Here is a 57,671-nt window from a genome sequence, read left to right on the forward strand (position 1 = left end):
CGCTGTTGACGAGACAGGATTTCAATGAATTCTTCTTTACTCATTTTTTGCATAGTCTTTTTTCTGGCAAAGATCGAGACTTAAAGATACAAAGACAACGGGTACTTTATCGGGGGCTTACAACCTTTGTGTGATAGGTAGTGTAAATTGTATAGAATCTTTTCGATACAACAGAATTTATAATCGAGTAGCCCGCCATAAATGAAGACTGTTTATGGCGAGCTACTTTTTAGATAAAGAAACGGTAATCGTATGTTACACCATTATATTGTCTTAACAAGTTTCCCACCTGTGCCAATGTATTAGAAGTGTCAATTGTGGCAGGTAACTTTGTATATAGATTAAACGAGTTCCAATTCATCTTTGTAAATCCTAGAATTTCTTTAGCAATAGTTCCCAAATGTCCATGTCCATAGTATTTGGTAATTTTTAAAGGAGCAGGAATACAACGCCCTCCTTGGTAGTATCTACGATTTGACTGTATCGAGGGAACTACTCCATGTGTCCACAACAAAGCATTTCTCGATGATAGTTTAATACACGTTCCTCTATCAACAGGATATCCATCTTCAAGAAATTGACCATACATAATCTTCTCTGCAATAAACTTTAAATCATATTCTTGAGTGATTGTGATCAAATCAATTTCTGATATTCCTGCTTGCTTTAATGCGTTTGTTATACCTTCAATCTCATCATTCTTAAAAGGGGTTCGTTTATGAATTACAACTCTTTGAGGTAACTTTTCCATAGCGTCTTGAAAAAGAGCCAGTATATCCATTCCAAATTTATAAGCTTCTTCAAAATTTAAATAAGGATTTTTCTTTTTGTCAAATTGAGGATGTTCAACTTTTGACAGTTTATATCTTAATCCCTGTCCTTGCGCATTGTATATATGGCTACAGCCTAAAACAACTTCAGCTTTACCTGAATATTGCTTTTTTATGCTATATCCAATTCCTGCATATGCTGTATTTTGATCTAAGTCTGCAAGAGTCCAGGGAGTTCTTAAAGCTTTCACAAATAAAGCTAAAGAGAGCCACCATGAAATTTCACATACCATCTTGTCATATAAAGTCTTTTCTTCTATAAATTGGGTTGTGAATCTATGTTGGGCGGCAAACGCTTTAATGTAGTTATGCAAATCAAATGTTTCTCCATGATAATTGAATTGTCTATAGTTGTTCCATGAATTAGGTATAAATATTAATAGCACAATTCCTGGGAACTGTTCTGAAAGTTTTTGCCCTTCTGTACAAATAGTTTTTGCTAAATTAATGGCACTTTTAGGATTATCATTTATTGATACCCATTTTTCAGAATGTATTTCAGGTATTTCAAGTCTACAGTTATAAATATTACTAAAACCAGTATAATGATGTACATAGTCAGATAATTTATCTGCGGAAACTGTAGAATTTAGTCTTTTTATAAATTCACTAAATTTTGAAGAATAAGAAGCAGGACAGATACTGCCAATACATACATCTTTAGGGAATACATCAAAATATTTCGCATCGAAAGGTCTGTATTTTGATAACCCTCTCATCGGATTGTCATCATATGCAGGTTTATTAACGTATGGATTTATAAATTCAAGCTTGGGTTCGTTAATGTGTATGCCATGATATAATGTTTGTTTTATGTTGTATTCCTTTGGAGAATATATCGTTATGTTACCTTGTCCGCAATGGTGTATCTCAGCATAACCACGATTATTGGATATTTTAAAGATAAAACCACTTCGTGAATTAACAGGTATCTCAAAACTTAATCTTTTACCATTAAACATTATATTACACCATTCTTGTAATTTCTTCTCATATTGCTGATTTCTCATTTTATCTAAATATTCATGAGAGTATTGCTGTTTGAGCTCCTTTTTTATTTGGTCATTAGAAATAAAATAGACTGTTGGAGTAATTGAAAACAAGACATATTTCTCTTGTGAGACAAATGATAATCCACATTCAATAGCTTCATGTATTGTTACATTATTTTTATTTGCATAAATCTCTTTTTTATATAACTTATAACGTTTATAATCAACACCTAATCCTGTAATTTGGGAGATTCCATAAAGTATGGCTTTGAGAAATAATTCTTTAAAATAGCTGTTTTTTTCTATTTCATCAATAGAAATATGAACACGTTCAATTTCACTAATTAAATTTTTCCCAAAAACTTCATTGATAGTAGATACAGTTGAGATGGCATATACTTTGTCTTTATATGGTACAGCAATAAGGGGCTTTTCTTTAATCTTTTCTCTAAGATATTTCCATCTGTTTTCATTCTTATCGTATGAAATTTGAAACTGAAATATTTCATCGGGAAATGTAGCAGGAATTAGATTACTTTTCAGATATTTTTTTGTACTTCCATCATGTATGGAAAATGGAGTTGTTGTATTATCTATACTTATTACTTTAAGTATTTCATTGATTTCCTCTTGTTTATTAGAATCTTCGTTAAAACAGAATTTTACAAGAGATAACATAACATTATCAAATCCGTTTGTGTCAATATAAAACGCTTGTCTTCCAGCAGATCGAATAGTTTGAATTAAATCTGCTATTTCAGGTGTTATATCCTTGCCGTAGCCACACCAATACAATCTTCCCGCTCCCTTATCCGTAAAAGCTTCTTTCAAAGCAGACATAAGGGATTTATCTCTTCCACTATATCCTATGATAATTAAATTTTTGTCAACAAAATAACGTCGCAAAGCTGAAACAAATTCACTATTTTGTGAGTCTAGTTCTTTCTCCGTATTTTTGAGTGTTCTAAATTTACAATCTCCATGTAATGCTATATAAAGTAATTCACTTGAACTTTCTGTCCTATATATTCGATCAACGCAATCAAGATTTATAGCTATAGGTGTTATATTGGCTTGTTGTGCAGCTCTTTCCACGAGTCCATCGAAATTTGTACTCCAAACAGATTTTACAATTCCATATTTATTCAGCAGACATAACAATTTATATCCTACATATGGACTTTTCCCATTGCACAGGCTTTCAAAATATTTAGTTCTGTCCGCATCTATTGGATATGAAGCTTCGGCATAAAAAGAATATTCTTCTGGACTCCCCAATTGTGGATATTTCCCTTGCACATCTAACCATTTCTGAATGATGTCTTTACTTAAATCAGATTTTTTGGATCTACTAATTTTTTTTGATTACCTGATAATGATTGATATATTAAAAATTTCCAATCCCATATACAATCATTTGCCGATTGAATACCAGATGAGATGGATGCACCGGCACCTAATAGGACACCAAATGACCCATCTAAATTTTGTTTGATTGATCGTAAAAAAGCATCAAACTCTAAAAATAAATTTTCGGGCATATTCATATTTATATTATAAGTCGTTGGTTATCGTGATTTTATTATTTCTCGTATATCTGACTCACAGCCTCGGCTGTTTCTTTCATCATTTGTCGTAATGACTCAGGGGCAATAACCTCTATTTGTGCACCAAACGAACGGAGCAAAGAACGTAACTCATAATTATTTTGGACTTTTAAGGTTATCTTCCAATATCCATCTTCAAGAGGTGTTGTCACTGCTGATTGAGATTCATGAAGTGGCTTAGTCACAATATATCCAATGGCTTTATCACTAACCTTTAAAATGACTTCTTCTACAGGAGCATTTGAACGCGAAACGCCGACGATATCGCTAAAGTATTCTTTAAAATCTATTCCTTCAGGTTGTATTATGTATGGTTTAGATGTTTCCTTTACTCCTTCGATTCTATCAATTGCAAAGTTTGATAGATAATCCGAGTCATTATGTTTGCCGATCAGAAACCAGCGATTATTATATTGTTTAAGATGATAAGGAGTAACAATTACAATTCTAGCATCCTTCCCAAATGGATGATATATAATTTCGATTACCTTTTTGTTAACAATTGCATTAAAAATGGGTTTATAGTATAAATCCATTCCTTTAAGATAGGGATTATGCTGAAAACTTACAACTGAATCCAGACTATCTCCTAATTTACTGGTCGTATATAGTCTTTTTTCAAGGTTGTTTAACCACTCAAATTGTGGTACTCCATCGAAACGTTTAAGAAGTATCAATGCATCATAAATCAAATTGAGCTCTTCTTGATTGATAGGTTGATTTTTGATGGAAGCCCCTTTGGTATGGTATCGGTAATATTTTCTATGCCCATCTCGAATGGCATCTATATCCATACCATATCCTTCTTCACTTTCAATGAATTTTAGATCTTCTTGTACTTGACGTTTTTTTACTCCGCAACCATCTTTCGTTTCTCCATTATACAGATAGAGCGCTTCATTGCAGGTATCTACTAAATCCTCAATATAGTAACGCTTAGACCAATTGCTCAGGCATTTATCTATAATCTGGTATCTTAACTGTGCATTCTTATTCGTTGGCATAGGCAATACTATTTATCAAACAATACAAAGCTAATTATGAACAATGCAGTCTTTCTGCATTGTTCATAATCTTTTATATTAGATCTTCTAATTTATCTACTATTGCAGCAATTTCTGTAGAATCAATACTTCCGTTCTCATGGTCAACTGTAGTAAATAAATTTACTCCTTCGATGTAACCGATTGATTTATAAAAATCTCGTTTCTTTTCCCATGATTCCTTATAGGCAGGATTATCTAACATTCCTAAATGTTCCCAAAGGATGGTATCTCCAGATGCATCTTCAAAAGTAAAATCAGGTATACAACGTCGCCCATTTCCTTCAATCATTTTCTCGTATTCAAAGTCAATACCACGTTCATACAGCATATTAGCAATAATTACTTCAGACTTGCTACGTACGATTAATCCTGGCTTTAAGGTTGTGTGAATCAATCCTTCCACATATGGAATGTTTGAAATATCTTCACGAACAGATGTGGAGAAAAGATTTGAATTTCGCTTAGCTAGAACTGACATCTGAGGTTTAGTATACTCGATTAACCACGATATATTATCTTGTATCAACAGAATTAATTTCTTTCTTGCTCGTGTTAGAGCTGTATAGATTAGTTCACGTGAAAGTATACGTCCGCTCTTTGGAAGAACGACCAAAACAGTATCAAAATCACTTCCTTGACTCTTATGGATAGTTATAGCATAAGCCAAGTCTATTGTATTTTCAGCCTCATCCGACTTAGATGAATAATATGAAAATCTCTTGTTGGGTAACCCGGTAAAAACTACTGTCGATTTCTTATCCCTCTTATTTGCATAATTTACAAAGCCTATTTGACCATTTGAAAGTTGACAATTTTCTTTACTCGTAGATTTCTTGCGTTCATTCTTTAATTGAATGACCTTATCTAGAGCAGATATGGTAATAGGAGCTATTTCTATTGAAAAATTCTTATTTATACCAACCCACTCTTGGAAATACGAATTAATCTGGAATGTTCCCCATACCGGATTTTTTACTGGAGATAAAACCTGAAAATTTTCAACCTTTGACGGATCGTTTAAGGCTTCATTTACATCGTCAAGTCCTATAGATTCACGAATCTTATCGGATAAAGATTTACCTTCCTCTTCTGGCAACTCTTTCTCAATGGCCTCTTTCAAACAGTCTTTAAGGTCGTTTTCATCATTCCAAGTATAAACAGCCAAGTCATTATTAAGATTTCCTTTGGCAACTTGCTCAAAAATGAGATCGGAATTCTTTGCAGGTTTTTCTCCAGAGAACCATGATGCTAAAGTCAATATGTCAGAGTCTCCAGTATTAATAGTCCTTACTACATATCGCAATTTTGTGATTGCTGACTTTAAAGATGCGTCTTCATTTTCCTTCAGATAATTAAATAAGTCAGCAAATGGTCTGCCAGGGCCAATAGGAGGTAATTGAAATGGATCTCCAATTAAAATTATTCGATTAATGTTCTTTAAATCCAATGCTTTCATTAAGACATAAAAGTCCTTACATGTAAGCATGGAACACTCGTCAATAATGACATTTTTTGCTCCACAGTATTTACGTTTTTCTGCATCTTCAGGAACATAAGGTGTCATTGTATCCCAGTCAAAGAAACCCTGACGTGTCAGAAATTGCGCAATAGTTAGGGCTTGAATACCTGCTGACATGTTACCTAAGCGAACTCGTGCTTTCCCTGTAGGAGCCAAAAGGAGTGTACCTTCTGCTTTAATTTGTGGCGATTTTAAAAAAGCTTTGACGACTGTAGTTTTGCCTGTTCCAGCTGGACCTGCCAGCACAGAAAGGCGCTTACTGCAGAACATTTCCAATGCCTTTACCTGGTCCGCTACAGCATTACGGCATCGCTCATTTGCTTCATTGTAATCATCAATAGATGCTTTAACGATCGTATTCCAGTCTTCTTTTACTGGTGATTTGACATCCTTTGAAGCACGACCTTTGAATATCTTACGCAAATAATCATCAATTTCTTTATATTCCTTCAACTGCAGTGCACACCTATCATCAGTGTTAAGGTATACAGTTTTTTCTTCAATGAACTCTTTGTTTGACATTAAATAATTATATGGCAGTTGATGATTGTCCGCAGCCAAACAATCTTTTATATATAACTCAATCTCGTTTACCGAAATTAAAGTATCACCATCACTGAGACTTGCCACAAGCTTTGAAATAATAAATGAGCGGATCCTTCTATTATCAATTACGGATTCCACTAGTGAAGGAGCTTTTGGAGTCCATTTCCCTTGAATCTTAGGGTCAGCCATTACGCCAAGATCAATCATTTCGGTTGTAACCGGAAGATAATTTTCAATAAGACTCTCCTCGCTGATAATATATGGATTATTTAATAATTCATCGTAGCAGTCAGGACAATCAAACCACCATTTTATTACTTCCGAATTTATTTCAAAACGTGATAGCAGTTCCAACACTTCTTTTTGGTTACTTAGAGTATTTTTCCAAAGAATACGATAATGTGTAAGTTCACTTTTATATACGGAATCAGGAAGAGACAATTCACCTTTCATCAATTTATCAAAGGCTTCCCATGGATTATCTTTAACCCCACAATATCCATTATTTCGTAAATCTTGCTCAATTATATACGCATAATTTACCCCTATTGCTGATAGAGCCTCAGCGAAAGCAGGGAACGGACCTATCATATCCTTTACCTTTGCAATTTGGGAATCTATCCACAAAATTTGTTGTTTCCAGTTTCCTCCGATAAGTCCATGATTAATAACACATTCTAAACATTTCTTGGCTACATTCAAAATAATCAACATACTATGGTTGCTAACATATTCACAACCATACGACAACTCGTTAAAAATTTTCTGGCTATTGCCTAGCTTTGGAATGGTAATTTTTATTTCATCAATTACTTCTTGTTTTGATTTTCCTGTTTGGGCTTTTACATAATCTTCATCAAGTGACATATATTCATGATATGGCAAAAGAAATCCTTTTGACTTCTTCAAATCAGTTCTTATACCATGCTCAAAGATCAAATCCCAAAAAGGATATGTATAATCAGTTGTTGTCTCATATGTTTGTACCGGTAAAACTTTGGTGATTTCACCTATACCAACGATTAATTTTGCATCTTCATCAATTGGATTACCACTTTTGCAATAGAAAACTCCGAGTGAAGTGCTGGCTTCTATATTTGATCTAAAGTGATTTAATATTTCAAACTGCCTCTCTTTTCCATATACCCAAGATGTAGGAAACGGTGCAGTTTCATCATCAGACAGATTCGGATATTTATGATTCAGTTCTTCCTGATAATCACGAGAAAGATATCGGAAAGGTATTCCGAAAAAGCTATATGGTTTAAGTTCTATTGTTGTAGGTAAGAGCTTTGCATGTGGAGTCTCTCCAAAAGCATAAACATGTTTGAAGATTCTTTTATATGGCTTCTCATTCATAAAGCCACCATTCTCACCAACACAAGCAGGTAATTGATCTTGCTTGAGAGAATTCCAATCCTTTCCTGCATACGTTTCTTCTTTGTTCTCATCTTTTCTTTCAGATATATTGTGAAGCATCATGCAGAATGGATTATTTTTCGGACATTGACAAATTGTTCCATTCCATTTATTATCGTGCCAAGGCACACGGATTGATATATGTTTCATGATAATCGTCTTATTTCGTATTAATATTATTTTCTACAATCTTGGCAAACGCATCAGCACATTTTTTAATATCTTCATACTCTGCCAGTTTTTTGCCACTAAGGTTATCGTCTGTCCAATCTTCAATATCTTTTGCATACACATCTTTGATGGAGCTTTGTAGCGATTCTATTTTAAGAGGAACAGGAAGATTACTTATTTGCATATCATCAATGATTCTTTTGAAATAAGCAAAATCACCTTCTATGATAAATCCCTTATCTGCTGCTATACGATAAATTGCAATCCAATGTCTTTGCTTGTTCAAAGGTGACTTTTTAGGCTCATATCCTATAAGCTGGCAAATGCTCTTTTTCAAAGTTGCGATTCGTTTTTCTTCTGGCCAATCCTTTACGTCCGCTTCAGCGACCAGTTGCTGGTCATCATTTCCATCATTATAATAAGGATGCAATTGAATTACTTTATGGGCATAAGAATTTTCTTTGTGCACACTTTCTGACTTTTGTATTTCATGTCCATTCATTTCCAAATCTGTAATAGAAGAACCAGTAGCATAGAAATACATGGTCAGGATGATGCTGATTGCAGTATCAACTTCCTGCTCTGAAGCGGTAGGAGATATATGTGATTCACTGTTTCTCCAGCCTTTAATAAGCATAAGGTATTGATATAGCTGCTGCTTTCCTTCATCCGTGCTGTATTTCAGATTCCATAGACATTTATGAGCATAAATCACGTTTTTCCAAGTTACATCTTCACCGGGATTTTGGGCAGGAACTTCATGGCCTTTCATCAGATAATACAATTTCTTCAGATATGCCTCAAACTTGGTGACCAATAAATTAAATGCCACAAACTTATCTACGATAGTTGCTTTCTTACCGTATAGATTTGTAAATGCCCGCTGGATAAACATGCCTACATTGTCCAAAGAGTCAATTGACGGTGTGTTTATCACATAGAATACGCTGTTTATAATCTCATCGATAGGACGCATTTGTGGAAGTACTGCGGTCAAAGTTGTTTTCAGAATGCTCCGAATATTATCTTTTATGACGGCCACGTCTACATGCTGTACTTCGTCTGTAATAACGTCTTCGTCTTGCGGCACCTGTTCTTCTTCGGATTGATAATTCTCCTCCATATTCAAGTACGCTTTCAGAATACGTTCTCTACAACTGCTGTCCAAAATAAACTCTCGAAGTAATTTGTCTGCTTTGGGAATAACCAGACGAGCCGGAACTTCTGTACCTTCTACTTTGGCAATGAACTCACGAGTCTTGGCCATGTTCAATGTCAGTTTCAGGTTGTCAAACTGGCTGAACTCATTCAAATTTTGTTCCGTTACATTACGACTCATGATGTGCTCCAGTTGACTGGCGTTTATACCGGTCGCTTCAGCCAGAATCATTACTTGTTTGTGTAATTCGCGGAATTGGTATTCTGCGATATAATCATAAATCGTCTTCCCTGGCGACAGGTGTAAATCTCCACTTTGCAGGTCGTGTAGGATAATCATTGCCGTACGCTGATCCTTTTGTGAAAGGGAGGCAAAGGTTTTGTGCAACTCTTTAAAGGCTTCTTTGGTCAGTTCGCTTCCCGGACCAGACATGTAGAGATTCTTGATGAACTTCACAAACTTAGAGTTGATATATTCGGCATCGATCGTACCTGTACCTGTTTCTGTGATATAGGTGTCAATAGGATAGTCAAAATCATCTCCTTCCGTACTGCCCCCTCCATTACCTTCAAACAGTTCCCTGTATCGTTGCAGCAGAATAAGGTAAGTCTGTTCGTCTAGTTCCATCTTGACGTAGGTATAGGTATCGCCATGCTGGAACTCATATTCATCCTTATCCCATGTGAATCCTTGCAGCTTGGCTGCTTCCAGCAGATGAGTCATCTGACTAAAATCTTTGGCAAACATATTCCTGTCTTCTCTTGCTTCCGGCAATTTTGCAAAATTCTCAATTTTTTGTGCCTGGAATATATCCCTTATGTGCAAGAACTTCTGGTTGATATTTGTCAGATTACTTTCCAGTTTATCGACAAAAACACCTAACGGCCTGTCCACATATACATCGAGTGCATCATTGATATTCTGCTCCATGGTGTAAGGGAAAGAGTAATAGCGGATAATGCCGAAAGGCTTGTCCGGACCAAACAAGCGGTTGGTACGTGAGAACGACTGGATAATGTCCACATACTTCATTACCTTATCCACATACAGCGTATTTACCCATTTGGAATCATAACCTGTCAACATCTGTGAGACCACAATAAGCAAGTCTATCTGCTGTGTGTGATCATGTTTTATATTGAGGTAAGGCTTCTTGTGTGCCAGTCTTTTGGCCACATCTTTTTTGTATTTGGCGTATGTGGAAAGCTGGAATGTTGTTCCATATTTCCGATTATAGTCATCCAGCATCTCCAGCAAGGCATCTTCCTTGGCGATTCCGCCATCAGAATTGTCTATGTTGTTGTCGAATACGGCCACCACATTCAGAGAAGGATATTGCTCCTTGAATATCCGATAATAAGCTATTGCCTCAGGGATGTTCTTTGTAGCCAGAATGGCGTGGAATTTGCCGTTCTTACTCAGTTTATCCCTTCCGCTTGCGATATCGGCAGCGACAGCCTGATGATGAACAGGTTGCTGATACAAGTCTTTAGGCAGATAATGTTCTATTCCATGTATAGTTTCATCTCCTTCCTTATAAGTATCCGGCATCTTCAGTTCATTCATGAACCTGTTGTAAACAGCCATTTTCTGCTCGTCATTTTCAATCTCCTCGATGCTATTTACCTTCAGTTGAGAGAATGCCACTTTTTCGCGAAGCTCATTGTCATCATAGGTTCTCACCATATATGGATCGAATCCCAATACGTTGTGGTCAGGGATTCCATTGGCAATGGTGTATTTATGAATCATGTCGCCGAATATGGTTTCGGTCATGATTTCATGCTTGGCGTTTTCTTTGAACACCGGTGTACCCGTGAAGCCGAAAAGTAGGGCTCTTTTGAACGTGTTCTTGATTCCTATCAGCATATCGCCGAACACACTACGATGACATTCGTCTATGATGAATACCAGTCGTTTGCGGTCTATCAAATCAATGTCGTCCTGCGAAATATCTTTCCCAGTTTTGATGTTCGACATCTTCTGAATAGAGGTCACAATCAGGCGGTCGTCGTTATCCGTACTTTTGAGCTTGCTCAACAGGATAGCCGTATTCTGCGTATCCTGAATCGCTTCGTCTTCTCCCGCAAATCCACGGTATTCGTCCAACGATTGCACGCTCAGTTCGATACGGTCCAACAAGAATACTACTTTGTCGGCGTCGCCAGAATTGGCAATGAGGTGTGCCGACTTGAAACTGGTCATGGTCTTTCCTGAACCGGTGGTATGCCACACGTATCCGCCACGATGCTGGTGGGTATCCCAGTTTGTTTTATGTGTTATGTCACTGATTTTACTGGCTGCAAAATACTGATAGCTACGGAGCACTTTCAGAGTCTTGTCCTTATCGTCGGCAATGGTATAATAACCGATTAGCTGATGCGCCATTGGAATACTGAGCAAATCGGATACAATTCGTCTCCAGTCTCGTATGACGGTGTTGTTAAAGTCTTCCCAATGGAAATAGAAATCCGGCTTGAAATTCTCTTCTTTGCCCGGATTGGCAAAATAGAGTGTCTCTTCCGGAGTCATGGCTACGAAAATCTGCACCATCTTGAAGATGCCGTTGCTGAATACCCCTTCGTGGGTATAACGCTTAATCTGGAAGGTAGCCTGACTTACATCTACTTTGGAACGCTTCAGTTCGATATGAATCACCGGCATACCATTGATGAGCAACATCACATCGCCCCGTCGGTCACCGCCTAACGGGTGCGAAGCCTTGAAACGAGGTTGTCGGGCAATCTGGTAGCGGCTCTGTCCGGCACTGATTTCACGTGCATCGAAAATTTTCAGATATACTTCCTTGCCGTAATTGTTTATATCGGCAGGGTTGTCGCGTTTGATGCATACCTGTCCGCCATTGATAAACATATTCATGGCGTATGGGCTGTCGCACAGATTCACCTGATCGATGATTTGGCGCATCTCACTTGTGGTAAGCGGATAATTACCCAATTTATTGATGTCACGGTTGTTGTCAAAGAGAATCTTGGCCCAGTTCTGAATCAAATCTTCTTCTGTGGGTTGTACAAGGACTTCCTTTTCCCAACCATGATGGGGGAGAAGATCTACCAAGGCTTGCTCAAACTGACTTTCCTTGACGAAATATTGTATGTCGTTTATATTATCCATGTTTACTCCATTAAAGGTTTGAATGATATTTTATACAAACATCTTATCTAGACAAGCTGACTTGATTTGTTTTAGCTTTTCAAGGCGTTGGGCTTGGAGAGAGATTTGTTTATCAAGATTACAGAAATAGGATGTTATTTTTTGTTGTTCATTTATAGAAGGAGCAATTTTTACAATCATTTCTAAGAATGACTCTGGTTTTAATGTCTTTAATTTTGTTACTGTACCTTCTGTTTTCATGGATAGCTGTGATATAAATGTAGGATTTCTTACTATGCATTCCATAAAATTAGAATCTTGCTCTGTAGAAAATATTTTGTAAATAGGTGATACAACACCATTACATAATGAATTCCTATGAATTGCTCCATATATTACATTCGCTGGATTATATATAATATCTCCTACATATGTAGTCAAATATTTCTTATTAACTATATCCTTAATCAGGAAATCTCTTTTATTAGATTTTCTATCGTCTGGATAAATTATTCCTTCCGATATAGTGAAGGATAATTGTGGTAATTTATCAGTTATTGTACTTATTTCATGTCTTTCTACAAGTAGTTTGGAAAGTTTTTCTTTTTCCCATTCTCCTTCAAATCCTTTAAATCTTACTTTAGGTACAGTTTCTCCTTCTTGTGGAAACATAGATTGTAGGCTTGCTGCCTTTATTTGTTTTAAAGACGCAAGCTTTTTTGAGGTACTTTGAATTAATGAGTCTAATGACTGGAAATAAGAAGCTATCTTTTGTTGATTAATTATTTCTGAAGGATAACTAATTATAGTTTGGCATATAGATTTTTTAGATATACTTGAAATTTTTGTACCTTGAATATATTGTAATAATTGATTATGGTATGTTGTAGAATTTAGATAATAACCAAGGAAACCTTCTGCAAACTTAATAGTTGGCCGACATGGAATTGTATGTAAACCAGCAACTAAGTCTGTATTATTATGAGTTATTATTTCAATGCATTTGCCAACTGTATTATCTTCTGCAGCATCAGCAAATACGATATCGCCATTTATTAATGGTGATAACTTCAATAACTTATATGCAATATTATCATTTATGATATATGGTATATTATTCCCTTCGTCAGTATATAAACATTCACTAAATTTAATTAGAATATCGCCATAATGAATATTCTTTACATTGCCATTGCCATCTGAAAGTTCTGCTCTAGAAAGACTGTTGTTTTTGAGGAATTTGAATACTCTAGAAAAAGATGCTTTTTCCCATAATATTGTTGATTTACCTATATGTATATATTTTGTATTCATAGAATAATGTTTTAATTATTAATTAACTCATTAAGCCCCAAAATCGCAAACTCATCTCCGGTCAGTTCATTAATAAGACCAGACAATTCTTTTTGAGATTTTTCCAAGTCCTCATTCAAATGCTTGTAGCTTACGGCATACTTTTTCCCTAATGCACACACTTTATCTTTAAAAGTAGATAAGACCTCAGCGAGCGTTTCATCAATACCTTTGACAATAGGATCAATCCATTTTTTGTGCAGGAACAGAGAAATATCCTCGTCTGAAAGATTTTCTATCGCTTTTACCGTTTTGTCGATAAGAGTTTGCTTTGCCTCCTTAATTTGTTTGTTCTTGTTTTTCTGTTCCTCCCAGAGTTTGACAATTTTCTTCAGTTTCTCTTTAGTTTCTGCTTCTACCACATCCTTTTTGGCTTTTGCTCCCGCAGTAATGGCTTTCTTATCAAAGGTATTTTCCTTTTCACTATCCAAATAAGCCTCAGACTCCTCTTCCGAGAAACCTTCACGGATTTCATCCAGTTCACCGGAGATTTCTTCTACTCGCATCTGTAAATCGGCAATTGCTTTCAAATCGTCCTGGAATTTCTCCTGTTGTACCAATTCAAAAGGAATGATGCGGCCTTTCAAGCCATCTGGCACTTCAATCTCTTCGTCGCCTTTCTTTACCAGTTTATAAGCAGGTTCTACCACTCTTACCGCTTCAATACCTTCCTGCTGTATGGTCTCAATGTCATTGGTGATGCTCTGCCAGTTGTCAGCCAACGCTTGATAGGCAGCATATCGGTCGATGAGAGGCATCCCATGCAAACGGGCAAAAATATCATCGGAAATAGCATCCAACTCTTTTGGGGAATTTGCGGTCGCTATCTGATCAATCAGCCGATGATGAACATTATCGGCAAAACCTTCGAAAGCCTGTGCAAATCTCTGCTGGAAAGCTTTTACGTCTGTGTTCTGCTCTATAACCGATTGAGTATTTTCGGTCTTCAACTGTGAATAAGGTTTGTCTGCATCCGCAGCAAACAATTCTTCGCGCAAAGAAGGAAATGTGCTCCAATATTTTTGAAGTTCGTCAATCTCACTGTGAGGGATGCCTCCGAACATGGTGGCATAGATGTCGAACTTCTCAACAGGATCACTGGAATCTACATAACGAGGGATATTCAGATTGTAACCGTTTTGACGGATTTCATCACGGGACACTGTACGGGAATATCCGGAAATCGTTTTGCGGTCGCGTACTGTATCGGAAATACGTTTGATATCACATTCGCGCAGCTTGTTGTTTTTCCCTTCCTTTACAAAACCCTTCGAGGCATCGATAATCAGCACGTCGTCATTGTCACAATGCTGTTTGAGCACCATGATGAGAGTAGGAATACCTGTGCCGAAGAAGATATTGGCCGGCAGTCCGATAATGGCATCGATGTTGTTCTTCTCAATCAAGTTTCGACGTATTTTGCCTTCCCCTTCACTATTTTCATCGGCATCGCCACGGAAGAGAACTCCATGAGGAAGTACAATTGTCAGGATGCCGTCTGGTTTAAGGTGATGGAGCTCATGAAGCAGAAAGGCGTAGTCGGCTTTGCTTTTAGGAGCTACACCATAGTCCTTGAAACGCGGATCCAGTTCACGGTCATTGGCATCCCACTGTTGCGAATAAGGAGGATTGCTGACAACGGCATCCACGTAAAGAGGTTTGCCAATGTCTCCGCCATCAGTCTGCAAGGGCCAGTCCTCTTCCAGAGAGTCAGCACAACGGGTATTGATGTTGTCTGGTTTGATACCACGCATCACCAGGTTCATACGGGTCAGGTTGTAGGTATTTTCCTTCAGCTCCTGTGCATAGTATTTCACCTTGTTCTTGTCTTCGATATGGCGTCCGACCGATTTACCGATGGTAATCAGCAAAGAACCTGAACCGCTTGTAGGGTCATAGATTTCAATTTTGTCTTTATTTTTATGGTGCTCAGCCACAATTTCAGACATCAGGATAGCCACCTCGTGAGGTGTATAGAATTCTCCGGCCTTTTTCCCGGCATTGGCTGCAAAGTTACTGATGAGGTATTCATATACATACCCCAGCACGTCATAATCCTGGCTTCCATCGGTAGGAATATCTTTTATCAGCTTAATCAAATTCTTCAGTGCACGTGTTTGTGAGGCCGTATTTTCGCCCAATTTACTCAATCCGGCTTGTAAAGTCTTGAAAATGTTTTCATAGACATGTTTGTAATGAGGACTAATCAGGCGGTCGAAGCTGTTGAGTGCTCCGCTCAAGTCTGCCACACTAAATTCAGAATTGGGCTTCAGCCAGGTACCGAATAGGTTTTTGTATTCAATGAAGTAGCCGATGTTATTTCTGCAATATTCCATCATCATGACTGCTTCCTGATTCTCATGATCTTCTACAAGTGTCACAATATCCTCATCAGTCCATCCGATACTTTTCAGATAGTTCACTTCGTGGTCTGACAGGAATTTATAGAAAATCAAGCCAAGAATATAATCTTTGTATTCGTTGGCTTCTATCTTGGAGCGCATCTTGTTGGCAGATGCCCATATCTTATTGGCAAGTTGTTGTTTGTTCATAAAATCAATTTTGAATTTAGCTTACTCTATGTGTGAATAGCATAAGCAAAGGTGTAAATAAAGAATGCAGACATTCTGCATTTATTGGAAATACTTAATATATAGGAATCTCATTCATCAGACTCTCTGATCAGGTCCTTAACCTCCACGTTAAGTACTTTAGCTATTTGAAGTAGCATTTCCAAACTGGGTTGTGCCGTATTGGTACACCATTTGGAGATGGTAGCAGGATCTTTCCCCACTTGCTCTGCCAGCCATTTATTGGTCTTTTCCTTCTCGGCTAGCATCACTTTGATTCGGTTTATTTTTTTATTGGACATATCTCATATTTAATTAACAATTATACAAATATAGTCTTTTTACATAAAAGAACAATTGAGTTTAGATTAATAATTAGCTGTAAAAGGAAATTTTATTGCGTATAATTCATTTTTTTACGATATTATGGCCGAAAACAATGCATCTAAGAGATTTTGATTAAGATAAATTGTTTACTTTTGAAGTATAGGCAATCTTAAAATTGATTTTTATGAATGATAATATTGAATATGAGAAATTTACTCAAGAAATTTATAATGAGATTTTGAAGAATTTGTACGTAAAGAATATGGATGTTAAGCATAATGTGAAATTGACGGGAAAGTCAGGCCAGAAGCATCAAATCGATGTGTACTGGGAGTATCAATATGATAATACCACATTTAAGATTGCAATAGAATGTAAGAATTATAACCACACAGTATCTATTGGTAAAGTGAGAGATTTTTTTGGCGTTCTTTATGATTTGGAAGATGTCAAAGGCATAATGGTTACCAAGAAGGGTTATCAGGAAGGTGCAAAGAAGTTTGGTGAGCATTACGGAATTGATTTAATGGAATTAAGAGAACCGGAAGAGGGCGAGGCTATTGTTGCTGAAACCACATTAACTATTGGTAGTTCTGTTAGACATAGACTTTTTCAGGTTGATGAAGATTGGGCTAAAGCACATGATTTTAATATCCAATTATATAAGAAACGACTGGACTGTTTGAGTTTTTCGCCTAGTAGCAACAAATGGATTAATGCAACCCATATTCCTTTAACAACCAAAGAAAATAAGATTAGGGATGCAAAAGGTAAGATTATTGCAGATATAGCGAAATTAGAGGAAGAACTACCCGAAAATTGTCAACAAAATAAAGACTATGTATTTCCGTTTGATGATGCTTATATAAAAACAAATTGCGGGAATATCAAGATTAAAGAAATCAAGTTTGAATCTGAGAATCATACAGAAACGAAACAGATTAAAATTGATGCACAAAACATAACCAAAGCAATACTTAAAAATACGATCAGTAAGGAGATACAGTTAATAGGGAAAACATATATGGACTATAAATCCAAAATGAAGTAGTTTGTTCTTTACTTTGTGAGTTATTTATGAAAATTCGGACTGAATAATATCGAATAACAACGATATTTTATCCCTCTATTAACGATAAGTAATGGTGTTACAAAATAAAAGGAGAGGAAATCCTCTCCTTGATAAAGACATTCACATTACACCTCCAACTCCTTCAACGGCAATCCATAATTATATTGTCTGAAAAGTCCTCTGTGGATAAGTTTCAGACCAAGGGTCTGATAATACTTGTAGTCGTCATCCTCGGTGCAGAGGTATTTGTAACCATAGCGTGGAGCGTACTCCTTGAAGAAGCGGGCAAGGTCTTTCAGGTTTTCCTGCTGGTTTCGTTTGAAGTTGCTACGTACAATGATAATGCTCCAGTCGGGGTAGTGACCTACGCCACAACTATATTCCCAGAAACGGATGTATAAATCCATTTCGCCTACATGGACAGAAACACAGATGCCGTTGGTGTTGTGCATGACAGAACAACAGTTTCTGTAACCGAATCTCTCACACAAATAGAGATTGAAATCGTAAATAAAATCGGAATAGTTCATAATAATTTGAATTTTGATGGTTAATAAAAAATTGATTATAGACTGAAACCTCGCTTGCGTTTCGGTTTCTTTTTCTTCTTTTTAAGCCGGTTGGCCTGTATTGCTTCCTCCGTATCATAATCCGTATGAGAGGGAGTGAACAGCCCCAGGCTGATGCCGGAATGATTCTCCTGCTGATATTCATGCCGAGGTTCCTCGCGTATGGTTTCTGCCTGTACCTGACGCTGGTTCATGGTAGCGGAAAGAGCGTTATATCTCAGCTCCTGGTCGATGTTCAGGAAACTGAACTGGCGGTCAATCTTGGAACCGCTAAAGGTCAGTTGGTCACATGTGAACTTGACACCTTGCATCTCTCCGGTCGTGCGACTTAGCTTCCATTGCGTATCAATTCCGTATCTTTGCAAGGCCAGTCGCAGCTCACTCCAGCTTCGGGCGTTCGGAACTTCTCGTTTCAAGGCATGATAGATAAAATACTTAACCCTGTCGTGATGGCGCAACCGCATGAAATTGACATGCTCTTTTCCTTCGGCAAAATGCAAATGGTAACGGGCTGTCAGCATCTTGCAGACCTTTTCGTTCCGGTAGCGGTCGTTCTTGTCGCTGATGGTGCGCCCGTCATTATCCACCCGGTTGTAAACGATGTGACAATGCGGATGATCACGGTCAGTATGCCGGGCGATGATGAACTGCGTGTTCTCGATTCCCATCAGCTTCATATAGTCGTGGGCGATCTTCAGCATCAGCCAATCATCGTCACGGATGCGGTCTCCGTCTTCTGCGGAGAAGCTCAATGATATATGACCGACCGTGTTCTTGACCTTGTCGTTCAGTAAAGTCTGTAACTCGAATTGCTCCGCTATTTCTTCGGGCGAACCATAGACACCAACCGCTTTCAGCAGCCGCGATTTATCTTCTTTCAGCACATAGTTTACACATCCCGAAAACGATGTACCCTTTACAATTTTACCTATCATCTTTGAGCTGTTTTATGAGTTGTGACATCTGCTGGGCGACGGCCCGGCACTCATCGGCCACACGATAAAAACCGTAAGCGTTGGCTCGTTTGGCAAGCTGATTTAGGTTCGTGCTTTCGCCAATCAGTTTACGGATGATGTCAAGATTTTCTCTTGTAATCCGTTCGCGTACCGTACCGTGTTCGATGAGCGAACGCACTACTTCGCTTTGACTGCGTTTACTGCGTCGGCTGAGTGCTCTGAGCCAGCCGAACTGTTCGTCTGTAAGACGGATTGTAACTGTATTTTTCTTGTCCATAATATTTGCTTTTGAGATTAATAATTGTGACCATCGGGAGCTGTCTCACCGTCTTTTGAGGTGAGCAAGTGGCCGGGAAATGTAATACACCGGCATAAACTTGCTCCAGTGAAAAAGAAGTGAATCAGACATCTGAAAGTCATCGTTTGAAAAGTCCTTTCCGAGTATGTTGAACCGTTGCTGAAAGCGGTGCTTTCTCCACATTGACAAACTGTAAATCGAAGGTCTCGACCATCGTTTTCAAGGCCGGATTCAACGTGATAAGACGATTGAAAATAGCTTCCTTTGTCTCTTCTCTCAGCAGAAAATCTGCAATGTCATAACCCGCATCCCGTTCTTCTTTTATTGCGTTTCTTTCCATAAAGTCGAAGAGAGAAACCTCTATTCCCAGGTTTCGGATCATCTCCATTTTACTGTTCCAATAGTCGGTCGCACCCAAGTCTGGGAAGAGCAGAACACGTCGGTTTCTCAATACGCTCATGGCATCCCGATTAAATGCTCCGTTCTTTCCGCCCGAAGCAATCCAGAGGTATTGCGGCAGATAGAAGCTGGATATCAAAGCGCTTTTCTCACTCTCCACTAGGGCAACCGGACGCTGCCGGTCGGAGGACAAAAGATGCTCACCAAACAGGCATTGCCGGAGGTTGAAATTCTCTTTCTTCAAAAGGGAATGTACCCACGTGATGTAGTTGTGCGGCTCTTTAATCCGCCTTCCGTTTTCAGGATTGTAGAGCATCACTTTTCCGGTGCGTACCCGTCCGGAAATATCCACCTGCCAGAATACCGTAGCTCCCGGCCAATGCTTCGAGGTTCCTACATGGTAGCGCAACATCAGCTCTTCGGTAGCCTCCTGTCCGAAATGGAAACTCAGGAACTGAAACAACTTGTTGGTGTGATACAGCTTTAGGGACTGTCCCATGATTTCCGGCTCAATGAATGAAGGCGCAGGAGGCAGACTGATGCGTGGCTTTGACACCGGTACAAACTCTTCGCTCAATCGTTCCTTGGCCATCGGGTCCTCGTCAAAGTACATTTTGGGCGTATAGTTGTAGCCGCACTTTTGTTCATGGTTGCATCGCCCTACATAGTCAGGAAAACTGATTTGCTTTTCCGTATCGATGTATTTGACAAAACAACTTTTGCGGTGGCAGTTCGGGCATGTGTGCCGGGTGCTGACACCTTTGTATGGTTCTAATGTGAATCTGTAGTTCATTTTTCTTTCTGTTTGGATGTTACTATGCACATTTTCGCAACTTCACAAACCCCTCGGTTGCGAAAATGTGCATAGTAACAGGTTTATTTACTGTATTCTCCATGATTCTCTTTTCTGAATAATGTTCCGATGTGTCGTTTTAGAAACATCTTGAAAGCATGTTCCTTCATCCCGTAACCTTCAGCAATGCCGATACCTTCTGCCGTTGTAAATCTCTGAGGCAGATTCAGGTAGATGTTGCGGTGCAATTCGCTCAACTGTTCCTGACTGACGGCTATCTGCACTTTTACGGCTGTAGTCCGGAAATACTCAGTCAGCAGGATGGCACGGTTCACGCTTTCAAGGTCAATCGTATGCTTATCGCACTCTCCGCAAGTCCATCGGGCAAGCTGGATAATCAAACAAAACCGGACAATGTAGATTTCCAGTTTGCAGTAAATACCTACCAAAGCATCATTGGTTTCCATATCACATTGGCGGGCATTTTCATGCTGCCAACCGTAAAGCCGTTGCTTGGCGTCTTCATCGAATGGCAGGCATTGAGGCTGCAACTCATTATTCTCGTCATGCGGACAATCCTGAACAATCAGCTTGTCGATAATCTGTTGCCACTGGACTTCCAATTCTTCAGGAGTTTCCCGGTCGTTCCATCTGCTTTTCAAGACAGATTCGGGCATCACGAAAAGAATACGGTCTATAAAACCGTTACTCGAACGCTCGCCTTTAACCAGTTCGCCCAAAATCTTCTTTTGGATGGTACCAATAACGGAGATATAGGGACGTCTGATAAAAATGGAACTTTGCGTACTCTTGCGGTCGGAAATCGTGGGCTTCGCATTGAACACCGAAAGCCAAAACTGTTCTTCCGAACCGTTATTGTAGCGATTGAAATTCTTGAACCAGGCCGACAGCTCGTCCGACCAAAGGCAGAGTCCTCTGGGATTCTGGGCATGTATCTGGCTCAATCCTTCGGGGGTGATATCCGAAATAAGAAAGCGGCTGCGCACGGGAGCCTGCGGAAACTCATCCAAACCGGCTTCCAAGCGTTCCTTCTTACTCATGGACATAGTGCGTTCATACTCGGCATACAGCTTCTGATATTCCTGATTCTGACAATAGTCGTGTTCAATAAACGGCTGGAAAGCGAAACTCAGCGGATGACTCTTATTCGCTCCGGGGCGTCCAATCAGTGCCATGTACAGAATAGGACTTTCCAGCCAGTTGCGCTTCACCTGCACCAGATGAGAGTTGCCAATCCCCACGGCAATGGCCGCAAGGATAGCCGCAGCAACGTAATCCACGGGATAGCCCTGACAATCGTGCAAACTGCTGATGATACGCTGAATCCTGATAGGAAAGATTTCTATCGGAAACTCACCGCCGGACATTTTGGCTCCGATGCGCACAGCCTCACCGATAATACCTTCTGCTGTTAATTTGGAGGTTTCCATATTCATGCAGATCAAAAGTTATAGCCTCCCTTTGGTTTGCGTTTCGCTCCATGTACTATCTCCGCTGCCTGCTCCTGGAGCGACATTGCCTGTATCTGCTTGCGTCCTGATTCAATCCATTGCAGTAACTCATCTTCATAGAAGTAGAGCTTCTTACCTTTTTTATAGGCTGGAATCAGTCCTTTACGCGCAAGCGTGTAAATGGTAGGCTTCGCCTTTCGCGTGATTTTACAAGCTTCGTCAATTTCAATAAGACGATGCTTGTCTGAAGAAGTTTGTGGTTGCAGTGCCGCCACCATTTGCCGGATTTGTTCCATCTGTTCTGTGAGATAACCTACCGCCTGCGGCAGCTTATCAAAAGTGATTTGTTCGTTTGCCATACGTACTCGTTTTTAATTGTTCGCTGGCAAAGGAAATTGGTGTTTTGATGGTGGAAAACATCACCGGAATATAACTGTGAGATAACTTTTGGTGGTGATTTGTAGTAGTATATAATTGAATTTTAGAGTATTAGATACGGATCAATATTGCTTTCAATAATATTTTTGTGAGTTTGGATAAAAAGAGCCATAAAATGTGTAATTGTAAATAATAAAAGGCCTAACACTTTGTCTGATTAGTTTTACTAATTTTGTACGCAGAAAAATTAGTGATAAAGCGGTAAATATTATATGAAGGATATGAAACAATTTATACTTAAACCAACTATAGAAGCCATACTTGCAATTCTTCATATGGAGAACTGTAAGGTAAATGGTATTGAAGGCGTTCCAAATATAAATAAATTGAGCATAAACCCTAATCATTTTGATCTGGAGTTTAATGCCACTACTCAAGCTATACCCCAAAGTGTCAATATAGAATATTTGCCTGAAATTATATTAGAAGCAGTTAATAGTGTATACAAAATACCACAAAATACTGCGTATTTTGAAGGTAATATAATCATTGGAAGCAAAAATGAACAACATTTTGATATACGATTTAATAAACTTACTCAAGTGACGTTGGTAGAAGAAAAACAATATTTTTGGCGTTTTATTTATCCAATTAACGGACATGAGTGGTTTATGAAAATAAAGGCTTTGCCTTACACTGATGATTTAGGTAAACATCACTTCTCTAATTTAATAACAGTTGAGCTGGAAGGCCATAGTATGAATCTTTATTCCTCTAATTTTAATAATTGTCATTGGATGATTATTGAATCAACAGAGTCTATTACATACGATGAAATGGATCACAGAGTGATGTCAATAATAGTGGCTCTTGGTTTCGTTATAGGAAAGCGATATGGTGATTATTGTTTTCATGTGGCTAGTAATGAAATATCTTTTTCAAAACTTGAAGGAATTGAAGTTTTGTCGTTGCAGAAGGCTCAATATTGTCCTTTCAAGATTCTTCAACCTAATAGTAATCTTATAGTAGAATACTTGCAACAATATGATTATCAAGAATATGCTTTAAAAGAGATTCAGTGTACACTTGGTGATGGAACTAGATGGTACTATGAAGAAGACTCATCTGTTACAATTGATGCTTTTAATAAATTAGCCCAACTTTGTTATAAAACAAATGACATGTTGATAGCAGCTAATATGCTAATTGATGGGAGTTTGATGAACATAGAGTATCAAAAGCCATTCTTTCATGTAACTTTAGAAACTATAACATCGGCATTGTTGAAAGGGGATAATTTAACATCACCTCCAATAATACCTCAAGAGATTTATATACAAGAAGTAGCTCCTGTATTGATTAAAGCATTACAAAATATTCAGAATCTTCCACAAGATGCATTAAGTATATTTTCTCAGCGTATAGAGCATAATCTTAATTCCGCACCTAATGCCAATAAGCTAGAATTTTGTTTTCCGAAATATGGATATGAACTTTCAAAGAACGATAAAGAAGCCATCAATAAACGTAATTCCACTTTTCATGGTCACTTAACTAATGAAAAGAAATCTTTGAGAGAACAGCGCAATGAATTATTTGCTATGGGGCTACGATTGCATAAACTGTGTTCAATTCTATTATTAAAAGATGCTGGATTTACAGGAAAAATTCTCAATAATGAAGTTCTATTTGGCATAAAAGAAGCTTGCAATCGTAAAGAGCCTATTTTTATTACAATATGAATTATACTTATAACTATTTAATAAAAAATCTGCTATTTAGATTCGAAAAATGTGAATTGGAGATAAATAAAGTTTTATTATTCTACTTTTAAATTTTTGTTTATTCTAATTTGACTAATTGTTTCGGTATTAGACATCTTACGCTCAATAGTTGAGATTTCCAAGTTGCAAAGGGTATGGGCAAAAACATTCTTGATGAATGTGGCTGTGTGAATGCGCTTTTTGCTGAACGCTTTACCAATATTCCAACCAAAGTGCATAATGTCAATGCTTTTAAGCTGTGAGTCAACCTTTACAGGCGATATCTTTTGTAAGGTATCGCCTGAGCTATATTCTGCGACATATGCACATAGACGGTTGAGGTCTTCTTCACTCATATAGGCAACCATTGTTTGCTTCGTATAGTTGAGAACCTTTTCCAATTTGGTTTGAATAGCGCGATTCTTTTCTGCAATAGCATTGGTGCGCATGACTTCATATTCTGAAGGTTCGGAGATTGTTTCTTCAGTGGTAGGAGCAGACTCAATGACATCAGGTGTAGCTTGGTTTGAATCTTTGATTGTAGGGGCTTCCGGAAAAGAAACGGCGTCATTGTTATCTTTCATCTTTTGAAAAGCAGAGAAACGAAATAGAAAAGCTTCTATGCGTGGCAGCAGAAACTGATTGAAAGTTATCTGCAAACTGGCATATAGTGCTGTCAATACAATAACTGTTGCAAAAAATGCAACTGTACTACTGAAGTCATCAATACCTTTTGATAAAACAAATTGGCGGATTAAAATACCAAAGACTAGAATGACTCCAAACACCAAGGAATAAAGTGCTATATATTCTGCTTTTTTCTGATTCATGATGATATTTGCTAATTGTTCAGCTACAAATATATAGGATTATTTTTTCAAAAAATCAATAGTATTGGCCTACTATGGCCTTTTGACAATAGATTTCATCAGATGTCATCACATTACACAGCTAATATTCAGCGGATTGTAAATTTCTTGTTTTTTACCGAAAAAAGTCGGTTTGAGGACTCTGTCATGCTTTAAAATAAAAATCTGCATCAGATTTGATTAACCTGACACAGATTTAACATGATGGGAACAGCCTTGTAATAGGTGTTATAATTCACTTTGGATTTAGTCCATTACTTTTTCGAATATAAAATATTCATCATGAAAATCACTTCTACCTGATGGTATGGAAGGATCTCGATACGCTTTATTGAAGAATTCGACAATTTTAAAGCCACATTTGTTTACATAAAATGGATATTGCGCTTTTCAAAATAGGGAGTTATCAGACGCCAAGCTTTGGTATTGGGGTATCTCTTTTCCAGACCTTTCCATATTTGAAGTCCAAGTCCCTGTCCATGTTTATCAGGATAAACATAAAACAGATCCAACCAATTGATTCCCGTTTGAGAGTCAATCTTGACAACGACACCTCCAACTTTTTCCCCTTCGGCATATACAGCCAGCGCTTCACATTGAGGGTTGTATAAAGATAGGTCTATATCATTATCTGGAATAATTTCATCTTGATGATCCGGATTTCCAAAAGTCTCAATGACAGCTATGGAAAAAATCTCTTTCACATCTACTCGAAACTTAGCATATTCTTGTTCAACAAGCTTCTTGAATGTAATATTTGCCATCTCTCTCTTTGTCTTAATGATTAAAGTGGACTGGTACTTTATGCAAAGAAAATGGATTTTTCTGTCTACTACAAGTTTCTTCCTACTTTAATGAAATCTTATTCGCCGTCTCTCGCTTCTTGGAGTTAACCAAATCAGCATAAATTTGTGTCGTGGTGACATTCTTATGCGTCAGCATCTTCGATACTGTGTAAATGTCTGTGCCTAAAGAGATTTGGATGACCGCATACGAGTGCCTGAAGCAGTGGAAGGTTATGTGTTTTCTGATTCCGGCTTCGGCAATCCATTGTTTCAAGGGATGATGAGTCATGGAGCGGGTTAAGCCTTTGAATACTTTTCCGGTACCCCATTCGCCACACAACTCCAGTGCCTCCTGACTGATGGGGAGGGTGGCCTCGGTTTCTGTCTTTTCGGTGCAGATACGGATATAGTAACCTTGATCCGGACCGACTTCAAAATCACGCCAGTCCAGCTTCAGAATATCACTGATACGGAGGCCGGTCATGCAGGCAAACAAGGAGGCTTGTTTCAAGACTGGAATCTTGCATGGCGTAGCTGCCAGTTTCTTGACTTCATCAAGTGTCAGATACTCTTTCTTGACCTCTTTCCATTCAATCTTTTCCAGGAAGTCGTTCAAATTCTCACGCAGCATCTTTTCTTTGTAGGCTATCTTCAACAAGGCTCGGAAAGTTGAATAATAGCCGGCTGCCGAATTGCGTGAGATGTAAGCATTGGGATGATTAATCTGTTTGCATTTGAGCAGGTAATCCCTGAACTTCTCGCACAGTTCCACGGTGACATCACCAAAGGTACATTTACCGCCGACAAATTTCTCGAAGTGGTTGTAAACGCAATCCCATTTTTCATATTTTTCCCGTGCCTTTGTCCGGAAGTAGGCGAGGAAATCTACCTTTTGCTTGTTTTTGTCCAGAAACCCGAATTCTTCATTGATAAGCGACTGGACACGGATACAGCGGATGGCCTCTGCTTTGTTCAGCATGTCCTGATTGAACATTCTTTGTTGCTCGTTCTTGGGTTTGGCATAGATGTAGATGCCAAGGAATTCCCGGCGACTCATCTTCATCGTGTAAGGATTGCGGATGGCCGGGTAATAATCCAGATAAAGAGATATGCGGTCGTTACGCAATGGTTTTTGTCTCAAAGTTACGTTGGTGCATGTAAGTGTCATAGCTATATTGTTTTTTGATTAATACTTGTTTTTGTTGCAAATAAAATAGGTGTTATGATGGTGGTATTTATCACCGGAAAATAACTTTCGGCTTATTCTATCTTTGGAGGTTCAAAGAACTTGTCCAGCTCTGCCCGCAGAATCTTGGTATATTTACCGACTTTGATACGGGGGATATTATGGTATTTCACATAATGGTAGAGTTGGTCTCGTGTCAGATTGAATCGCTCCATCGCTTCGGCAATGGTGTAGTATTTGGGCTCTTCAGGAGCTATGAGACCTTTGGCGATGTCCACATGTTTCTTGGAGTAGTACACCATGATTCCGACTTTCTTTTTGGGAATAGCATTCTTTGATACAAAAGAATAGATGGCCGTTAGTGTCATGCCGAACTTCTCCTGCATGTCTTGCGTGCTGTACCATTCCTTGATCTCAGGATCGGGAGCTTTCTTTGCAAAGTAATCATCAATATGCTTTTTGCTCCAATAGGTTTTTCCACGGTGAAAGGTTCGTGGAATATTATATTCCTTAGCGATGTGAAATATCCAGGAATCCTTTACGCCATACTTTTCCTTAACTTCAGCGGTGGTATAGAAATCATTAATGGAAGGTTTGTCTCTGACCGGAATCTTAAATTCTATAGACTTATTGAATAAGTTATCAATATCTTCTTTTTTCAATAGAAATTTATATCCAAGTCGGGTGGCTTTTAGTTCACCTCTTTTCAGGTAGCCATAAAGAGTAGGTCGGGTTACTCCAATGTATGTGGCAGCCTCTGTGATAGTAAGAATAGGCTTGTCTCTGATCTTCTCAATCGGCTTCTCCTTGATGACTTTTTCGACAATTTGGTTGTTAGCCTTAATAGAAGCCTCACGTTTCTTCTGTTTATACAGGAGGTTTGCACATCTGTGCGAACAACAGGTTGTAGTTGTTTTATGCGCAATGAATTCTTGCTTGCACCACGCACAGATTCGTCTGATTTCAATGTTGCTACTCATGTTATTTCTCCTTATTTCTCCAATATTTTTGTATAACTCCGTAAAATCCCGTAAAATGGCGTAAAAGTTCTCCACGACCTTGCCAACGATAATCCTCGGATTTTCGTGGTGAGGTACACAGGAGGTACAAAAAATGGCGTAAAAAGGCTTAGCAACGATTATCAACGATACTTGAGCAACAAAAAAGGCGCCCGTAAAGAGCGCCATATTAATCGATCATAATCAATTTAACTATTTGATAATCAAGTGTTTACTTTCCGATGCAAAAATGCTGAAAGATATTCTGAAGCACCATATCATTCGTCACTTCCCCTGCAATATCCGAAATGAAGAAAATACACTCCCGTATATCTTGCGAAAGAAAATCTCCAGATATATGCGTTTCAAGCCCATCCTGTACCCGGTGAATAGCATCTAAAGCTTTACTTAAAACTTCATAATGCCTTACGTTTGTCACAATAATATCATTCTGTGTTACCGTAGGCAGATGTGCTGCGTTAATAAGCATCTTTTGTAACTCGTCGGTCTGTTTACGTTCTTTTGCCGATATGAAGATAGACTTCGTGTATTCTTTAGGAAAGTCCTTTAATAAAGCAGATAATTCTTCTTTCTGCTTTTCCTCAATCAAATCCGCTTTGTTGAATACAACAATTAGTTGCTTCTCTTCACAACGAGGAATGATCTTTTCTGATAATTGCTTTATCTGAGAAGATGCATCAGATGAATCAACCATCCAAAGTACAATCTCCGCTTGATCCAGCTTTTGGAATGTACGTTCAATACCAAGACTTTCAATGGTATCATTTGTTTCCCGGATTCCGGCAGTATCAATGAATCGGAAAGTGATGCCACCTATATTAATAGTATCTTCAATGACATCACGCGTGGTACCATGAATATCACTGACAATTGCTTTATCCTCGTTCAGTAATACATTCAGTAAAGTTGATTTCCCCGCATTCGTTTCACCGATGATAGCTACCGGAACACCATTCTTAATGGCATTCCCAACATTAAATGAATGAACCAGTCGGGAGATAACCTGCTCTATTTCATCTGCGAGTTTTCGCAATGCCGAACGATCAGCAAACTCCACATCTTCTTCGCTGAAGTCAAGTTCCAGTTCGATCATGGAAGTGAAGTTTAGCAACTTACTTCGTAGGTCCGTTAACTCTTTGCTAAAACCTCCCCGCATCTGACTCATGGCCAAACGATGAGTGGCTGCGGAAGAAGATGCAATCAAATCGGCTACAGCCTCCGCCTGACTTAAGTCCATCTTTCCGTTGAGGAATGCGCGTTGGGTATATTCTCCCGGTTGAGCCATACGGCAACCGTTCTTAATCAACAATTGCATTACTTGCTGAAGAATATAGGAAGAACCATGACACGTGATTTCTGTACTATCCTCTCCCGTATAAGAATGAGGAGCCCGGAAAAGACTCACAAGGACTTCATCTATGACTTCTTCTCCATTATAGATACGCCCGAATGTCAGCGTATAAGGCTTTTGTTCACTAAGTAATTTGCCGGCTTTGGCTGGTTGGAAGATGCGGCTTGTAATGGAAATAGCTTCAGGACCGGAAACACGGATGCTTCCGATGGCTCCTCCTTGAGCGGTAGCAATAGCGCAGATAGTATCTTGATTCATTATATTTCTTTTTGGATGATGCAAAGATAATTGTTTCTAAGTAAAAAAAATAAGATTAGACACAACTTGTGTTTTATTTGTTTATATTTGCTGCCGTTCAAACAATGCACATACAAAATATAATGATAGTCTATGGAGCCGGATACAAACTTATATTCACCGAATGAGAATAATGAAATCATACGGGAAAATTCACAAAAGATACTTTCTGTACTTGCCGCACATCAAATAGCTTTATGGGAATATGACATTCCGACAGGGAAATGTAGCTTCACGGACGATTATTTCCGCACGTTAGGCTTGAAAGAGGCGGGAGTAGTCTTTAAAGACATTAATGACTTTTACCATTTCGCATACCCCGAAGATATAAATGCCTATCAGACAGCTTTTGCTAAAATGCTTGCTTCGGAGTCCAAAGCATCTCAGATACAGGTCCGTTGTGTCGGGGAGCATGGTGAAGTGATTTGGCTGGAAGATCATTTCTTGTCTTATAAAGGGAATGAAGAAGGAGATCCGGATAAACTGTTGGCATATACTGTAAATGTTACCTCCCAGTGTGAAAAGGAACAGCATATTAAACATCTGGAAGAACATAACCGTAAAATAATAGAAGCTTTACCCGAATTTATCTTCATCTTTGACGAGAATTTCTTTATAACGGATGTGCTGATGGCGCCGGGTACGATTCTGCTGCATCCGGTAGAAGTGCTGAAAGGAGCGGACGGGCGCAGTATTTATTCTCCGGAAGTAAGTGATTTGTTTCTTTGCAATATTCGCGAATGCCTGAAGGACGGGAATCTGAAAGAGATTGAATATCCATTGGAAGTGGAGGGGAGTAAACATTATTTTCAGGCACGCATCGCCCCGTTTGAAGGTAATACCGTGCTGGCGTTAATACACGATATTGGCGATCGTATCCGTCGTTCCGAGGAATTAATTGAAGCGAAACGGCGTGCAGAGGATGCCGACCGGATGAAGTCTGTATTTCTCGCAAATATGAGTCATGAGATTCGTACTCCGCTGAATGCTATTGTGGGATTTTCGGAGATTATGGTTTTAACGGAGAATGAAGAGGAAAAACATGAATATCTGGAGATTATCCAGAAGAATAGCAATCTGCTGTTGCAGTTGATCAATGATATTTTGGACTTGTCCCGCATCGAATCCGGTAAATCGGAGATGCACTTCCAGCAAGTTGAAATAGCCGGTTTGGTGGATGAAGTGGAGAAGGTGCATCAGTTAAAGATGAAGTTGAATGTGGACTTGAAAGTGGTTCGTCCGCAAGGAGAGTTTTGGACTTCTACCGATCGGAACCGTGTGATGCAGGTACTCTTCAATTTTTTATCCAATGCCATTAAGAATACTGAAACGGGAAGTATCACATTGGGATTGAAACAGGAGGGAGACTGGCTGAAACTGTTTGTCAGCGATACGGGCTGTGGAATTCCGGAAGAGAAACTTCCTCAAATCTTTACTCGTTTTGAAAAACTGAACGACTTTGTGCAAGGTACCGGACTGGGGCTTTCTATTTGCAAGAGTATTGTAGAACGTCTCGGTGGCCGTATTGAAGTTAGCTCGGAACTGGGACAAGGTAGTACGTTTGCGCTTTATCTGCCTTATCAGGAGATACCGGTAGAAGTTGCCGAACGGAGTCTTTCTACTAAGATTGATTCTGAATCCGTACGTCATAAAAAGATTTTGGTTGTGGAGGATATCGAATCGAACTTTGCCCAGTTGAATATCTTACTGAAGAAAGAGTATACTATTCTGTGGGTGCGTAACGGACAGGAAGCAATCAATAGCTTTATTCGGGAAAAACCGGACTTGATATTAATGGATATTCGTATGCCTGTGATGGATGGCATTCAGGCTACAGAGAAGATTCGAACTATTTCTCTTTCGGTTCCTATTATTGCAGTCACTGCCTATGCGTTCTATACGGAACAGCAACAGGCTATTCAGGCTGGATGCAATGCAGTTATCTCCAAACCATATTCTTTGGAGAAACTGAAAGAAACGATAGAAACCTATATCGGATAATTAATTTTCTAAAAGGAGACCAACATTCTGAAAGTTAGATTGTTATTAAAGTAATAATAACAATCTAATTTTTGTTGGAATATGGAGAAAGTGAAAAAGATAGTCCTCATCGGAGCTAGCGGCTTTGTTGGTTCCGCTCTGCTAAATGAGGCATTGAATCGTGGCTTTGAAGTGACAGCTGTAGTTCGTCATCCCGAGAAAATAAAGATAGAGAACGAGCATCTGAAAGTAAAGAAAGCGGATGTCTCTTCGCTCGATGAAGTATGCGAAGTTTGCAAAGGAGCGGATGCCGTTATCAGTGCATTCAATCCGGGATGGAATAATCCTGATATATATGACGAAACCATCAAAGTATATCTGACTATCATTGATGGAGTGAAGAAAGCGGGAGTAAATCGCTTCCTGATGGTAGGTGGTGCCGGATCACTGTTTATTGCGCCGGGATTGCGACTGATGGATTCGGGTGAAGTTCCTGAGAATATCCTGCCCGGAGTTAAAGCTTTGGGAGAGTTTTATTTGAATTTCCTGATGAAGGAGAAAGAGATTGACTGGGTATTTTTCTCTCCGGCAGCAGATATGAGACCGGGAGTACGCACCGGACGTTACCGTTTGGGCAAAGATGATATGATTGTGGATATCGTGGGTAACAGCCATATTTCTGTAGAAGACTATGCGGCTGCAATGATCGATGAGTTGGAACATCCCAAGCATCATCAGGAGAGATTTACGATTGGATATTAATGAAAAAATGGCTTGAAACATACAATACAGAGTATGATTCAAGCCATTCTGTTATGATGGATATATCTCTTATATTCTATCGAGCACAGTCTTAATCAGTGTATCGATTGTATTCTTATATCCGGTATTAGCCTCTTTGATCAGTCGGTTGGCTATCACCATGCAGACGGTCATTGCCTTATGTCCCATCAGTCGGCTAAGTCCTGCAAGTGCCGAACTTTCCATTTCAAAGTTGGTAATCTTAAAGCCTTTATATTCAAATGCTTCAATCTTATCATTTTGTTTCGGGTCTGCTAACGGAATACGGAGTTCACGTCCTTGTGGCCCAAAGAAGCCTCCTGCGGCAATCGTTACACCACGTACCATATCTTCTTTAGCAATCCGGTCAATCAGTTCTTCACTGGCATCAATAACATAAGGCGCAGGGGCACACATATTTCCCGACCAGCCCATGTGATTAAGGAAAGCACGTTCGAAAGGAAGATCGCATACCGCATTACGTCCGGCATAGAAATTCAATAATCCGTCGAAACCGATAGATTTCTGTGAACAGACGAAGGTGCCTACCGGAGTATTTGGCTGCAAGCCGCCGCACGTACCGATACGTACTAACTCCAGTTGGCGGAACTTTTCTTTTTCTTCCCGTGTCTCGAAGTCGATGTTGGCAAGCGCATCCAGTTCGTTCATAACGATGTCGATATTATCGCAACCAATTCCGGTAGAAACCACTGTGATTCGTTTACCTTTATATGTACCCGTGATTGTTTTGAATTCGCGGCTTTCCACTTCACATTCTTTGTTTTCAAAGTGAGAAGCTACGAGTGCTACACGTCCGGGATCTCCTACAAGGATCACTTTATCTGCCAGCCATTCGGGCTTTACGTGAAGATGGAATACCGAGCCGTCTTCGTTGATAATCAGTTCAGAGGATGGAAAGTACTTTTTCATGTTATTGAACGGTTTTAGTTTTACAATAAGTCGTATATAAATAGAAACGCCGGAACCGGATTTTAGTTCGGAAGAGGTATCTTTCTTTTGCAAGTTTAAAGAGAAGATACGCTGATGAACTGAATAGAAATCGGGTTCCGGCGTTGGGTAGACTATTTACTCAACGGCTGGTTGGTGGCACCACCAGCCGTTGGTTTGGCAATGTTTTCGCGCATTGAAGTATCAGCTTCGATATTTTTCATACGGTAATAATCCATTATACCCAGATTGCCGCTACGGAAGGCTTCTGCCATTGCTTTAGGTACTTCCGCTTCCGCTTCGATTACTTTGGCACGCGCTTCCTGTGCTTTAGCTTTCATTTCCTGTTCGGAAGCGACAGCCATTGCACGACGTTCTTCTGCTTTAGCCTGTGCGATGTTCTTGTCTGCATTAGCCTGGTCAATCTGCAAAGCTGCACCAATGTTCTTACCTATATCGATATCCGCGATATCAATAGACAGAATTTCGAAAGCAGTTCCTGCATCCAATCCCTTACGAAGTACGAGTTTAGAGATAGAATCCGGATTTTCGAGTACTGACTTGTGGTTTTCCGAAGAACCGATAGAGGAAACAATACCTTCACCTACACGGGCAAGGATGGTATCTTCTCCGGCACCACCGACCAACTGCTTGATGCTGGCACGTACCGTTACACGAGCTTTCGCTATCAGCTGGATACCGTCTTTGGCTACCGCAGTAACAGGAGGAGTATCAATCACTTTCGGGTTTACAGACATCTGAACAGCTTCAAACACATCACGTCCGGCAAGGTCGATAGCGGTTGCCATCTGGAATGACAGCTCGATGTTCGCTTTCGATGCGGATACCAGCGCATGGACTACTTTTTCTACATGGCCTCCGGCAAGGTAGTGGGCTTCCAGTTCATCACGGGTGATGTTCTTCAATCCGGCTTTGTGGGCTTCGATCATGCCCGGAACAATGATATACGGCGGAACATTACGGATACGCATCAGGAAGAGTTGAATCAACGAGATGTTAACGCCTGATACTTTAGCCGACAACCAAAGGAAGAACGGCACATAATGGAAAAATAGTATTAGGAAAATAATACCTCCAACAATCATAACGATAGGTAAGTACAAAGATGTTTCCATTGATAATTTATATTAAGTGAATATTATATTTTGTGTTTCTCGACCAGGATGGTACCGTCAGCGATGCGGCTCACAATGATGGGAGTCTTTTCATTGAGGAAGCCGTCTATCGATCTTACTTCCACGATGTTACCGTTAATCTCAGCATAACCGATTTGTGCCAGGCGGGTAGTGCTGATTCCTGTGTCGCCTACCTTGACGCTCTTCTCCGCACTGCGGTCTACTTTTGAGTCAATATCTTTTTTCAAAGCCAGCTTATCCAGCATCTTCGAACGCATGAACCAGATAAGCGAACCGATACAGGCGACAGCCGATATCCCTAAAGTGATAAATCCTCCTGCCATACCCAGATTGGCGAAAGCGTAATAGTTGGCATAGAGAATACAAGCAAGTGCTGAAATGCCCGCCAGGCTAATCCCCGGAATGACAAACAGTTCAACCAAAAATAGTATTACTGCAGCAATGATGAGAACGGTGATAATCAGTATGTCCATAACTCTGTATTATTTTGATTTTGTTTTTTCGGCATTACGCACACTTACTCCAAGAGCATCCAGTTCTTCATTCATTTGCAGAATTCTTTTTTCCAGATCAAGGATTGCGGGAGCGAGTTTTTCTTTTCCTTGTTGGTTGGCGCTTGCATATTGCTGGCGCAGACCGTTCAGTTTATCTTCCTGTTGCAGATAATCTTTTTCCAGTTGCCGGTAACTTTGGAACAGTAGCTTTGCTTTGGGAGATTTGAAATCACTCAACAGATAATAGGTCGTGTTATCATCGATGACAAACTCGAATTCAACCACACGACGTTCCTGTGGCTTATGATTGATTACCTCTTTCAGACGTTGCAATGCTTCTGTAACTATATTTTCATCTTTCCAAGTTTCCTTCAGTGAATGAATCTGCGCCAGACGGATCATCTGCTGCGGGTCCATCGCCTCATAATTATAAGTCTGTTTAGACGAATTAGGAATGAATACATAGATGCAAACCTTCTCTTCGGGCTGGAAACGGTCGGAGGCAAACCAACCCAGATTATTGTATTCGTCGATGACGTACATATAATCATTATAAGGTGAATTGAACGGCATTCCCACATTTTCCGGTGTCAGATAAGAGTCCGTATTTGTGTTGTAACGAGTGACAAAAATATCATATCCTCCCAGTCCTTCGCCATCGGTTGCATAATAAATAGTAACACCATCCGATAAAACAAACGGGTAGTTGGCATTTCCGGATTCGTTGATGCTGCCGGGCAACGGGCGACCGTTGCTCCATTCATTCAGTAATTTATTCTTGGAGAATATGTCCAGATTTCCTCTTTCTCCCTTTTCGCTATAATAGATTTTATTACCGATTTCTGTTTCATAAACTGTTCCCGGATGATCTCCTTCGGTCTGGAAGAATTCGTTGAATGTAAATAGCTTGCCAGACTCTTCACTGATCTTGTATGCGCTCAGGAAATTTGCTTTATCTACCACGAAACTGTCAATAATGCACACGTCTTCTACTCCTTTGAGCATACGCAGGTCAGCTTTGCTCTTTTCCAATAGAGCTTCAGCTTCTTCCGTCGATCTTTTGCGTTTGCTGAGGTCGGCGATATATTCTTCAAAGCAGTTGACTGCATCTTCGAAACGATAAGTATCATTGTAAGCTTGTCCCAGATAGAGTTGTCCACCGGCTACCCGTCTTTTTACAGCGGTTTCGAGATACTTCACGGCTTCTTCCGGTTCTCCGGTTTTCAGGCAGCAGACACCGTACCAATAGCTGTAGTTACCATTGGATGGTTGAGATTTGGCATATTTCTGAAATACGGGTTTGGCTTGTTCGTAGTCACCTTTTGTAAATAAGGTGCGTGCCTGTTCCAATGTTTGTGCAGATACTCCTCCGAGGAAGAAACTGCAAATTATAAATAGAATATATTTTCTTTTCATTGTTTTATTCACTAATCCATGCATCAATTGTTCAAAAGTACAAATTTATTAGAAATAAACCCTTTTTCAGAGATTCTATTATGTTAATTCTTCTTTAAATCATTCTTTTCGCTTACTTTTGCAGCCGATTTTTGAAGATATGACACAATTTACGGAAGAAGAGAAGACGATCCGCCGTATTGAACGGCGATTCAATAAAGGAGTGGTGCAGTATCGACTGATAGAAGAAGGGGACAAAATCCTTATCGGACTGTCGGGCGGGAAAGATTCGTTGGCACTTGTAGAGTTGCTGGGCAAGCGGGCGCGTATTTATAAGCCTCGGTTTTCTGTGATAGCTGTCCATGTGGTGATGAATAATATTCCTTACCAAAGTGATACTGAATATCTGAAAGCATATTGTGACTCTTTTGGAGTGCCTTTTGTGCAGTACGAAACGTCCTTTGATCCTGCTACGGATACGCGCAAGTCTCCCTGCTTTCTTTGTTCCTGGAATCGTCGGAAAGCTCTGTTTACGGTTGCCAAGGAGCAAGGATGCAATAAGATTGCTTTAGGACATCACATGGATGATATTTTGGAAACATTGTTGATGAACATTACTTATCAGGGGGCATTCAGTACGATGCCGCCTCGCTTGGTGATGAAGAAATTTGATATGACAATTATCCGACCGATGTGTATGGTGCACGAGGCTGATCTGATTGAACTGGCTGCATTGCATGACTACCGGAAACAAGTGAAGAATTGTCCTTATGAATCACAGTCCAGCCGAAGTGATATGAAGGGTATTCTGCGACAGTTGGAAGCGATGAATCCGGAAGCTCGCTACAGCTTGTGGGGGAGCATGACGAATGTGCAGGAAGAATTGTTGCCGGATAAAATAGACTGATAATTACTGATTTTAGTATATAATAAGATGAAAGGTTTCTATACAATTTTATTACTCATTGTATCCAATGTCTTTATGACCTTTGCATGGTATGGGCATTTAAAGATGAAACAAGAGTATTCTTGGTTTGCTGCTCTTCCGTTGATAGGTGTGATTACCTTTAGTTGGGTTATTGCATTTTTTGAGTATAATAAAACGGAAAAACCCAACTGGAAATTTAACACTTTACGTTGATATATAATAATGTATAGTAGAATTAGAATAATATGAAAGCTCTCTACACAATTTTATTGCTTATAGTATCAAATGTCTTTATGACTTTTGCTTGGTATGGTCATTTAAAGATGAAGCAGGAATATTCTTGGTTTGCTGCTCTTCCTTTGATAGGTGTAATAGCCTTTAGTTGGTCAATAGCTTTTTTTGAGTATTCTTGTCAAATTCCAGCGAATCGCATTGGATATGTAGGTAATGGAGGACCATTTTCATTGATGCAGTTGAAAGTTCTTCAAGAAGTAATAACTCTTATTATATTCACAGTTTTTACAACTGTATTCTTTAAAGGTGAAGCTTTGCACTGGAATCATATAGCTGCCTTCGTTTGCTTGATATTGGCTGTTTATTTTGTATTTATGAAATAGTTATAGAAAAGAGCAGCATAAGAGTTTCTTCAAATGCTGCTCACTTTTAGTATGCGTAAATCTTTTATTCCACTCTCTGATAAGAGTACTTCTGACCTGTGGGTGTTACTCCATCAGCTTCCAATTCCTGCACTGATAAGGTCATAGAATTAAGTAACAGAATATCATTGATAATCCATTCTTCTTCATCGTTGTACATTTCATAGAGCTTGTTACCGTCTATCTTGTACTTGCCCACTTCCTTGTAAGAGCTATCTTCTGTACTTGTATATTCAAATGTACCATCATTCTTATAAGTTACATGGGTGGCGATAGCGTTACCACTTGTCATCTTCCATTTACCTATAATAAGAGAAGCATAATTATCTTCTCCTTTGATTGTACCATTATCAATATCTATTTCATAACTAAGTGTATTCTTATCTCCATCATAAGAAGTTATGGTAGCATCAAATTTCCAAATATTAGTGGAACTGTCAGATAGTTTAAAATCAACTTTATATTGGTCGTTATCAATTAAGTTTGATAGTTCCTTCAACTCTGTAAGCCAAATCTGCTGTTTGGTTGTTCCATTCCACCTTCCAATAAAAGCTCCATCTTCGTCAAACCAACGATAGATAATTTCACTATGAGATAAGGGTGCATAAACTTCTACTGCATCCATTCCAACACCATCACCTGTTGGTATAGTGAATGCACAAATACTATCACCATCCAAAGTATAGCAATAATCTCTTATGAGTACGCTGTTGTCGTACCAATTAAAGACGTTATCATCTCCAAGCCCTCTAATCTCTTTAGACTTACCATTGTTATAAAAAAGCGTACTGTATAACGAGGCTGCTGCATCTTCTTTAAAATTGTATCTTAATATTGTAATGAATTGGGATGGATTTATAATATAATTCCACATTGGAGTCATCTTAGATATGGTCATGTCCTTATATCCATCAAACTCTTTAAAAACTTTACATGAAAGTTGGAACTCAGAGCTACATGTACCCTCTGCCAATTTTTCCTTAGTCGAATTATGGTAAGTAGCAACCCACAAATGATTATCCTTTAATCCTGTAAAATTAGCTTGCTCCTTGTTTATTATTGTATTGTTTGCATGGATGAAATAGTTTAATAAATCAATATCCTTATAGTCCGTAATTCCATATTCTTTGCAAATAAGTTCTAACGATGTTTCACCTCCAGATGTTGTTGGGGAATTTACCTCCAATTCATCATCGCCACAGGAACTAACTCCCATGCTTAATGCAACCAATAGTGAGGTTGCTAATAATCTAAATATTTTCATTCTTAATTAATTGTTTATGGATTCAATGGAATTAATAGAATCGTTATTTATTGGCTTATTCTTTGATTGACGAACAGTCATTCTATCTTTAACGGACTTGTCATTTACAATTTCTCTTAATCTCTCAACTCTTATTCCATAATTAAAACCTTGTGTATTATTAATGCCTGCAAAATTTATAGCTACCAATTCCCCATATTGATTAACAACAGGGCTACCACTTGAACCTTGTAGAGCAGGTATTGAGTACATTATCTTAATGCTATCAGTGTTTTGACTGATATAACCTTGTGTAATTTGTGCCTTAATTCCATCATTGGTTAATGCTAATGTTGGTCCTTGATTGTAACCTATCATATATAGTTTAATTTCTTCATCGTTATGAGTTTCATTATTATAAAGATTAAAAATGTATTTATCTTGTGGGATGGTGAACCAACTAATTGTTCCAGCATTATGAATGTTACTCCAACCTACTTCCATTTGCTCATAAGACCATTTAGGAGCTTCCCCTAACTTGCAAACATTCCAGAAGTTGTTACCATCAGCAATTTGGATTATTCCTAAATCATAATTAGGAACATCTTTTACTACGAAACAATCTATTAAATCATTACTTGATGTTATATGGCTTCCATTATATGCTATTTTGATTTCAGAACACAGCTCCACTTCAAAGTTACTTAATCCCATTTCCCTTAAACGGTTATCTCTGTATTCTGTGTATGCTTTTATTGTTTTCTTACACATTTGAATTCCTTCTATCATCATAGCATAGCCTTGTGAATTGAGTCTTTTATTATCTCTAATTTCCTTTTCAAATATATCTAAATCATGTTGCTCTATTGCAATTCGTTGGTTGCATTTATCTATTTCTTCTTTTAAGTATGTAATAAATGCTTGATAGATAAGAGCTTTGTTAGCAGTAGGATTGATTACGTGACTGTTAGTAACAATCGTTCCTCTTGGAGATATGATGAAACCTGTGCCAAATGTTGTACTCTTAATAGTGTCATTTACTTCATTAAAATTATTGGATATGGTATGAGATATGTTTTTAAGTTCCCCATCTTGTAATTTAGAGAAGACGTAGTTGGTTGAATAGAATCCATTATTTGATAATGTGATTTTATAATAATATGTATTCTGAATTAAGACAACTCCAGAAGAAGTTTGCTCATATAGTTGCTCTTGCGTGTAACTGTTCTTTTTAGATGTACACGTTACCATGCTAAGAATGATTAACCCATAAAGAAGATGCTTCATAATCTCTTGACAATTACGCTCACCTGTTCCCTATGGATAAGCTATTATAAAAATAAAAGAGCATGGGAACTATTGAATATTACCCTATTTGAGGCTCTGGACTGCCCTAAGTTAAGTAATAGACAATAGCCCATGCTGAATGTATATATCCACTACTCCATAAAGATGAAGTAGGTATATTGCATTAGCATGAGCATATTGAACTACTATCCCTAACCTATGAAATTGTCCAGATTCCAAATAGAGGATAATTCGTTATGCTCTCATTAAATTATGTCCTTCCAACTCCCTATCTCATTAGTTCATTGGAATTGGTGCAAAGATAATGAAAGGTTTTAAATCACTAAGCATGGAGTGAGGAGAAATAGTAAATCTCCTGCTCTCAAACATAGTCTGAATGAGATATTTAGTCAGAGTTGCATCTAAACTCTCTAAATCCATGTGGGTATCAAATTCACTTCTCGCCATATAAGGACTAAATTCTGAATATTTTTACCTGCCTTGAATTACTGTCTTTAAGTCAGCATATTGTTGGATATTCAAGAAGTGCTACCTGCGACATTATTAATAAGAGTTGAGATAATTCTAAAGCCTGTAAATTAATGGAATTGAATTACTTCTATAAGGCTGAAATGCCAAACTACCAAGTTTGTACTTTAGAGGTATCTAAGCTTAATATTTTTTAGTCGCTACATTTAGACTATTAAAGCCTATATCTTCATTTGAATTTTAGGGTAGGACAAACTTGGGTTGGAGTATATAAAGCTAAACCTTGCTCCTTATTTGTCCTGCCTTTCAAAATGACTTCACGACATCAACCCTGCTCTGACAAGTAACCTCTTGACTTGTGTAATCTGAAACTTGCATCCCTTAGATGTAACAAAACCTTGCTCATTCAAGAGACAAGTCATTTCAGATAAAGATTTGCCTTGCATAGATAATGACCGTAACAGTGCTATCGCTCTCATGTTATTTGGATTGTTATCAGCTTTAGCCTTGTTGGTAACGATACTATGCTGAACGGCTTGTTCAAATTTATTCATCAAGTTCTCTGCTTTACCAAGCTGCACACCCCTTGCTTTCTTGGCTTGAAGTGACTGCTTAGTTCTCTGACTGATTAGTCCTGCTTCATATTCAGCTATGCTGCTGATGATATGCAAAATTAGTCTGTTGGCTTGTGGAAAGTCACAGAACACAATCTCAACATCACTCTCCAATAGCTTTGAAGTAAATGCCACATTCCTTGACAGTCTATCCAATTTGGCTACAATCAGAATAGAATTTGTTTTCCTACACATCGCTAAAGCTGCAAGAAGTTGAGGTCTGTTAGATTTCTTCCCACTCTCCGTTTCAATATATTCAGCAAGTATGGGTTTATTCTTTACATGGTTGTGTATAATCTCTCGTTGTGCTTCTACACCAAGACCAGAGATTTGTTGCTTCATGGTGGATTGTCTTAGATATGCTATGTATGTCTTCATAATTCACAATTATTAATAGTTGGTTACAAATGCTGAACGAACATTCAGTTTATGTAAATAAGGACACCCAACTTAAAAATTGAGTGCCTTCTACCTTATTATAATTCTCCCTCGTCAGCAAAACTGTAATATCCTGTATCTGTTAATATGAGGTGGTCTAAAACTGTAATTCTCATTAGTCTTGCAGCTTCTTTGACCTGCTTAGTAATCTCCATATCCTGCCTGCTTGGTTTCAGATTACCGCTTGGGTGATTATGTGCAAGAATGATAGCTACTGAATTGGTGAGCAATGCAGCTTGTAGGATAACTCTGACATCAGCACAAGTTTCAGTAATTCCACCCTCTGATATGAGAGTGTAACCTAAAATTTGTTTGGCTTGGTTTAGAAACAAGACTTTAAAATATTCCTTGTAACAGATAGTTCCTTCCTTATAGGTAGGAAGTAAGTATTTATAAGCATCCTCTGAACAACTTACTTGATGCAGACTTTTAAATTTGGGTTTGTAGGACAGTTCCACTTCTCCCACAGTATAATCTATATCCATAATTTGATGTCTTAATAAGCTGGTAGATATAAAGAAAGGACAACTAATTGAATAGCTGCCCTTTCCTCTCTCAATCAACAATCCACTCAGCCCAAGAACCAAGCGTATTCACTGTCTCCTAATTTGGCACGTTGAATGCCTTGTACAAACTCTGTACAGTTAAGATTCCTTTCCAAGAAGTTATCTATGTAACTTGATTTTACAGAACCATTGAGCAGGTTTAAGAGCTGCCAGCCTGTAATGCTGTCCCCTGTGCTTTTAAAGTTCGCATCAGAAACGAATGCTCTGCAAGCTGCATTAATTTGACTGTCTCCCAACAATAGACGAGGTAAGTGTTTCTGTTGGTTGGGTGTAAGAGCTTGATATAATCTCATCCTACCTATTATCTGACAAAACTCGCTTGTTGAGATTGACATCTGCCCAAGTGTCCTTAACAGATGCAGGTCTTTGGATGGATTGTAAGCATGGAACAGATTTAATGCTGCTGCATATAGTTCCTGTACGCTTAGGACTTCTACCTTATCCTGTAAACCGTCAGTGGTGAGCATTAAATTTGAACACACACGATTCCTAAAACCTATGAAGATTTTAAATCTCTCCACAGATTTCTTACTGTATAGGTTAATCTCGTTATATGCTCTCACTCCACCAATGGATAACGCTAAACGATTACCGTATTCATCGTGTACAATGGATGGAATTTCAAAGCAGAAACACATTCTCTGATAGAACAAAGTTTTCTCTTCGTCTGTCAGTTCAGAAGCCTTCTTACCTAATGCACTTGGTATTCTACCATTGATAGGGTGTGAGATTCTAATCTCTGGCATATCAAACTGTTCTCCATGAAAGTAATCCTTAGCAGCATCTACTACTGCACCTATAAAGGATTGGTGACTAATGGTTTCTTCCATTGATGCAAAACTTGGAATGATGCAGTCTTGTTGTAGATGCTGTAAGGTTACTTCCTGTGTATTAGCTTCAATGAAATGGTTTACTTTCTTGGGTGCTGCAACTTCTTCCACAATAATTGCTTCTTCTGCAAACTCACCCATGTTTAATGATTCTCTACGCTGTGCCATAGCTGGCATAATTACTAAATCTCTCATAATGAAATTGAATTAAATGGTTATTGATTGAATGGATTTAACAAGAACAAACCTAAAACACAAGTGAATTTCTTTGCTTGCATCTTAGGCTGTTCTATGTCTTTCCCTAAAGATTCTTTCAAAGGGAATGAGGAGCATTAGTAAATTATTGGTAGGCTGTGGCAATAGTACATCGTGCCCCCTCTCAGATTAAAAAGAATGCTTATTTCTGTCAGCAGTCAGACTGCATTGTTAAAGCATTCTTTTTTATTTAAGAGCTATAAGGGGGTGTTTATGTGGGTAGGGGTGTCTCGCTTGTGGTTCTGTTAGATTAATTTTGGATATTATCATTAAAGAATGAATCGTACTTTTCATTACCCATGTTGAGAATGAACAGATTGACTTGTGCCCTTGTTATCGCAGTATATATAAGCTCAACAGATTCAAAATCTTGTATAGAATCACTTTTATGTGGCTCAATGATTAAAAAGACTGTGTGTGATTCCCAGCCCTTAAAGCTGTGTATAGAAGATAGCTTTACAGTTCCTGTTTTTATTGAGAAGTGATTTCTTCTGTATCGTCTGATTGTATTTATCCTCTCTTCAAAGTTGTTTTTAGATTTGGTCTCTAATTCGCTTTTATCATATTCTTCTTTAGTTTCAAATGTAGTGGTTGTATTCTCTTTTAATTGAGTCCTTATAGAGTATTCTATTTCTCTTAAAATATCAGCAGTACCAGATAGAATAGTAATGTCTGCTGGGTTAAGGCAATATTTCTTACAAGTCCCTTTATAGATATTGAATATCCTTTCTGTGCTGGCTTTCGCTCCAATATTGGCATATTTAATATTCCTTTGTTCAAAATCAAGCATAGGGTTATCTAACACAACCATATTGTCAATGGTGTATTTATTCTCTAAGAAATGGTGCTGGAACTTCATCGCTAACTTCCCTATTTCACTTGTGAATCTTTTAGAAGCGTTGAGAGACTTGTTCCAGTTTCCTGCGATTGTTTTAATTATTGGTTCTTTGTTCTCATCTAACGGTCTTCTGTAAATATTTTGCTTCTCATCTCCAAACACAACAAATTCACTATCCTCGTATAAGAAATATTTGGTAATTATTTCCAGCCATTCAGTTTGGTAGTCTTGTACCTCATCTATGAATATAGCTTTGTACTTCTTAATGTGGTTCTTTACAGGCTCAAAGAAATTAATATCTGTATAAGATTTTAATCCTTTTATGGGTAGGTTATAGTTGTTTGCTTCTGATTTAATAAACAGATGATAGTTGGTGATATAGAATTTCTCCCAAGGATAACTCTCTCTTACGTCATTGATTTTGTCGCGAATGTAATTCTTAAGGGATAGATTAAATGTTAGAATTAATATTTCACTATTAGTTCTTAGATATGCATTGACAGCTCTCTTTGCAAGGACAAGAGTTTTACCACTTCCTGCAATCCCTTTTATTTTACGTCTGGGTCTGCTTTCACTTCTAATAAGTTCTGCTTGTGCTTTAGTGTACTTAATATTAATCCCTTCTTCTAATTGATGAAAAGGTGGCTTGAGGTAGCGTTTGAAATTATTGTAAATATCTTCATCAAATAAGAAAGAAGGTTGTTCTATTCTTATCTTGCTGAAATATTCTTCTAAGTTTTGCAGTGTAAGAGAATCATATCCCCAATATTGTATATATTTTATGTCTTTTAAAAATTTGGTCTTATTATCTTCCTTGGATATATTCTCATGTATAAACTTCTCAATATTATCTTGGGACATCTTATGGAAGTAAACAAGTGTATATATAATATTTGAATAGTACCACTTATTCATTTTCTTCTCTAAGAAAGTACTTATGTGTAATGAGACAAGATTCTCTTTATAGTAATTTATTTGAGAGAAAGGTGATTGAACCTTTGTTGAAGTTGAATTATTCCACCAATCCAAATCATCATTAATAGCATAGTCAGTTAAATCCCAATCATTTACAGATATGATTATAGCTCCACATCCCTTTTTAAGAATAACAATATTGGGTCTGTCACCATTTATGAAAGGATGGTAATATATCTCAAACTCCATATTTAGATTCTTTTGTAAAAAGTCTAATAGGATTAGTTCTCCTTCTGTTGCTGGTTGGTGGAGATGCTGGATTGTATAGAAGTCAGGATGAATTTGTGCCATTGAATTGATATATAAGGTTATATTGCAAATATATAACTAATATGCCTTTAAAAGAAAGAACTCTAAATCTTTTTAGTAGTCTGGAACTTTTATTGCCATATCTTTATAAGATTAAATCTGGCAGTTCTTCCTTGTCTTTTACCTCCTGCTTCCTGCCTACCAACCCATTTGATAATGATTTCATAAGAGCGTGCATATCCTTAACTTCCTCAAAATTATTCTCCTTGTACTTCTTATAAATCATGCACTCCCTTGAAATGGGGTTTCCTCTGCTCTCGTTAAATGCTATCATGTGTTCAAAGTCAGCTTTCACTTCCTCCACATATTTATCTTTGGGTAGGTCTATAAGCAAACCTTTAGCCTTTAATATGATTGAATCTCCAACTTCATCTAACAAGTCCATATCCCTTAGTTGTTCTATGTAGTTAGAAATAGTACCATGTCCCATGTGGATTAGTTCTTTCAGTTTTCTTACAGATAAGGTAATTGTATGACTGTGTGGCTCTGCTGCACTGAATAGTTTGAGTATAAATCCTCTGAGCTTTAAATCCAGTGTACTGTTATATGAATCATAGAACTCTCTGCTGATTCTTCTGTAATGTCCAAAGCTGACAGGAAAGAATATATAATCTGTCCAAGTCCTGTCATTCCTGCCACTGTCCTTATTCTGTATGCTGACTTCCCCTGTGGCTCTTAACTTGTCATTGAATGATTTGGAACTCTTACCACCTTTATAGTTGGCAGGTTTCTCTCCAACGAATGATGCAAGCTGGTCTATCGTGGTGTCAGTGGTCGGTATATATTTGTCTGCTGTCAATAGTAACACGTATGTCCTGTAAACATCAGCACAACCTAACTTCTGAATCAGATTGTTGCTCATTACTGTATATTCCTTGAATGGTAGCTTCTCGTAACTCATAAGGCAATCGCTCAATATGTTTGATTAAAATGATTTGGTTGGTCTTTAATAAGAATCTCATTTTAGAGGAACTTAATTTGTTTGACTTCCTAAGTTCGCTCAGCTTGTTATAGAAATGATTGTTATAAATCCACATATCATTGATTTTAGTCACTCCCAGCTTACAGATTACCTGTGCGGTGTCCGCAAGGACATTGCATAGGTCTTATTGGAATGTAGCGTAGGAATGTAGAGAGGGGGTGTTTAGACACGCAGTAAAAAGTGAATAAGCACACCTCCCAAATTTGACAATATGAATCTCTCAGTTTCAATTTTTATCTTGTCAGTAAGCCAACTTCTGTAATGCGATATAATAAGTAGTAACCTTTCCATTCTTTTTTCTCCTTGTCTTTAGATAGTTATTAAGATTAGCCCACAATCCAATGTGAACCTTGTTATCTTTTACTCCCTGTTTAAGAGCCTTAACCCTTATCTGTTCATAAGTAAATTCTTCCATTTTAGATATTCTGAATAGTTTGTAGTCCGTTAATCTGTGTGGTGGGATTATCTGTTTGTGGTACTGTAAAGATAGTAATTCCATGAATGAGGGACTAATGATAAGACCACACATTTAGTAATCAGACTTGATGCTATTCAGAATGTCTAAGAACTTGGGGAGAGTAAGTCCACCTGTCACATGGACTTTATTGTTAATTGGTTATGCGGTTTCTACAGGCTTGTTGCTATTCTCATTCATATATTGGAACCATTTCTCAAAATTCTTATAATATTGTTTGGCTTCAGCACTACCGTCTGGTTTCTGATTACTAAACCACACATCTTTGTCAATCATGGCAACTAACTGTTGGATTTGGTTAATCTCTGGTTTGTATTCATTGTAGAACAACTTAAATCCTTTAGCTAATCTTCCATTGTTATATGTGGATTCAGAGATTTTACTGCTCTTGAAAGCCTTTAGAACTTTATCACCTAACTCTTGGGTGGTTGCATTCAACTTTAAAGATTTAGGTAGTCTGTTTATGCCCATTTTAAGGTCTTTGGCGACATTGGCTTTAATTTCTGCTTGTCCTAATGTATAAAAACTATAGATTACGTCAGACTTCAATCCTGTTTCTTGAATTTGTGCTTCAATATAATCAATTCTCTCGTTTCCTGTTTGGAACTTTGATTTGCTAAAGTCTTTATAATTCCAAGGTCTGCCATTGTTGATAGAAGCTGTAAATAATGCTAAACTCATATTCTCTGGCTTCTTAATGGTTTCAGTCATTTCTTCCTCATTAAAATCAAGAAAACCTTCTACCTCCAGTATGAACATGGCTATCATTCTGTGTTGTCCATCTACAGGAGCTTTAGCTGCTACTCTTTCAGTAGCATTTGTAACCTCTTCTGTATTCAGCATCCAGTTGTCTATTGAAAGAGGTTTGGCATTGGACTTAGGTACAATGGAAACTTTTAATAATTTCTCTCCTGTTAAATCCTCGCTGCCAACTAACTTAATCTTACCCATTGCTGCATTGAAGCCATATTTCTCAATCATAGAATAGCACTTCTTTACATTCTCTGCTACGATTTCACGATTGCTGCCATAAAAATAAATAGTCATCATATTTTCTTTGCAGTTTTTAGACTGGTGCGCTCCAGCTTTTGTTAATTTTGATATTGCAAAACTACCTGCTTCTGGGCTGATTAAAAGAGAGAAATTAATGAGTGGTTTTACTTCCCCTCTTAATTGTCAGCTCGTCCGCTATCGTTTTTGACGCTGCAAAGATGGGATATAATGGCAGGATTAAAAGAGAGAAAAAAAGTCCTGCTTTCATGTACCCTCTTAATGGTATGAAGCAGGACTGTGCTAATTATTAGAAGTTTATTAGCAATATATGCTGTTCACAGTATCAATTCTCTTGTCTTTATATTGCTTGATGTAGCCTTTTAAAACATCTTCATCTTCTGAGAATTTATTATGTTTGGATAACTTGGTGAAATAGATAAGCCTTGATATGAGCAATGTCTTACTAAGTGATATGGTACTTCCTTTCTTTTGTCTGACATTAAACTGCTTATTATATGGAGATAGATTGAAGAAGTCGTTAAACATTTTATAAAATAGGTATATCTGAATGGATTCCTTTTCTTCTGCATGGGTGCTTATGCTGACTTGTTGGCTCTGCATCCAAGGATGTTCCTCTATCTCCTTTAGGTTATTGATGATGGTAGTAGCCAAGTAGCCTATTGCATTGGCATTGTCAATTACTATCTGATGCTTGCCCTCTACTTTTACAGAGATAGTGATAGGTTTCTTAAAACTCACTCCAAATTGGTTAATCTCCTTATGGTTGTCAGCTATGGCTTTGGCGAATTTGGTGAGCTGTTCTATTCCAATGCCTGTAGCTTTCATTCCATCCAAGCACGTTCCACAAGTATAGTCAAAGATGAACAGAAGTAGAAACCAGAACTTATCTATATCAATTCCTAAACCTTTTAGTGTATTCTGTATGTCTTCATTGGCTATATAATCTTCGTATGTGAAGTTACCATATAGCTTATTCTGATTGTATCTTCTTATGAATAAGGGTAAGGCGGTTGTGCCATAAATATATTGTTCTCCTGTTTCATGGTCTATATCATAATCTGGTACATAAAGTACTGCTACTTCCTCCATGTATTCAAGTAACTTTATGTCTTTAGGGAAATAAGTTTCTTCAAGTCTTTCAATTGGTCTCATATCTTTGCTTATATGGTTTGGAAGCAAAGATAATTAAAAAGGATGAAGTTATTCCTTTTTAAATGGTCTGAGCCTACCATCCAAACCTGCTTTATGTAGTTCTTCTAAGTATCTTTCTCTATAACTAAGGTCAAGATGCAAGGCTCTTTCTTTTGCAAGGTCTGATTTAAGATATTCTTGTAAAGTCATAGTCTTTGTTTTCCTAATCATTTCTATGCTAAAGTTCTTCATATCACTGGACTTTAAAGTATCATAGTTAGCTGTTATAATTCCTTTTTTATCAATCGTCCAGTTGTCTAATAGGAGAGAAGCCATTGCAATGCTTCTGACTTTCGTAATAGCTATATAGAATTTAATTCCATTAAGGAACTGTACAATATAATATCCCTGCATGGTAGTGACAGGAATATAATTCACTCTCTCCAAATATTTATGATATAGTTCTCCTTGTTCTTCGATGCTAAGGTTTTGAAGCTTCTCTTTACCATTATTATCTTTAATCCTTTCGATGTCTGCCATCTTTTTACTCTGTGACTTTTTATATCTTATAATTTCTTTATCAATAGATTTTATCTTCTCATCTAACTGGTTCTGTTTCTCTTGGATAATGTTTAAAAGGGTAGGGTTGGTGGTTAGTAGAAACTTATTGGCATTATCTTGGCTTTCATTAGATAAGTTCTCTTTATCAAGATATAGGGCAGACAAACGTTTCTCAATTCCAGCTATTTCCTCTTGTAGCTCTGTAACTCTATTGTCTGTTTGGTTCCTAAAGAAGTTGATATATTCTGCTGTGTGCATAGATTTGAAAAGACTATATAATATTTCATTCGTAAGGTCGTAAGAAACTTCATCAATATTATATTTACAGAAGTCTGGGTGAGATTTCCTATCAACACAGCTACATCTATATGTTAGTTTTGAAATTCCTGCTGCTGGCTTTTTGTCTTTTACAGTCATGGCTCTCCCACATCTACATCTGATGATTCCTTTTAATGGATTATGATTGACTTTTCCAGTTGGAGTATTTTTATAGTTGTTTTTAATCAGCTCTTGTGCTTTCATAAAATCCTCTTCACTGATAATAGGTTTTATTCTAACCTTGATGGTATAAGGTTCTTCTCTACCTAATCTCTGTGTTCTTCTTCTGATTCCTCTATAAATATCACTATGGATATAGTTGCTTAGAATGGCAACAGTGCTGTAATATCCTCTAAAAGTAATATTCCTTTCATTGAAATATCTGGCTACTGCTCCCAGTGTCTTACCAGAGTTTACTAAAGCGAAGAGTCTTTTTATATTCTCTACTTCTTCTGGTACTTCTTCTAAAATATATTTAGGACGTTTCCCATTGGGGTTAGGAACTGCTTTATATCCATAAGGTATTTTTTGGTCTACAACTGCATAAGGATAAGCTTGGAAGAGAGCTTGCTTCCCATCTTGGTTCTTCTTTTTAATATCCAATCTTTCTTGTGCTGCTGCCCATGCTTTGATAGTGAGGATAAGTATTTCTGTAATGTCTAAAAGTTTATTAGCTTCATAAATTTTACTGGGACTATCTAAGAGTATTACAGATAATCCTTTATTAATAATCTGTTGAATGTTGTAAACTGTCTCTGTTACATCTTCTTGCCTGCTCAAACGTGATAACTCAGAAATTACTATCATGTCTGCATCTTTGTAGGTTTTACTTTGTAATTCGATATAACCTTTTCTGTCTGCAACCACACCAGATATTCCAAAGTCCTCAATAATTTCAATTAACTCATAATTGTTGTTCTCACAGAACTCCTTAATCTTTAGCTTTTGTCGAGATAAGTCTTGTTTTGTAGTAGAAACTCGTGCGTATCCTATAATTTTTATCATAATGTAATATATTGATTATGAAGCAAATATAGGTATAAAATTTCACTTGGGCAAGTTTATTTAGTTAAGTGAATATTCTTGTCAAATACCGGCGAATCGTATCGGCTTTGTCGGGAATGGCGGTCCATTCTCGCTGATGCAGTTGAAAGTGATTCAAGAGGTGATTACTTTGATTATATTTACTGTTTTTACCACTGTTTTCTTTAAGGGAGAAACATTGCACTGGAACCATCTGGCAGCATTTGTTTGCCTGATTGCAGCTGTTTATTTTGTGTTTATGAAATAATTGTTTCAGCCACTCTGAAACAGAGGCTTCGTTTGGCTTCAACAGAGGTGCTGTTTTATATAAACGGAGGCTCTATTCGTATGAAATGGAGCCTCCGTTTATATGCTTATTTGCAAAGCATTTTTCTATTTGGCATCAGGCATATATCGTTTCATACCATCCGTATAGTAAGTCTTAAACTCTCCATTCTCGCCGCTATATATAAAGTAGGCATCGATCATAGGATTTGCTTTACAGAATTTTTCGGCTTCTTCCAGTTCCATTACCATGAAAGAGGTAGCCAAAGCATCAGCCGTCATACAGTCTTCGGCAATCACAGTAGAAGATAGGATACTGTGCTGTACCGGATAACCTGTTCTGGGGTCGATGGTATGAGCATACTTTTTGCCATCCTTATAATAATAGTTGCGGTAGTTTCCCGAAGTAGCCATACCTAAATCTGTCAGGTTGAGTACTACTTGTATATCTTGCTTAACAGCTAATGAGTCGTCGTACGGCTTGTTTATTCCGATACGCCACAGATCTCCTGTCGCATTTTTACCTTTTACTACTACTTCACCACCTATATCTACCATATAGTTTTTGATTCCTTTCCGATCGAGTAGACGGGCTATTACATCTACCGAATAGCCTTTTGCAACCGCACTGCAACTTAACATTACACGCGGATCTTGCTTGACTACCTTTCCGTTTTCCAGCTTCACTTTTTCGTAACCGGTAATCTGTAGCAGGCTGTCTATCATCAATGAATCAGGGAAGGCGCCTTTCTTAAAGCCAAATCCCCAGGCATTGGCAAGAGGGGCTATCGTTATGTCAAAAGCTCCTTTTGTTTCACGGGAGATTTCCATAGAACGGTTGAAGCAAGTTTGGAAAAAGCTGTCTGTCACCAACTCTTCGTTGCGATTGACGCGACTAATGACCGAACTGTCATTGAACGGTGAGAGAGACTGGTCGAAACGTTTTAATTCCGCTTCAATCTCCGGTTTCAGATCAGCGTCATGTTGATACGCGATCTTGTATACTGTCCCAAACACAAAACCACTGGCGGTATTAAACTCTGCTTTTTGGTTACGTCTGGCTAATATCCAGATCGTTGCCAAGATGAGGAAGGCCAGCCAAAGGAAACTCTTTTTTGTTTTCATACGTTTTTCTGTTTTTTTTATTAGAGGAACCAATGCTTATTATTGTAAGAATAGATGTTCTATCAATATTTTTAATCCGATAGCGACTAGAATGATGCCGCCCCATAATTCCGCCTTTAATTTCCGTGCACATCCACAACCACATTTGATACCGAAGTAAAGGCCAATGAGCGACATGACGAATGATACGAATCCGATGATAAGGATAGGAGAGAGGATTTCGGTATAGTTGTTGATTCCGAGCAGGGCAAAGGAGATGCCTATTGCCAGTGCATCGATACTTGTCGCTATCGCCATTGTGAATACGACTTTCGGACTTGCGGGGTTAAATGTCTGACGGCAGTCCTCGTCTTTAAAAGATTCAAGAATCATACGTCCGCCCAAGAAGGCAAGGATAGCGAAGGCGATCCAGTGGTCTACACTTTCTATCAGGTGGCTGAAAGTCTTTGCAAACATCCATCCAATGAATGGCATCAGAGCCTGAAAAAGTCCGAACGCCAAAGCCATGACCAGCATCGGTCTCCATTGAGTACGTTTCAAAATAATACCGCTTGCAATTGAAACAGCGAAACAATCCATCGCTAAGCCTATTGCAAGCAGCCAAATCTCTAGTCCTGTCATTATTCTTTAAAGAGGTAATTTGTAAATGAGGGAATAGGTAATTCCCATGTTATTTGATTTAAATTTTCCGTAGCCGGGCACATACCAAGGGTTGGCGTATTCATTGGTCGAAGCATTTGTCTTATATTTCATGCGTACAGACCAGCCCATATTGAAATTCTTGTAAATGCGTACTTTGACACCTACCACTAATTCAAACCACTGCATAGACCCTTTCATCCCTAAATGACTGAAAGGGACGCTTCCTCCCCAGTAGTCGTCTTCCAGACTCGGATTTCCGATACTTCCTCCCCAAATCGGATCGTCAACCGGCAGGGTCGATACATCATACTTGAATGAACTGAACGCATAGCGGAGACCTACATATAGATAGCTGTTTTTCTCCTTTTTCTTTGCCATCGTATTATAGTCTACACCAATCCGGAAGAATGGGGCGGTCTTACTTTTGTAGTGTATTCCCGTTTCATTCCATGTATCTGTTCCTCCCATACCAAACTCGATGGTCGGGATAAACTTGTTTTTAAGGTTGACGCCTATGCTGACTTCGGAACTCATGAAGTCGCCACCTAGCATTTTACTTCCGATGCCGTATATGTCCACACCGACATACGTCCCATTATAAAACGGGATGGTATCGACTACAGCCTCTTTCTTCTTCTGGTCTCTTTTTTGTACGGGAGTCGGTCGTTGTTGTTGAGCAATTGTCGGGATTCCAATACAAAAGAGGAGTAGCACACTACTCAATCGTAGGAGGCGTGCGGTCGCGATATCTATAGAATATTTGTAAATTCTCAATTTCATTTGTATTGGCTTCTTTATTTTGTATATGTAGAGAATCTATTCTTTCCGAACTATTTTTGGTATTTCCAAATTTGGTACTGAGAATGTTCTGCTTCATCATATATCCGCATTCCATTGATTGAAAATACGGTGTGTTTTTTTGTATAATATATAATGTATCAACATCTTTTTTGTTAGTAGGACTATTCGGATTGTACCAGAGTATAAATACAGTAGTATCGCTGGTATAGCGTAACGGTAACATCAGCGTATGTACTTTTTTCTGGTTGTTGAGAATGATTGAGTCTGTTCCCAATGCTGTAATTGTTAATGAGTCCAGTGTGTCATTTACCCTGAGATCGGTTATCTCGTCAATTGTGTACAATGTGCAGTACATCATGGGGCGTCCCGCCAGCGAGCAATCATTTTCGTCCGAACACGAACTGCCGATGCTTATACCTGCACCAACAATTACTACTATTAAAAAGATACGAATTAAATTCTTCATAATCGGTTATTGGGCGTGAATTAAATTTTCTTTTCTATCTGATAATTGTTCCGTTCGGGGGCATTACGTGAGATCAGTTCTCCCAGGAATCCGGCAAGGAATAACTGTGTACCGATAATCATCGCTGTGAGCGATAGATAGAAATAAGGAGAATCGGTTACAAGCCGGTAGGGGAGACCGTTGTACATTGCGTGCAGTTTGCTGACACCTACCATGATAACGGAGATCATTCCGATAAAGAACATAAGCGATCCTAATAATCCGAAGAAATGCATCGGCTTCACTCCGAATTTAGACAGGAACCAAAGAGAAATCAAATCCAGATATCCGTTGAAGAAACGGTTGAATCCGAATTTGGTAAAGCCATATTTACGTGCCTGGTGGTGTACTACCTTTTCACCTATCTTCTGGAATCCGGCATTCTTTGCAAGGTAGGGGATATAGCGGTGCATTTCGCCATATACTTCGATGTTTTTCACGACATCTTTGCGATAGGCTTTCAGACCGCAGTTGAAGTCGTGCAGGTTTGGAATACCTGATACTTTACGTGCGGTAGCATTGAATAACTTTGTCGGCAGTGTCTTTGATAGCGGATCATATCTTTTTTGCTTCCATCCGGACACCAGATCGTATCCGTCTTCCGTAATCATCCGGTATAACTCCGGTATTTCGTCCGGGCTGTCCTGTAAGTCGGCATCCATTGTGATCACCACATCTCCTTGTGCTTCTGCAAATCCGCAGTAGAGTGCGGGTGATTTACCGTAATTGCGGCGGAACTTGATGCCTTTTACGCAGTCCGATTGGGCCTTGAGTTTTTCTATTACCTCCCATGAACGGTCTGTACTTCCGTCGTTAACGAAAATCACTTCGAATGAGAATCCGTTGGCTTTCATTACCCGTTCTATCCAAGCGTAGAGTTCGGGCAGTGACTCTTCTTCATTGAATAATGGGACTACAACTGATATATTCATTTTTAATAATTATGAATTACGAATTATGATTGGGCCGGGGTATTGTTTTCCGGTCGTGCTTTCTTCATTACCATCAATCCGGTAGGAATGGCCAGTAAACTTCCCCAGAATACATCCCATGACAGGAGTTGCATGGTAATATTGATGGAAGTAAGTGAACGGGCAGTATCTATCGTTTCTTTTATTATCTCTTGATTTTCCATCAAAGCGGGTGTTTTAGTCATCAGTTCGTCCCATAACTGGATATAGGAGTTGATGATAAAGCCGTGGTCAATGAACTGGAAATAGGCGTAGTGTGCAACGGCTACCAGCAGGGAAGCAAACATATACATGAATATGGTAAAGAGAACCGCATGAGAGAATTGGATACTTCCTCCACATATTTTGTCACGATACATCTTCACGTAGTGATAACCAATGAACGGCACTGCCAACGTCAGGATTACAAATAATAGTGAAAGGAAAGGGATGTGAAATCCCAACGGAAATAAAATGAACTTCAATATCCAATAGATTCCCATATACGTGCCAAAGTGCATGGCATATTTCTGTAAATAGCTTCTGTTCTCTGTCATCTTCGTTAATAAATTGCGCACAAAGGTACAAATAATATCGGTTGGTAAAGGGAATATGGTTGTTAAAGTTAATAAAGCAGTAAAAGTTGGCACTCGAATATTTTTTTTGATTTTTAATTGCTTGAAACGTAGAGTATTACTTCCTTTTATGCAAAAAAGTTACCTACAGCTATTGCAGAATCCATAAAAATGCCTACCTTTGCAACCGCAAAACGGGTAAGTCCTATACGGCCAGCTCCCTTCGAATCCTCCAGGGCTTGATCGCAGCAAAGGTAGTTGGTTGTAGCGGCGCGATATAGTAAGCTTACCCACCCGCCTCTTTAGCTCAGTTGGCCAGAGCACGTGATTTGTAATCTCGGGGTCGTTGGTTCGAATCCGACAAGAGGCTCAGAAAGAAAAAAGCATTCAGGTATTTTACTTGGATGCTTTTTCTTTTATATCCTGTGTCGCTCCGGTTTAGCTTTTGATTATTAGCCGGTTATTCAGTATCAGGTTGAAGATACTGTCTCTGAAGGTCCGGGCTACTGGTATTTTGTAAGAGGAGAGGGTCAGCTGATTGCCGTCAATAGCAGTAACCTTTTCAAGATTCACAATATATGAGCGGTGAGTCTGTTGAAAAACATCCTTCGGCAATGAATCATTGAGTTGTTTCAGAGTAGTATACACTACTTCCTTGCATGAGACTGTCTGAATGACAACATAGTTTTCCATGCTTTCAATGTAGAGAATATCCTTGAACAGAATCTTTTTTAATAGTTTGTTGCTCTTCACAAATATATAATCATTCTTTTCTTTTTGCTCCGTTTGTAACAAATCGTAGATTTTGTTGACAGATTTGATAAAACGATCGAAAGATACAGGTTTTAAAAGATAATCCACTACATTAAACTCATATCCTTTTAGGGCGTATTGTTCATAAGCTGATACAATAATAACTTTGGGCGGATTTGTTAGATTAGACAACAGTTCTATACCTGTCATTTCGGGCATTTCGATATCAAGAAACAGAAGGTCTATTTCTTGGGTCTTCAGTATTGTATTTAGTTGGACGGCATCTTCACACTCTCCGGTCAAGGTGAGGAAATCTACTTTTTCGATATACCCTCGCAAGCCTTTTCTTGCTATAGGTTCATCATCTGTAATGATACATTTTATTTTCATATCAATCAGTGTTTATGGTTAATTTAGCGATAAACATATGGTCTGTTTGTTTGAAGTCTAAGCTGTATTTTTCAGGATACAGAAGGTCAAGCCGGCGTT

Annotated in this window: 47 protein-coding genes, 1 tRNA gene and 2 pseudogenes (1 of these 50 running past the window's edge); 9 read left to right on the forward strand and 41 right to left on the reverse strand. The window is 38.3% G+C overall.

Annotation, left to right across the window (positions count from 1 at the left end):
* Positions 1 to 229: 229 nt before the first annotated feature.
* From NBH01_RS20355 to NBH01_RS20390, 8 genes are all read right to left on the reverse strand, one after another.
* On the reverse strand, positions 230 to 3,121 hold the full coding sequence (locus NBH01_RS20355) for an SIR2 family protein (RefSeq protein WP_250700252.1): 2,892 nt from the start codon (positions 3,119 to 3,121) through the stop codon (positions 230 to 232).
* Between the two features lie 29 nt (positions 3,122 to 3,150).
* The gene (locus NBH01_RS20360; protein WP_250700253.1) at positions 3,151 to 3,369 is read right to left on the reverse strand and encodes a hypothetical protein; all 219 of its coding nucleotides are present in this window, start codon (positions 3,367 to 3,369) and stop codon (positions 3,151 to 3,153) included.
* Between the two features lie 35 nt (positions 3,370 to 3,404).
* Positions 3,405 to 4,433 carry a helix-turn-helix transcriptional regulator gene (locus tag NBH01_RS20365; RefSeq protein WP_225694304.1) on the reverse strand — a complete coding sequence of 343 codons (1,029 nt, stop codon included), beginning with the start codon at positions 4,431 to 4,433 and terminating at the stop codon, positions 3,405 to 3,407.
* A gap of 73 nt (positions 4,434 to 4,506) precedes the next feature.
* On the reverse strand, positions 4,507 to 8,109 hold the full coding sequence (locus tag NBH01_RS20370; protein ID WP_226790279.1) for an ATP-dependent DNA helicase: 3,603 nt from the start codon (positions 8,107 to 8,109) through the stop codon (positions 4,507 to 4,509).
* Positions 8,110 to 8,119: 10 nt separating this feature from the next.
* A complete protein-coding gene (locus NBH01_RS20375; RefSeq protein ID WP_225694302.1) occupies positions 8,120 to 12,424 on the reverse strand; it encodes a type I restriction endonuclease subunit R in 4,305 nt (1,434 codons plus the stop codon).
* A 30-nt stretch (positions 12,425 to 12,454) separates the two neighbouring features.
* On the reverse strand, positions 12,455 to 13,717 hold the full coding sequence (locus tag NBH01_RS20380; RefSeq protein ID WP_192972778.1) for a restriction endonuclease subunit S: 1,263 nt from the start codon (positions 13,715 to 13,717) through the stop codon (positions 12,455 to 12,457).
* A gap of 11 nt (positions 13,718 to 13,728) precedes the next feature.
* Positions 13,729 to 16,308, reverse strand: a complete 2,580-nt coding sequence (locus NBH01_RS20385; protein ID WP_225680899.1) for a type I restriction-modification system subunit M — start codon at positions 16,306 to 16,308, stop codon at positions 13,729 to 13,731.
* Positions 16,309 to 16,418: 110 nt separating this feature from the next.
* Positions 16,419 to 16,628: a helix-turn-helix transcriptional regulator gene (locus tag NBH01_RS20390; protein WP_032591289.1), complete on the reverse strand. Its 210-nt coding sequence runs from the start codon at positions 16,626 to 16,628 to the stop codon at positions 16,419 to 16,421.
* Positions 16,629 to 16,837: 209 nt separating this feature from the next.
* On the opposite strand from NBH01_RS20390, the gene NBH01_RS20395 reads away from it, so the two are divergent.
* Positions 16,838 to 17,704, forward strand: a complete 867-nt coding sequence (locus NBH01_RS20395; protein ID WP_192972779.1) for a restriction endonuclease — start codon at positions 16,838 to 16,840, stop codon at positions 17,702 to 17,704.
* A 146-nt stretch (positions 17,705 to 17,850) separates the two neighbouring features.
* Here the strand turns inward: NBH01_RS20395 and NBH01_RS20400 are convergent, their stop codons facing one another.
* From NBH01_RS20400 to NBH01_RS20425, 6 genes are all read right to left on the reverse strand, one after another.
* Positions 17,851 to 18,255 carry a hypothetical protein gene (locus tag NBH01_RS20400; protein WP_032589320.1) on the reverse strand — a complete coding sequence of 135 codons (405 nt, stop codon included), beginning with the start codon at positions 18,253 to 18,255 and terminating at the stop codon, positions 17,851 to 17,853.
* Positions 18,256 to 18,290: 35 nt separating this feature from the next.
* Positions 18,291 to 19,229, reverse strand: a complete 939-nt coding sequence (locus tag NBH01_RS20405) for a relaxase/mobilization nuclease domain-containing protein (protein ID WP_225679283.1) — start codon at positions 19,227 to 19,229, stop codon at positions 18,291 to 18,293.
* Complete coding sequence (locus NBH01_RS20410) at positions 19,219 to 19,527, reverse strand: MobC family plasmid mobilization relaxosome protein (RefSeq protein ID WP_225679285.1); 309 nt, start codon at positions 19,525 to 19,527, stop codon at positions 19,219 to 19,221. Before NBH01_RS20410 ends, NBH01_RS20405 begins: the two co-directional genes overlap by 11 nt.
* Positions 19,528 to 19,666: 139 nt before the next feature.
* Entirely contained in the window at positions 19,667 to 20,740 is a 1,074-nt protein-coding gene (locus tag NBH01_RS20415) for a DUF6371 domain-containing protein (RefSeq protein WP_250700254.1), read from the reverse strand.
* Positions 20,741 to 20,823: 83 nt separating this feature from the next.
* A complete protein-coding gene (locus NBH01_RS20420) occupies positions 20,824 to 22,191 on the reverse strand; it encodes a DUF3987 domain-containing protein (RefSeq protein ID WP_225679310.1) in 1,368 nt (455 codons plus the stop codon).
* An 11-nt stretch (positions 22,192 to 22,202) separates the two neighbouring features.
* Positions 22,203 to 22,571, reverse strand: coding sequence for a helix-turn-helix domain-containing protein (locus tag NBH01_RS20425; protein ID WP_032589326.1), 369 nt, complete (start codon positions 22,569 to 22,571; stop codon positions 22,203 to 22,205).
* Between the two features lie 291 nt (positions 22,572 to 22,862).
* On the opposite strand from NBH01_RS20425, the gene NBH01_RS20430 reads away from it, so the two are divergent.
* The gene (locus NBH01_RS20430; protein WP_250700255.1) at positions 22,863 to 24,332 is read left to right on the forward strand and encodes a hypothetical protein; all 1,470 of its coding nucleotides are present in this window, start codon (positions 22,863 to 22,865) and stop codon (positions 24,330 to 24,332) included.
* A gap of 77 nt (positions 24,333 to 24,409) precedes the next feature.
* Here NBH01_RS20430 and NBH01_RS20435 read toward each other — a convergent pair whose 3' ends face one another.
* The 5 genes from NBH01_RS20435 to mnmE all read right to left on the reverse strand — a co-directional run bounded on the left by NBH01_RS20435 (position 24,410) and on the right by mnmE (position 29,821).
* Positions 24,410 to 25,183, reverse strand: coding sequence for a mobilization protein (locus tag NBH01_RS20435; protein WP_225679291.1), 774 nt, complete (start codon positions 25,181 to 25,183; stop codon positions 24,410 to 24,412).
* A 404-nt stretch (positions 25,184 to 25,587) separates the two neighbouring features.
* On the reverse strand, positions 25,588 to 25,986 hold the full coding sequence (locus NBH01_RS20440) for a GNAT family N-acetyltransferase (protein ID WP_225679293.1): 399 nt from the start codon (positions 25,984 to 25,986) through the stop codon (positions 25,588 to 25,590).
* 82 nt (positions 25,987 to 26,068) lie between these two features.
* Positions 26,069 to 27,175, reverse strand: coding sequence for a site-specific integrase (locus NBH01_RS20445; protein WP_035449428.1), 1,107 nt, complete (start codon positions 27,173 to 27,175; stop codon positions 26,069 to 26,071).
* A 92-nt stretch (positions 27,176 to 27,267) separates the two neighbouring features.
* Positions 27,268 to 28,173: a helix-turn-helix domain-containing protein gene (locus NBH01_RS20450; protein WP_225679295.1), complete on the reverse strand. Its 906-nt coding sequence runs from the start codon at positions 28,171 to 28,173 to the stop codon at positions 27,268 to 27,270.
* Positions 28,174 to 28,423: 250 nt separating this feature from the next.
* Positions 28,424 to 29,821 (reverse strand): tRNA uridine-5-carboxymethylaminomethyl(34) synthesis GTPase MnmE, encoded by a 1,398-nt coding sequence (gene mnmE / locus NBH01_RS20455; RefSeq protein WP_008764704.1) that lies wholly within the window; start codon positions 29,819 to 29,821, stop codon positions 28,424 to 28,426.
* A 132-nt stretch (positions 29,822 to 29,953) separates the two neighbouring features.
* Between mnmE and NBH01_RS20460 the strand changes: the two genes are divergently transcribed.
* Together NBH01_RS20460 and NBH01_RS20465 are read left to right on the forward strand one after the other, a co-directional pair.
* Positions 29,954 to 31,861, forward strand: a complete 1,908-nt coding sequence (locus NBH01_RS20460; protein ID WP_008764705.1) for a PAS domain-containing hybrid sensor histidine kinase/response regulator — start codon at positions 29,954 to 29,956, stop codon at positions 31,859 to 31,861.
* A gap of 81 nt (positions 31,862 to 31,942) precedes the next feature.
* On the forward strand, positions 31,943 to 32,602 hold the full coding sequence (locus NBH01_RS20465) for an NAD(P)-dependent oxidoreductase (RefSeq protein ID WP_008764706.1): 660 nt from the start codon (positions 31,943 to 31,945) through the stop codon (positions 32,600 to 32,602).
* A 69-nt stretch (positions 32,603 to 32,671) separates the two neighbouring features.
* Here the strand turns inward: NBH01_RS20465 and NBH01_RS20470 are convergent, their stop codons facing one another.
* From NBH01_RS20470 to NBH01_RS20485, 4 genes are all read right to left on the reverse strand, one after another.
* Positions 32,672 to 33,550 (reverse strand): nucleoside phosphorylase, encoded by an 879-nt coding sequence (locus NBH01_RS20470; protein WP_054959345.1) that lies wholly within the window; start codon positions 33,548 to 33,550, stop codon positions 32,672 to 32,674.
* 152 nt (positions 33,551 to 33,702) lie between these two features.
* On the reverse strand, positions 33,703 to 34,704 hold the full coding sequence (floA, locus tag NBH01_RS20475; RefSeq protein WP_195380725.1) for a flotillin-like protein FloA: 1,002 nt from the start codon (positions 34,702 to 34,704) through the stop codon (positions 33,703 to 33,705).
* Positions 34,705 to 34,727: 23 nt separating this feature from the next.
* Positions 34,728 to 35,198: an NfeD family protein gene (locus NBH01_RS20480; protein ID WP_118337303.1), complete on the reverse strand. Its 471-nt coding sequence runs from the start codon at positions 35,196 to 35,198 to the stop codon at positions 34,728 to 34,730.
* A 9-nt stretch (positions 35,199 to 35,207) separates the two neighbouring features.
* Positions 35,208 to 36,635: a tetratricopeptide repeat protein gene (locus tag NBH01_RS20485; RefSeq protein ID WP_225679297.1), complete on the reverse strand. Its 1,428-nt coding sequence runs from the start codon at positions 36,633 to 36,635 to the stop codon at positions 35,208 to 35,210.
* Between the two features lie 139 nt (positions 36,636 to 36,774).
* Between NBH01_RS20485 and NBH01_RS20490 the strand changes: the two genes are divergently transcribed.
* The 3 genes and pseudogenes from NBH01_RS20490 to NBH01_RS20500 all read left to right on the forward strand — a co-directional run bounded on the left by NBH01_RS20490 (position 36,775) and on the right by NBH01_RS20500 (position 38,159).
* The gene (locus NBH01_RS20490; RefSeq protein WP_008764709.1) at positions 36,775 to 37,521 is read left to right on the forward strand and encodes a PP-loop family protein; all 747 of its coding nucleotides are present in this window, start codon (positions 36,775 to 36,777) and stop codon (positions 37,519 to 37,521) included.
* A gap of 27 nt (positions 37,522 to 37,548) precedes the next feature.
* Positions 37,549 to 37,710: pseudogene (locus tag NBH01_RS20495) on the forward strand (DMT family protein); the annotation flags it as partial.
* A 77-nt stretch (positions 37,711 to 37,787) separates the two neighbouring features.
* Positions 37,788 to 38,159, forward strand: coding sequence for a DMT family protein (locus NBH01_RS20500; protein ID WP_005821429.1), 372 nt, complete (start codon positions 37,788 to 37,790; stop codon positions 38,157 to 38,159).
* 64 nt (positions 38,160 to 38,223) lie between these two features.
* On the opposite strand, the gene NBH01_RS20505 is transcribed toward NBH01_RS20500, so the two are convergent.
* The 10 genes from NBH01_RS20505 to NBH01_RS20550 form a co-directional block, all read right to left on the reverse strand.
* Positions 38,224 to 39,462, reverse strand: a complete 1,239-nt coding sequence (locus NBH01_RS20505) for a hypothetical protein (RefSeq protein WP_057329277.1) — start codon at positions 39,460 to 39,462, stop codon at positions 38,224 to 38,226.
* A gap of 6 nt (positions 39,463 to 39,468) precedes the next feature.
* The gene (locus NBH01_RS20510; RefSeq protein WP_172681358.1) at positions 39,469 to 40,728 is read right to left on the reverse strand and encodes a S1 family peptidase; all 1,260 of its coding nucleotides are present in this window, start codon (positions 40,726 to 40,728) and stop codon (positions 39,469 to 39,471) included.
* Between the two features lie 806 nt (positions 40,729 to 41,534).
* Positions 41,535 to 42,209 carry a recombinase family protein gene (locus NBH01_RS20515; protein ID WP_057329276.1) on the reverse strand — a complete coding sequence of 225 codons (675 nt, stop codon included), beginning with the start codon at positions 42,207 to 42,209 and terminating at the stop codon, positions 41,535 to 41,537.
* A 98-nt stretch (positions 42,210 to 42,307) separates the two neighbouring features.
* On the reverse strand, positions 42,308 to 42,754 hold the full coding sequence (locus tag NBH01_RS20520; RefSeq protein ID WP_057329275.1) for a JAB domain-containing protein: 447 nt from the start codon (positions 42,752 to 42,754) through the stop codon (positions 42,308 to 42,310).
* A gap of 86 nt (positions 42,755 to 42,840) precedes the next feature.
* Positions 42,841 to 43,860: a DUF3871 family protein gene (locus tag NBH01_RS20525; protein ID WP_057329274.1), complete on the reverse strand. Its 1,020-nt coding sequence runs from the start codon at positions 43,858 to 43,860 to the stop codon at positions 42,841 to 42,843.
* A gap of 310 nt (positions 43,861 to 44,170) precedes the next feature.
* The gene (locus NBH01_RS20530) at positions 44,171 to 46,024 is read right to left on the reverse strand and encodes an AAA family ATPase (protein WP_250700256.1); all 1,854 of its coding nucleotides are present in this window, start codon (positions 46,022 to 46,024) and stop codon (positions 44,171 to 44,173) included.
* A gap of 103 nt (positions 46,025 to 46,127) precedes the next feature.
* The gene (locus tag NBH01_RS20535; RefSeq protein ID WP_057329272.1) at positions 46,128 to 46,943 is read right to left on the reverse strand and encodes a hypothetical protein; all 816 of its coding nucleotides are present in this window, start codon (positions 46,941 to 46,943) and stop codon (positions 46,128 to 46,130) included.
* A gap of 697 nt (positions 46,944 to 47,640) precedes the next feature.
* Entirely contained in the window at positions 47,641 to 48,549 is a 909-nt protein-coding gene (locus NBH01_RS20540) for a hypothetical protein (protein WP_057329270.1), read from the reverse strand.
* A 261-nt stretch (positions 48,550 to 48,810) separates the two neighbouring features.
* Positions 48,811 to 49,665 (reverse strand): hypothetical protein, encoded by an 855-nt coding sequence (locus tag NBH01_RS20545; RefSeq protein WP_154398090.1) that lies wholly within the window; start codon positions 49,663 to 49,665, stop codon positions 48,811 to 48,813.
* Between the two features lie 48 nt (positions 49,666 to 49,713).
* Positions 49,714 to 51,528, reverse strand: coding sequence for a recombinase family protein (locus tag NBH01_RS20550; RefSeq protein WP_057329269.1), 1,815 nt, complete (start codon positions 51,526 to 51,528; stop codon positions 49,714 to 49,716).
* A gap of 70 nt (positions 51,529 to 51,598) precedes the next feature.
* On the opposite strand from NBH01_RS20550, the pseudogene NBH01_RS20555 reads away from it, so the two are divergent.
* Positions 51,599 to 51,814, forward strand: a pseudogene (locus NBH01_RS20555) (DMT family protein); the annotation flags it as partial.
* Between the two features lie 125 nt (positions 51,815 to 51,939).
* On the opposite strand, the gene NBH01_RS20560 reads toward NBH01_RS20555, so the two are convergent.
* From NBH01_RS20560 to NBH01_RS20585, 6 genes are read right to left on the reverse strand one after another with little or no spacing between them, the layout of a single operon-like run.
* Positions 51,940 to 52,956 carry an FAD:protein FMN transferase gene (locus tag NBH01_RS20560; RefSeq protein WP_008764710.1) on the reverse strand — a complete coding sequence of 339 codons (1,017 nt, stop codon included), beginning with the start codon at positions 52,954 to 52,956 and terminating at the stop codon, positions 51,940 to 51,942.
* Positions 52,957 to 52,995: 39 nt separating this feature from the next.
* The gene (locus NBH01_RS20565; RefSeq protein WP_008764711.1) at positions 52,996 to 53,577 is read right to left on the reverse strand and encodes a manganese efflux pump MntP; all 582 of its coding nucleotides are present in this window, start codon (positions 53,575 to 53,577) and stop codon (positions 52,996 to 52,998) included.
* Positions 53,578 to 53,583: 6 nt separating this feature from the next.
* On the reverse strand, positions 53,584 to 54,378 hold the full coding sequence (locus tag NBH01_RS20570; protein ID WP_008764712.1) for a DUF6048 family protein: 795 nt from the start codon (positions 54,376 to 54,378) through the stop codon (positions 53,584 to 53,586).
* On the reverse strand, positions 54,314 to 54,865 hold the full coding sequence (locus NBH01_RS20575; protein ID WP_011109333.1) for a DUF6452 family protein: 552 nt from the start codon (positions 54,863 to 54,865) through the stop codon (positions 54,314 to 54,316). The genes NBH01_RS20570 and NBH01_RS20575 overlap by 65 nt, the downstream gene beginning before the upstream one ends.
* 20 nt (positions 54,866 to 54,885) lie before the next feature.
* A complete protein-coding gene (locus NBH01_RS20580) occupies positions 54,886 to 55,836 on the reverse strand; it encodes a glycosyltransferase family 2 protein (protein WP_225679299.1) in 951 nt (316 codons plus the stop codon).
* 23 nt (positions 55,837 to 55,859) lie between these two features.
* A complete protein-coding gene (locus NBH01_RS20585; RefSeq protein ID WP_008760323.1) occupies positions 55,860 to 56,411 on the reverse strand; it encodes a DUF4199 domain-containing protein in 552 nt (183 codons plus the stop codon).
* 314 nt (positions 56,412 to 56,725) lie between these two features.
* On the opposite strand from NBH01_RS20585, the gene NBH01_RS20590 reads away from it, so the two are divergent.
* Positions 56,726 to 56,799, forward strand: a tRNA-Thr gene (locus NBH01_RS20590).
* A 68-nt stretch (positions 56,800 to 56,867) separates the two neighbouring features.
* Here NBH01_RS20590 and NBH01_RS20595 read toward each other — a convergent pair.
* The gene (locus tag NBH01_RS20595) at positions 56,868 to 57,572 is read right to left on the reverse strand and encodes a LytR/AlgR family response regulator transcription factor (protein WP_008764714.1); all 705 of its coding nucleotides are present in this window, start codon (positions 57,570 to 57,572) and stop codon (positions 56,868 to 56,870) included.
* 1 nt (position 57,573) lies between these two features.
* Positions 57,574 to 57,671 carry the final stretch of a sensor histidine kinase gene (locus NBH01_RS20600; protein WP_008764715.1) on the reverse strand. It continues 943 nt past the right edge of the window, so 98 of the gene's 1,041 nt are visible here — the last part of the coding sequence; its start codon lies off the right edge, out of view — the gene reads right to left on this strand; its stop codon occupies positions 57,574 to 57,576.

Source organism: Bacteroides sp. B1-V-101 (assembly GCF_023656585.1).
GTDB lineage: Bacteria > Bacteroidota > Bacteroidia > Bacteroidales > Bacteroidaceae > Bacteroides > Bacteroides thetaiotaomicron.

Excerpts from the sequence above, each read along its gene's own strand:
- NBH01_RS20585 (WP_008760323.1), bottom strand. The coding sequence starts at position 56,411 with ATGACAGAGAACAGAAGCTATTTACAGAAATATGCCATGCACTTTGGC.
- NBH01_RS20440 (WP_225679293.1), bottom strand. The coding sequence starts at position 25,986 with ATGGCAAATATTACATTCAAGAAGCTTGTTGAACAAGAATATGCTAAG.
- NBH01_RS20400 (WP_032589320.1), bottom strand. The coding sequence starts at position 18,255 with ATGAACTATTCCGATTTTATTTACGATTTCAATCTCTATTTGTGTGAG.
- NBH01_RS20565 (WP_008764711.1), bottom strand. The coding sequence starts at position 53,577 with ATGACAGGACTAGAGATTTGGCTGCTTGCAATAGGCTTAGCGATGGAT.
- NBH01_RS20385 (WP_225680899.1), bottom strand. The coding sequence starts at position 16,308 with ATGAACAAACAACAACTTGCCAATAAGATATGGGCATCTGCCAACAAG.
- NBH01_RS20580 (WP_225679299.1), bottom strand. The coding sequence starts at position 55,836 with ATGAATATATCAGTTGTAGTCCCATTATTCAATGAAGAAGAGTCACTG.
- NBH01_RS20520 (WP_057329275.1), bottom strand. The coding sequence starts at position 42,754 with ATGGATATAGATTATACTGTGGGAGAAGTGGAACTGTCCTACAAACCC.
- NBH01_RS20390 (WP_032591289.1), bottom strand. The coding sequence starts at position 16,628 with ATGTCCAATAAAAAAATAAACCGAATCAAAGTGATGCTAGCCGAGAAG.
- NBH01_RS20480 (WP_118337303.1), bottom strand. The coding sequence starts at position 35,198 with ATGGACATACTGATTATCACCGTTCTCATCATTGCTGCAGTAATACTA.
- NBH01_RS20415 (WP_250700254.1), bottom strand. The coding sequence starts at position 20,740 with ATGAACTACAGATTCACATTAGAACCATACAAAGGTGTCAGCACCCGG.
- NBH01_RS20575 (WP_011109333.1), bottom strand. The coding sequence starts at position 54,865 with ATGAAGAATTTAATTCGTATCTTTTTAATAGTAGTAATTGTTGGTGCA.
- NBH01_RS20505 (WP_057329277.1), bottom strand. The coding sequence starts at position 39,462 with ATGAAAATATTTAGATTATTAGCAACCTCACTATTGGTTGCATTAAGC.
- NBH01_RS20470 (WP_054959345.1), bottom strand. The coding sequence starts at position 33,550 with ATGAAAAAGTACTTTCCATCCTCTGAACTGATTATCAACGAAGACGGC.
- NBH01_RS20465 (WP_008764706.1), top strand. The coding sequence starts at position 31,943 with ATGGAGAAAGTGAAAAAGATAGTCCTCATCGGAGCTAGCGGCTTTGTT.
- NBH01_RS20405 (WP_225679283.1), bottom strand. The coding sequence starts at position 19,229 with ATGATAGGTAAAATTGTAAAGGGTACATCGTTTTCGGGATGTGTAAAC.
- NBH01_RS20445 (WP_035449428.1), bottom strand. The coding sequence starts at position 27,175 with ATGACACTTACATGCACCAACGTAACTTTGAGACAAAAACCATTGCGT.
- floA (WP_195380725.1), bottom strand. The coding sequence starts at position 34,704 with ATGGAAACATCTTTGTACTTACCTATCGTTATGATTGTTGGAGGTATT.
- NBH01_RS20380 (WP_192972778.1), bottom strand. The coding sequence starts at position 13,717 with ATGAATACAAAATATATACATATAGGTAAATCAACAATATTATGGGAA.
- NBH01_RS20535 (WP_057329272.1), bottom strand. The coding sequence starts at position 46,943 with ATGAGTTACGAGAAGCTACCATTCAAGGAATATACAGTAATGAGCAAC.
- NBH01_RS20515 (WP_057329276.1), bottom strand. The coding sequence starts at position 42,209 with ATGAAGACATACATAGCATATCTAAGACAATCCACCATGAAGCAACAA.
- NBH01_RS20560 (WP_008764710.1), bottom strand. The coding sequence starts at position 52,956 with ATGAAAACAAAAAAGAGTTTCCTTTGGCTGGCCTTCCTCATCTTGGCA.
- NBH01_RS20360 (WP_250700253.1), bottom strand. The coding sequence starts at position 3,369 with ATGAATATGCCCGAAAATTTATTTTTAGAGTTTGATGCTTTTTTACGA.
- NBH01_RS20395 (WP_192972779.1), top strand. The coding sequence starts at position 16,838 with ATGAATGATAATATTGAATATGAGAAATTTACTCAAGAAATTTATAAT.
- NBH01_RS20460 (WP_008764705.1), top strand. The coding sequence starts at position 29,954 with ATGGAGCCGGATACAAACTTATATTCACCGAATGAGAATAATGAAATC.
- NBH01_RS20375 (WP_225694302.1), bottom strand. The coding sequence starts at position 12,424 with ATGGATAATATAAACGACATACAATATTTCGTCAAGGAAAGTCAGTTT.
- NBH01_RS20450 (WP_225679295.1), bottom strand. The coding sequence starts at position 28,173 with ATGAGTAGCAACATTGAAATCAGACGAATCTGTGCGTGGTGCAAGCAA.
- NBH01_RS20525 (WP_057329274.1), bottom strand. The coding sequence starts at position 43,860 with ATGAGAGATTTAGTAATTATGCCAGCTATGGCACAGCGTAGAGAATCA.
- NBH01_RS20570 (WP_008764712.1), bottom strand. The coding sequence starts at position 54,378 with ATGAAATTGAGAATTTACAAATATTCTATAGATATCGCGACCGCACGC.
- NBH01_RS20545 (WP_154398090.1), bottom strand. The coding sequence starts at position 49,665 with ATGAGACCAATTGAAAGACTTGAAGAAACTTATTTCCCTAAAGACATA.
- NBH01_RS20425 (WP_032589326.1), bottom strand. The coding sequence starts at position 22,571 with ATGGCAAACGAACAAATCACTTTTGATAAGCTGCCGCAGGCGGTAGGT.
- NBH01_RS20550 (WP_057329269.1), bottom strand. The coding sequence starts at position 51,528 with ATGATAAAAATTATAGGATACGCACGAGTTTCTACTACAAAACAAGAC.
- NBH01_RS20410 (WP_225679285.1), bottom strand. The coding sequence starts at position 19,527 with ATGGACAAGAAAAATACAGTTACAATCCGTCTTACAGACGAACAGTTC.
- NBH01_RS20595 (WP_008764714.1), bottom strand. The coding sequence starts at position 57,572 with ATGAAAATAAAATGTATCATTACAGATGATGAACCTATAGCAAGAAAA.
- NBH01_RS20485 (WP_225679297.1), bottom strand. The coding sequence starts at position 36,635 with ATGAAAAGAAAATATATTCTATTTATAATTTGCAGTTTCTTCCTCGGA.
- NBH01_RS20365 (WP_225694304.1), bottom strand. The coding sequence starts at position 4,433 with ATGCCAACGAATAAGAATGCACAGTTAAGATACCAGATTATAGATAAA.
- NBH01_RS20435 (WP_225679291.1), bottom strand. The coding sequence starts at position 25,183 with ATGAATCAGAAAAAAGCAGAATATATAGCACTTTATTCCTTGGTGTTT.
- NBH01_RS20540 (WP_057329270.1), bottom strand. The coding sequence starts at position 48,549 with ATGATGACTATTTATTTTTATGGCAGCAATCGTGAAATCGTAGCAGAG.
- NBH01_RS20530 (WP_250700256.1), bottom strand. The coding sequence starts at position 46,024 with ATGGCACAAATTCATCCTGACTTCTATACAATCCAGCATCTCCACCAA.
- NBH01_RS20490 (WP_008764709.1), top strand. The coding sequence starts at position 36,775 with ATGACACAATTTACGGAAGAAGAGAAGACGATCCGCCGTATTGAACGG.
- mnmE (WP_008764704.1), bottom strand. The coding sequence starts at position 29,821 with ATGAATCAAGATACTATCTGCGCTATTGCTACCGCTCAAGGAGGAGCC.
- NBH01_RS20510 (WP_172681358.1), bottom strand. The coding sequence starts at position 40,728 with ATGAAGCATCTTCTTTATGGGTTAATCATTCTTAGCATGGTAACGTGT.
- NBH01_RS20430 (WP_250700255.1), top strand. The coding sequence starts at position 22,863 with ATGAAGGATATGAAACAATTTATACTTAAACCAACTATAGAAGCCATA.
- NBH01_RS20370 (WP_226790279.1), bottom strand. The coding sequence starts at position 8,109 with ATGAAACATATATCAATCCGTGTGCCTTGGCACGATAATAAATGGAAT.
- NBH01_RS20500 (WP_005821429.1), top strand. The coding sequence starts at position 37,788 with ATGAAAGCTCTCTACACAATTTTATTGCTTATAGTATCAAATGTCTTT.
- NBH01_RS20420 (WP_225679310.1), bottom strand. The coding sequence starts at position 22,191 with ATGGAAACCTCCAAATTAACAGCAGAAGGTATTATCGGTGAGGCTGTG.